Annotated in this window: 49 protein-coding genes (1 of these 49 running past the window's edge); 31 read left to right on the top strand and 18 right to left on the bottom strand. The window is 67.7% G+C overall.

The annotated features are described in order from the left end of the window. Positions 1 to 423 precede the first annotated feature (423 nt). Positions 424 to 888 (top strand): GNAT family N-acetyltransferase, encoded by a 465-nt coding sequence (locus J8I35_RS26295; RefSeq protein ID WP_069617696.1) that lies wholly within the window; start codon positions 424 to 426, stop codon positions 886 to 888. Positions 889 to 913: 25 nt separating this feature from the next. On the opposite strand, the gene J8I35_RS26300 is transcribed toward J8I35_RS26295, so the two are convergent. Further along, a complete protein-coding gene (locus tag J8I35_RS26300) occupies positions 914 to 1,795 on the bottom strand; it encodes a helix-turn-helix transcriptional regulator (RefSeq protein WP_050012934.1) in 882 nt (293 codons plus the stop codon). A 309-nt stretch (positions 1,796 to 2,104) separates the two neighbouring features. Between J8I35_RS26300 and J8I35_RS26305 the strand changes: the two genes are divergently transcribed. Then, on the top strand, positions 2,105 to 2,518 hold the full coding sequence (locus tag J8I35_RS26305; protein ID WP_050012933.1) for a gamma-glutamylcyclotransferase family protein: 414 nt from the start codon (positions 2,105 to 2,107) through the stop codon (positions 2,516 to 2,518). A 138-nt stretch (positions 2,519 to 2,656) separates the two neighbouring features. On the opposite strand, the gene aceB is transcribed toward J8I35_RS26305, so the two are convergent. Beyond that, on the bottom strand, positions 2,657 to 4,249 hold the full coding sequence (gene aceB, locus J8I35_RS26310) for a malate synthase A (protein ID WP_209927736.1): 1,593 nt from the start codon (positions 4,247 to 4,249) through the stop codon (positions 2,657 to 2,659). 68 nt (positions 4,250 to 4,317) lie between these two features. Next, positions 4,318 to 5,088 carry a haloacid dehalogenase type II gene (locus J8I35_RS26315; protein ID WP_209927738.1) on the bottom strand — a complete coding sequence of 257 codons (771 nt, stop codon included), beginning with the start codon at positions 5,086 to 5,088 and terminating at the stop codon, positions 4,318 to 4,320. A gap of 158 nt (positions 5,089 to 5,246) precedes the next feature. Here J8I35_RS26315 and J8I35_RS26320 point away from each other — a divergent pair, with 158 nt between their 5' ends. Further along, a complete protein-coding gene (locus J8I35_RS26320; RefSeq protein WP_050012930.1) occupies positions 5,247 to 6,152 on the top strand; it encodes a LysR family transcriptional regulator in 906 nt (301 codons plus the stop codon). Positions 6,153 to 6,311: 159 nt separating this feature from the next. Continuing rightward, the gene (locus J8I35_RS26325) at positions 6,312 to 6,746 is read left to right on the top strand and encodes a universal stress protein (protein WP_050012929.1); all 435 of its coding nucleotides are present in this window, start codon (positions 6,312 to 6,314) and stop codon (positions 6,744 to 6,746) included. A gap of 210 nt (positions 6,747 to 6,956) precedes the next feature. Here J8I35_RS26325 and aceA read toward each other — a convergent pair whose 3' ends face one another. The 3 genes from aceA to J8I35_RS26340 form a co-directional block, all read right to left on the bottom strand. Continuing rightward, positions 6,957 to 8,264 carry an isocitrate lyase gene (aceA, locus tag J8I35_RS26330; protein WP_050012928.1) on the bottom strand — a complete coding sequence of 436 codons (1,308 nt, stop codon included), beginning with the start codon at positions 8,262 to 8,264 and terminating at the stop codon, positions 6,957 to 6,959. A gap of 395 nt (positions 8,265 to 8,659) precedes the next feature. After that, on the bottom strand, positions 8,660 to 10,216 hold the full coding sequence (locus J8I35_RS26335; protein WP_050012927.1) for a DEAD/DEAH box helicase: 1,557 nt from the start codon (positions 10,214 to 10,216) through the stop codon (positions 8,660 to 8,662). A 356-nt stretch (positions 10,217 to 10,572) separates the two neighbouring features. Continuing rightward, positions 10,573 to 10,842, bottom strand: coding sequence for an acyl-CoA-binding protein (locus J8I35_RS26340; RefSeq protein WP_050012926.1), 270 nt, complete (start codon positions 10,840 to 10,842; stop codon positions 10,573 to 10,575). A gap of 147 nt (positions 10,843 to 10,989) precedes the next feature. On the opposite strand from J8I35_RS26340, the gene tsaB reads away from it, so the two are divergent. From tsaB to J8I35_RS26360, 4 genes are read left to right on the top strand one after another with little or no spacing between them, the layout of a single operon-like run. Continuing rightward, complete coding sequence (gene tsaB, locus J8I35_RS26345) at positions 10,990 to 11,757, top strand: tRNA (adenosine(37)-N6)-threonylcarbamoyltransferase complex dimerization subunit type 1 TsaB (protein ID WP_124554717.1); 768 nt, start codon at positions 10,990 to 10,992, stop codon at positions 11,755 to 11,757. Beyond that, positions 11,754 to 12,254: a ribosomal protein S18-alanine N-acetyltransferase gene (gene rimI / locus J8I35_RS26350; protein ID WP_209927740.1), complete on the top strand. Its 501-nt coding sequence runs from the start codon at positions 11,754 to 11,756 to the stop codon at positions 12,252 to 12,254. Before tsaB ends, rimI begins: the two co-directional genes overlap by 4 nt. Further along, on the top strand, positions 12,241 to 13,272 hold the full coding sequence (locus J8I35_RS26355; RefSeq protein ID WP_209927742.1) for a uracil-DNA glycosylase: 1,032 nt from the start codon (positions 12,241 to 12,243) through the stop codon (positions 13,270 to 13,272). Before rimI ends, J8I35_RS26355 begins: the two co-directional genes overlap by 14 nt. Continuing rightward, complete coding sequence (locus J8I35_RS26360) at positions 13,269 to 14,234, top strand: DUF1853 family protein (RefSeq protein WP_209927744.1); 966 nt, start codon at positions 13,269 to 13,271, stop codon at positions 14,232 to 14,234. Before J8I35_RS26355 ends, J8I35_RS26360 begins: the two co-directional genes overlap by 4 nt. An 18-nt stretch (positions 14,235 to 14,252) precedes the next feature. On the opposite strand, the gene thiD is transcribed toward J8I35_RS26360, so the two are convergent. After that, positions 14,253 to 15,062 (bottom strand): bifunctional hydroxymethylpyrimidine kinase/phosphomethylpyrimidine kinase, encoded by an 810-nt coding sequence (gene thiD, locus J8I35_RS26365; protein ID WP_089488574.1) that lies wholly within the window; start codon positions 15,060 to 15,062, stop codon positions 14,253 to 14,255. A gap of 58 nt (positions 15,063 to 15,120) precedes the next feature. Further along, complete coding sequence (gene lplT / locus J8I35_RS26370) at positions 15,121 to 16,428, bottom strand: lysophospholipid transporter LplT (protein ID WP_050012920.1); 1,308 nt, start codon at positions 16,426 to 16,428, stop codon at positions 15,121 to 15,123. Positions 16,429 to 16,646: 218 nt separating this feature from the next. Between lplT and alr the strand changes: the two genes are divergently transcribed. The 3 genes from alr (at position 16,647) to J8I35_RS26385 (ending at position 19,520) form a co-directional block, all read left to right on the top strand. After that, on the top strand, positions 16,647 to 17,717 hold the full coding sequence (gene alr, locus J8I35_RS26375; RefSeq protein WP_050012919.1) for an alanine racemase: 1,071 nt from the start codon (positions 16,647 to 16,649) through the stop codon (positions 17,715 to 17,717). 11 nt (positions 17,718 to 17,728) lie between these two features. Further along, on the top strand, positions 17,729 to 19,105 hold the full coding sequence (gene radA / locus J8I35_RS26380; RefSeq protein ID WP_050012918.1) for a DNA repair protein RadA: 1,377 nt from the start codon (positions 17,729 to 17,731) through the stop codon (positions 19,103 to 19,105). Between the two features lie 148 nt (positions 19,106 to 19,253). Beyond that, positions 19,254 to 19,520, top strand: a complete 267-nt coding sequence (locus tag J8I35_RS26385; protein ID WP_050012917.1) for a DUF2866 domain-containing protein — start codon at positions 19,254 to 19,256, stop codon at positions 19,518 to 19,520. A gap of 217 nt (positions 19,521 to 19,737) precedes the next feature. Here the strand turns inward: J8I35_RS26385 and J8I35_RS26390 are convergent, their stop codons facing one another. After that, the gene (locus J8I35_RS26390; protein WP_209927746.1) at positions 19,738 to 21,669 is read right to left on the bottom strand and encodes an ATP-binding cassette domain-containing protein; all 1,932 of its coding nucleotides are present in this window, start codon (positions 21,667 to 21,669) and stop codon (positions 19,738 to 19,740) included. A 136-nt stretch (positions 21,670 to 21,805) separates the two neighbouring features. Between J8I35_RS26390 and J8I35_RS26395 the strand changes: the two genes are divergently transcribed. Further along, a complete protein-coding gene (locus J8I35_RS26395) occupies positions 21,806 to 22,285 on the top strand; it encodes a glutathione peroxidase (protein ID WP_050012915.1) in 480 nt (159 codons plus the stop codon). 63 nt (positions 22,286 to 22,348) lie between these two features. Here the strand turns inward: J8I35_RS26395 and cls are convergent, their stop codons facing one another. The 6 genes from cls to dapC all read right to left on the bottom strand — a co-directional run bounded on the left by cls (position 22,349) and on the right by dapC (position 28,590). Beyond that, positions 22,349 to 23,788: a cardiolipin synthase gene (cls, locus tag J8I35_RS26400; protein ID WP_209927748.1), complete on the bottom strand. Its 1,440-nt coding sequence runs from the start codon at positions 23,786 to 23,788 to the stop codon at positions 22,349 to 22,351. Between the two features lie 130 nt (positions 23,789 to 23,918). Next, on the bottom strand, positions 23,919 to 24,827 hold the full coding sequence (gene prmB / locus J8I35_RS26405; protein ID WP_050012913.1) for a 50S ribosomal protein L3 N(5)-glutamine methyltransferase: 909 nt from the start codon (positions 24,825 to 24,827) through the stop codon (positions 23,919 to 23,921). An 11-nt stretch (positions 24,828 to 24,838) separates the two neighbouring features. Next, positions 24,839 to 25,978, bottom strand: coding sequence for a succinyl-diaminopimelate desuccinylase (dapE, locus tag J8I35_RS26410; RefSeq protein WP_124593996.1), 1,140 nt, complete (start codon positions 25,976 to 25,978; stop codon positions 24,839 to 24,841). Positions 25,979 to 26,101: 123 nt separating this feature from the next. Continuing rightward, on the bottom strand, positions 26,102 to 26,470 hold the full coding sequence (locus J8I35_RS26415) for an ArsC family reductase (RefSeq protein ID WP_050012911.1): 369 nt from the start codon (positions 26,468 to 26,470) through the stop codon (positions 26,102 to 26,104). Further along, on the bottom strand, positions 26,470 to 27,297 hold the full coding sequence (gene dapD / locus J8I35_RS26420; RefSeq protein ID WP_006478479.1) for a 2,3,4,5-tetrahydropyridine-2,6-dicarboxylate N-succinyltransferase: 828 nt from the start codon (positions 27,295 to 27,297) through the stop codon (positions 26,470 to 26,472). Before dapD ends, J8I35_RS26415 begins: the two co-directional genes overlap by 1 nt. A 45-nt stretch (positions 27,298 to 27,342) precedes the next feature. Beyond that, positions 27,343 to 28,590, bottom strand: a complete 1,248-nt coding sequence (gene dapC / locus J8I35_RS26425; protein ID WP_209927750.1) for a succinyldiaminopimelate transaminase — start codon at positions 28,588 to 28,590, stop codon at positions 27,343 to 27,345. 158 nt (positions 28,591 to 28,748) lie between these two features. On the opposite strand from dapC, the gene J8I35_RS26430 reads away from it, so the two are divergent. The 5 genes from J8I35_RS26430 (at position 28,749) to def (ending at position 37,486) form a co-directional block, all read left to right on the top strand. After that, positions 28,749 to 29,690, top strand: coding sequence for a DMT family transporter (locus J8I35_RS26430; protein ID WP_209927752.1), 942 nt, complete (start codon positions 28,749 to 28,751; stop codon positions 29,688 to 29,690). Between the two features lie 139 nt (positions 29,691 to 29,829). Then, complete coding sequence (smc, locus tag J8I35_RS26435) at positions 29,830 to 33,342, top strand: chromosome segregation protein SMC (protein WP_209927754.1); 3,513 nt, start codon at positions 29,830 to 29,832, stop codon at positions 33,340 to 33,342. Positions 33,343 to 33,427: 85 nt separating this feature from the next. Then, the gene (locus J8I35_RS26440) at positions 33,428 to 34,714 is read left to right on the top strand and encodes a cell division protein ZipA C-terminal FtsZ-binding domain-containing protein (RefSeq protein WP_050012906.1); all 1,287 of its coding nucleotides are present in this window, start codon (positions 33,428 to 33,430) and stop codon (positions 34,712 to 34,714) included. A gap of 166 nt (positions 34,715 to 34,880) precedes the next feature. Next, on the top strand, positions 34,881 to 36,956 hold the full coding sequence (gene ligA / locus J8I35_RS26445) for an NAD-dependent DNA ligase LigA (RefSeq protein ID WP_209927756.1): 2,076 nt from the start codon (positions 34,881 to 34,883) through the stop codon (positions 36,954 to 36,956). Continuing rightward, positions 36,953 to 37,486, top strand: a complete 534-nt coding sequence (gene def, locus J8I35_RS26450; RefSeq protein ID WP_050012904.1) for a peptide deformylase — start codon at positions 36,953 to 36,955, stop codon at positions 37,484 to 37,486. Before ligA ends, def begins: the two co-directional genes overlap by 4 nt. 80 nt (positions 37,487 to 37,566) lie before the next feature. On the opposite strand, the gene J8I35_RS26455 is transcribed toward def, so the two are convergent. Genes J8I35_RS26455 through map form a run of 3 tightly spaced genes read right to left on the bottom strand, consistent with a single transcriptional unit; the run spans position 37,567 to position 42,887 of the window. Continuing rightward, entirely contained in the window at positions 37,567 to 39,432 is a 1,866-nt protein-coding gene (locus J8I35_RS26455) for a pseudouridine synthase (protein ID WP_209927757.1), read from the bottom strand. 16 nt (positions 39,433 to 39,448) lie between these two features. Further along, positions 39,449 to 42,025 (bottom strand): [protein-PII] uridylyltransferase, encoded by a 2,577-nt coding sequence (locus J8I35_RS26460; protein ID WP_124554704.1) that lies wholly within the window; start codon positions 42,023 to 42,025, stop codon positions 39,449 to 39,451. Between the two features lie 46 nt (positions 42,026 to 42,071). Next, positions 42,072 to 42,887 carry a type I methionyl aminopeptidase gene (gene map / locus J8I35_RS26465; protein ID WP_050012902.1) on the bottom strand — a complete coding sequence of 272 codons (816 nt, stop codon included), beginning with the start codon at positions 42,885 to 42,887 and terminating at the stop codon, positions 42,072 to 42,074. A gap of 379 nt (positions 42,888 to 43,266) precedes the next feature. Between map and rpsB the strand changes: the two genes are divergently transcribed. The 14 genes from rpsB to lpxB form a co-directional block, all read left to right on the top strand. Then, a complete protein-coding gene (gene rpsB / locus J8I35_RS26470) occupies positions 43,267 to 44,007 on the top strand; it encodes a 30S ribosomal protein S2 (RefSeq protein WP_006758564.1) in 741 nt (246 codons plus the stop codon). Positions 44,008 to 44,169: 162 nt separating this feature from the next. Then, positions 44,170 to 45,051, top strand: a complete 882-nt coding sequence (gene tsf, locus J8I35_RS26475; RefSeq protein ID WP_050012901.1) for a translation elongation factor Ts — start codon at positions 44,170 to 44,172, stop codon at positions 45,049 to 45,051. A 155-nt stretch (positions 45,052 to 45,206) separates the two neighbouring features. Further along, positions 45,207 to 45,920, top strand: a complete 714-nt coding sequence (gene pyrH, locus J8I35_RS26480; RefSeq protein ID WP_006402648.1) for a UMP kinase — start codon at positions 45,207 to 45,209, stop codon at positions 45,918 to 45,920. 104 nt (positions 45,921 to 46,024) lie between these two features. Next, a complete protein-coding gene (gene frr, locus J8I35_RS26485) occupies positions 46,025 to 46,585 on the top strand; it encodes a ribosome recycling factor (RefSeq protein ID WP_006752152.1) in 561 nt (186 codons plus the stop codon). A 49-nt stretch (positions 46,586 to 46,634) separates the two neighbouring features. After that, on the top strand, positions 46,635 to 47,417 hold the full coding sequence (gene uppS, locus J8I35_RS26490) for a polyprenyl diphosphate synthase (RefSeq protein WP_034188847.1): 783 nt from the start codon (positions 46,635 to 46,637) through the stop codon (positions 47,415 to 47,417). Continuing rightward, positions 47,411 to 48,232 carry a phosphatidate cytidylyltransferase gene (locus tag J8I35_RS26495; protein WP_050012900.1) on the top strand — a complete coding sequence of 274 codons (822 nt, stop codon included), beginning with the start codon at positions 47,411 to 47,413 and terminating at the stop codon, positions 48,230 to 48,232. Before uppS ends, J8I35_RS26495 begins: the two co-directional genes overlap by 7 nt. A 15-nt stretch (positions 48,233 to 48,247) precedes the next feature. Next, the gene (locus tag J8I35_RS26500) at positions 48,248 to 49,444 is read left to right on the top strand and encodes a 1-deoxy-D-xylulose-5-phosphate reductoisomerase (RefSeq protein ID WP_050012899.1); all 1,197 of its coding nucleotides are present in this window, start codon (positions 48,248 to 48,250) and stop codon (positions 49,442 to 49,444) included. Positions 49,445 to 49,455: 11 nt separating this feature from the next. Then, positions 49,456 to 50,844: an RIP metalloprotease RseP gene (rseP, locus tag J8I35_RS26505; RefSeq protein WP_050012898.1), complete on the top strand. Its 1,389-nt coding sequence runs from the start codon at positions 49,456 to 49,458 to the stop codon at positions 50,842 to 50,844. Between the two features lie 61 nt (positions 50,845 to 50,905). After that, positions 50,906 to 53,215 carry an outer membrane protein assembly factor BamA gene (gene bamA, locus J8I35_RS26510; protein WP_050012897.1) on the top strand — a complete coding sequence of 770 codons (2,310 nt, stop codon included), beginning with the start codon at positions 50,906 to 50,908 and terminating at the stop codon, positions 53,213 to 53,215. Between the two features lie 64 nt (positions 53,216 to 53,279). Continuing rightward, positions 53,280 to 53,777 (top strand): OmpH family outer membrane protein, encoded by a 498-nt coding sequence (locus J8I35_RS26515; RefSeq protein ID WP_048248617.1) that lies wholly within the window; start codon positions 53,280 to 53,282, stop codon positions 53,775 to 53,777. Between the two features lie 16 nt (positions 53,778 to 53,793). Next, positions 53,794 to 54,873 (top strand): UDP-3-O-(3-hydroxymyristoyl)glucosamine N-acyltransferase, encoded by a 1,080-nt coding sequence (gene lpxD / locus J8I35_RS26520; RefSeq protein ID WP_124637760.1) that lies wholly within the window; start codon positions 53,794 to 53,796, stop codon positions 54,871 to 54,873. Positions 54,874 to 55,002: 129 nt separating this feature from the next. Continuing rightward, positions 55,003 to 55,470, top strand: coding sequence for a 3-hydroxyacyl-ACP dehydratase FabZ (gene fabZ, locus J8I35_RS26525; RefSeq protein ID WP_006495559.1), 468 nt, complete (start codon positions 55,003 to 55,005; stop codon positions 55,468 to 55,470). A gap of 67 nt (positions 55,471 to 55,537) precedes the next feature. Continuing rightward, positions 55,538 to 56,326, top strand: a complete 789-nt coding sequence (lpxA, locus tag J8I35_RS26530; protein WP_050012895.1) for an acyl-ACP--UDP-N-acetylglucosamine O-acyltransferase — start codon at positions 55,538 to 55,540, stop codon at positions 56,324 to 56,326. Positions 56,327 to 56,329: 3 nt separating this feature from the next. Next, positions 56,330 to 57,155, top strand: partial view of a lipid-A-disaccharide synthase gene (gene lpxB / locus J8I35_RS26535; protein WP_050012894.1) — the 5' portion only. It continues 344 nt past the right edge of the window; the window shows 826 of its 1,170 coding nt (coding positions 1-826); it begins with the start codon at positions 56,330 to 56,332; its stop codon lies off the right edge, out of view.

Here is a 57,155-nt window from a genome sequence, read left to right on the forward strand (position 1 = left end):
GCGGTAGTTCAGTCGGTTAGAATACCGGCCTGTCACGCCGGGGGTCGCGGGTTCGAGTCCCGTCCGCTCCGCCAAACGAACAACAATGCCCGCCTTGTGCGGGCATTGTTGTTTGTGCATTCGGGCGTTGTGCACGCTCGCGGGCGCGTGACTGCCGAGCGGAGGAAGCCGCCTGCGCGGCTTCCGACGGGACTCGAAGGGCTGCGCGTGCACGCGCAGCCGCGGCCTGCGGGATGTAGGCGAGTCCCGTCCGCTCCGCCAGAAAATGAAGAAGCCCGCCTCGCGCGGGCTTTTTCATTTGAATCGTCCATTGTGCCTTCCGCTGACACCCGACACCGCGCGCCGCGCGCCTACGAGAAATTCGCGATTGCATCCGCACGCGACTGCGCTATCGTGGCGGGATGCGTTTCCGACCCCTGCGCGATGCTCGATCCGACCGACCTGCGACTCCTGTATCAGCTCCGACCCGCGGAGCCCGGCGATTTTCCGTATGCCGAAGCGTTGACGCACGGCAACATGGGCGGCTACTACAAGCGTCATGGGCTCGTGTGGCGCAGCGACCTGTTCTATGCGAGCTGGCGCGAATCCGAAAACTTCATCCTCGAAGCCGACGGCGAGCGCATCGGTGTGCTGCGTGTGACCGAGGAGGGCGATTCGCTGCACATCCGCGACGTGCAGATCGCGGCCGGCCATCGCGGGCAGGGCGCCGGTACCTACATGCTCGAGATGTCGCATCGCTGGGCGCGTGCGCGCGGGCTGCACGAACTGCAGTTGCGCGTGTTCGTCGACAATCCTGCCGCGCATCTGTATCTACGCATGGGCTACCGCGTCACCGGGCCGCGGCTCGCGCAACTCGGCTCGATCCGCCACATGGTGCGGCCGGTCTGACGGTCCGGCGCGCGGGAACGAGCGATCAGCGGGCCGCGTCGATCGCGCCGTCGTCGTCCGGCGTTTCGTTTTCCGCGACGTCGCCTTCCGGGCCCCGATGCTCGTAGCCGCGCAGCATGAACGCGCGCGGGCTTTCGCCGAATGCGCGGCGGAACATCGCCGAGAACGCGCTCTGGCTCTGGTAGCCGAGTTCGCGCGCGATGTGCGACAGCGGTCGCCCCTGGTTCAGCAGCGGGATCGCCCGCGCGAGCAGCGCCTGCTGGCGCCACTGCGAAAAGCTCACGCCCAGTTCCTGCTTGAAGAGCCGGGAGATCGTGCGCGTGCTCGCGCCGACCTCGCTCGCCCAGTGTTCGAGCGACTCCGCATGCGCGGGCTGCGCGAGTACCGATTCGCACAGCAGGCGCAGCCGTTTTTCGTCCGGCATCGGCACCGCGAGCGGCAACGGTTCGGCATGACTCAGCTCGTCGAGCACGAGCCCGCACAGCAGGCGCTCGCGCGCGGCGCTCAGGTCGCGCGCGTCGAGTGCGACGATCAGCTCGCGCAGCAGCCCCGTCACCTCGACGACGCGGCATGCATCGAGCCCGCCCGGCACGATCGACTCGTCGATATATAGCGTGCGCAAATAGGCCTCTTCGACGATCACGACTTCGTGCGACACATGCGGCGGCACCCAGATCGCGCGGGACGGCGGCACCATCCAGGTCGTGCCGGTCGTCGCCACGCGCAGCACGCCGCGCGACGCATACGCGAGCTGCGCCCACGCATGCGTGTGCAGCGGAATGCGGCGGCCGGCATCGACCTGCCGCGCGCGCACGCGCATCGGATGGTCGGCGGTCGGCGCGAATTCCGGCGGGATGTCGATGACGTCGTACGGGTTCGATACGTCGGCTTGGGCGGGCGGATTCATGAAAGTTCGGGCGGCGCGGCGGCGATGCCGTTATTTTAGAAGGCGCCGCGCGTGCGCATGCGGCGGTTTTTCGGGCCATCATGCCGGCTTCAAATGAACTTTGTGTGGGCGTCGGCGAATCCGGGGTGGCTGCCCGCAGCCGGTCGCCCGCAGCCGGTCGCCCGCAGCCGGTCGCCCGCAGCCGGTCGCACCGACGGTTCGAACCATCGGGCCGGTATCGCGGTCTATCGATGCGTGCGCCACGTCGCGCCCATCGCGCACCGGTCGCACGCCAACACGGCAACACACGAATCGAAGAGGAGAACCACGATGCGCCACGTATTCGTCTATGGCACCTTGAGAGCCGGACAGGCCAACGACATCGGCCATGCGGCCGCCCGCCACGGCATCGCCGCGCCGACGCTGCTGGGCGCGGCCGCGCTGCCGGGCGAACTGGTCGATTTCGGCACGTATCCGGGCATGATCGCCGGTACGGCCGGCAAGTCGCTGGTGTGGGGCGACGTCTACGAGGTCGACGCGCAGCTCGTCCCGGTGCTCGACGAGATCGAGCGCGTCTATCCGGGCGTCGATTCGCTGTTCAAGCCGGACGAGGTAACGGTCGAGCTCGGCGGCCGGCAGTACGCGTGCCTGTATTATCCGGTCGCCGCGCACGCGGCGGCCGGGCGTCCGCGCATCGCGTCCGGCGATTGGGTTCAGCACCGGCGCGAGCAGGAAGCCGCCTGAGCGTGCCTGCGGGCGGTGGCAGGATTCGCTGCAAAAGAGGAAGCGCCCCGCGGGGCGCTTTTTTCCTGCCGGTGACCCGTCATCGCATGCGACCGCCGACACGGCGTGGCCGTCCGGCGATCGCAGCCGACAGCGTCGTCAAATTTCCTCGTACAGCGGCAGCGTCAGGAATTCGGTGAAGCCTTCCGACGTGGACATCTGCTCGAAGATCGCCGCGGCGCGTTCGTACGGCTGCGTATTGCCGCCGACCGAGCGCTTCACGTTGTCGAGCTCGAGCTTCGCGAATTCGCGCACGAGGTCGGCCGTGACCTTGCGGCCGTCGTCGAGCACGCCCTTCGGCGAGCGGATCCATTGCCACACCTGCGAGCGCGAGATCTCGGCCGTCGCCGCGTCTTCCATCAGGTTGTGGATCGGCACGCAGCCGTTGCCGTCGAGCCATGCGCCGAGGTAGTGGATCCCGACGTTGATATTGTTGCGCAGCCCGGCTTCGGTGATCGGCGCTTCCGGCTGGAAGTCGAGCAGGTTCCTGCCTTCGACCTGCACGTCGTCGCGCTGCTTTGCGATCTGGTTCGGCTGGTCGCCGAGCACCTTGACGAATTCTTCCATCGCGATCGGCACGAGGCCCGGGTGCGCGACCCAGCCGCCGTCGTAGCCGTCGGTCGCGTCGCGCTGCTTGTCCGAGCGCACCCCGCCCATCGCCTTGTCGTTCGCTTCCGGATCGTTCTTGATCGGGATCAGCGCGCTCATCCCGCCGATCGCCGGCGCGTTGCGCTTGTGGCAGGTCTTCAGCAGCAGCAACGCGTACGCGCGCATGAACGGCACTGTCATCGTGATCTTCGAACGCTCGGCCAGGCAGAAGTCGCGGTCGTTCTTGAACTTCTTGATCGCCGAGAAGATGTAGTCCCAGCGGCCGGCGTTCAGGCCCGAGCTGTGTTCGCGCAGTTCGTACAGGATCTCGTCCATCTCGAACGCGGCGAGGATCGTCTCGATCAGCACCGTCGCGCGGATCGTGCCGCGCGGCACGCCGATCGCTTCCTGGGCCGCGACGAAGATGTCGTTCCACAGACGCGCCTCGAGATGGCTTTCCATCTTCGGCAGGTAGAAGTACGGGCCCGAGCCGCGCGCGATCAGTTCCTTCGCGTTGTGGAACAGGAACAGCGCGAAATCGAAGATGCCGCCGGACACGCGCTGGCCGTCGACCGTCACGTGCTTCTCGTCGAGGTGCCAGCCGCGCGGACGCACGATCAGCGTCGCGACCTTGTCGTTCAGCCGGTACGACTTGCCGTTCTGCTCGAGCGAGATCGTGCGGCGCACCGCGTCCTTCAGGTTGATCTGGCCGTCGATCTGGTTCGTCCAGCTCGGCGCGTTCGAATCCTCGAAGTCCGTCATGTACGAATCGGCGCCCGAGTTCAGCGCGTTGATGATCATCTTGCGCTCGACCGGGCCCGTGATTTCGACGCGGCGGCATTGCAGGTCGGTCGGCAGCGGCGCGACCTTCCAGTCGCCTTCGCGGATCGCCTGCGTCTCGGCGAGGAAATCGGGGCGCTCGCCCGCGTCGAGGCGTTTCGTGCGCTCGACGCGCGCCTGCAGCAGCGTCTGGCGGCGCGATTCGAACGTGCGATGCAGCGACGCGACGAGTGCCAGCGCGTCGGGCGTCAGGATCGCTTCGTAACCCGGCTTGATTTCGCCGGTGATCGTCATGCCTTGCGGCAGCGTGATCGGGGTGCTCATGAGTTTCATCTCCTTGGTCGGTCAGTTGCGGTTTCGGTGAAAGGGGAAGGCGGCAGCGCTGCGAAACGTCATGCACCCGGGCCGGGGCGCGTGCGGTTTGCGGGTCTGCCGGACGGAGCCGGGGCGGGGGGGGGGGCGAGGAACGCGAGCAGGTCGGCCATGCCGGTGCCCGTGCCGTCGGGCGGCGCGCCGAGTTCCTCGGCGGGCGCGCCCGTGCGGTTGAGCCAGAACGTCGTGTAGCCGAACCAGGTGGCGCCCGCGACGTCCCACGCGTTCGACGACACGAACACGATGCCGCGCGGGTTCGCGCCGAACGCGGCGGTGCCGAGCGCATACGCGGCCGGGCTCGGCTTGTACGCGCGCACGGTGTCGGCCGACAGCACGCGATCGAACAGGCCGGTCATGCCCGCGCTCTTGATCGCGATGTCGAGCATCTGCGGGGTGCCGTTCGACAGGATCGCGAGCGGCGGGCGCGGGTCGAGCGCGCGCAGTTGGCGCAGCGCGGGCACCGTGTCGGGATAGGTGGACAGGCACGCGTATTCGTCCATCAGCCGTTTCTCGGCCGCACTGTTCAGCGCGAGCCCGAGCCGGCGCGCGGCGAACCGCAGCGCGTCGAGCGTGATGTCCCGAAACGGGCGATAGTGCGCGCCGGCCGGATCGGCGAGCGTGCGCAGCTGCGAGTATTCGATCTGCTTGCGCCGCCACAGCTGCGACAACCGTTCCCCGTGTCCGGGAAACATCTGCTCAGCCGCGGCCAGCACGGCACGCACGTCGAACAACGTGCCGAATGCGTCGAAGAGGATGGCGTCGGGGGAGGAGAGTGTCGTTGTGGCCGACATAGCCTTGCGCTCCAGTTTCAGAGGTCGGGTCGATTCTATTCGTGATATAAGCTGCTAAAAAAGACGCTAAACATCACTTGATCTTTTACTTTCATATACCTAATCTTGTGCGGCTCAAGCTATTTGAGGGACGGCGAGGCCGTCCTATCGACGGAGTCATGGACCGGTTCAAACAGATCGAAACGTTCGCCGCGGTCGCGGCCAAAGGCAGCCTGTCGGCGGCCGCGCACGCGGAAGGCGTCGCGCCGGCGATCATCGGCCGCCGCCTCGACGCACTCGAGGAGCGGCTCGGCGTGAAGCTGCTGGTGCGCACGACGCGCAAGCTCACGCTGACGTTCGAGGGGTCGGCGTTCCTCGAGGATTGCCAGCGCATCATCAACGAGATGCAGAACGCGGAAGCGAGCGTGTCCGCCGGCGGCGTCAAGGCGAGCGGCCATCTGCGGCTCTCCGCGCCGGCCGGCTTCGGCCGGCGGCACGTCGCGCCGCTCGTGCCCGAATTCAGCGGCGCGCATCCGGACGTGTCGGTCACGCTCGACCTGTCCGACCGGATGGTGGACCTCGTCAACGAGGGGTTCGATTGCGCGGTGCGGCTCGGCGAGCTGCCCGATTCGTCGCTCGTGTCGCTGAAGCTCGGCGAGAACCGCCGCGTGTGCGTCGCGTCGCCCGCGTATCTCGCACGGCGCGGCACGCCGGCCACGCTCGCGGAACTGGCGCGGCACAACTGCCTCGCGCTCGCGGCGAATGCGAACCAGCAGCGCGGCTGGGCGTTCCAGGAAGGCGACAAGGTCGTGTCGATCCGCGTGAACGGCACGATGGAATGCTCGGACGGCGCGGTGCTGCACGAATGGTGCCTCGCCGGCCACGGCCTCGCGTGGCGCTCGTGGTGGGAAGTCGGCGAGGACGTCGCGGCCGGCCGGCTCGTCAGCGTGCTCGATGCGTTCGCCGCGCCGCCGATCGGCATTCACGCGGTGTTTCCGCAGCGCCGACATCTGCCGCTGCGCGTGCGCCTGTTTCTCGATTACCTGAAGCACACGTACGAGCGGCCCGGCTATTGGGGCGAGTAGGCGCCGCGCACCCGCGTGTTTCCGATATGAGGGCGAACCCGCTGGCGGTGCGGCTTGCGCGGTTTCACCCACTACAATCGTAAGAGGCATGCACGCGGTGTCGCGGCCGGCTCGGCCGGAGCCGGGGCGCGCGGCGTGCGATTGACGAAGGAGGGCGCGATGTTCCGGCACATCCTCGTTCCAACCGACGGTTCCGAACTGTCGCAAAAGGCGATCGACGGCGCGATCGACTTGGCGCGCGCGGTCGGCGCGCAGGTTACGGCCTATGCGTGCCTGCCGCAATACCCGTACTCGCCGTTTTCCGAAGTGATCATCGAGCCGCCCGCCGATTTCCGCGCGCGCAGCGAGCGCGAGGCGCGCGCGCATCTCGACGAGGTGGAAGCGGCCGCGAAGGCGGCCGGGGTCGCGTGCGACACGTGGACGAGCGTGCATCCGTCGCCGTATCTCGGCATCATCGAGGCGGCCGAACGCGGCGGGTGTGACGTGATCTTCATGGCGTCCCACGGACGCCGCGGGCTCGGCAGCCTGCTGATCGGCAGCGAGACGCAGCGCGTGCTGACCCATACGAAAATTCCGGTGATCGTCTATCGGTAGGGCAGCGCCGGCCGTGGCGGGGCGGGCTGCGCATCGGAAAAAGGGCGCGCCGGACGAAGCCGGCGCGCAGCGTTGCTGGCGGCCCGCAGGCCGCGCGGCCGGTTGCGCGATGGGATTCGCGCGCCTGCCGTCTCCTCCCTGATTGTTGTTCCGGTGGCCGATGCCGCGGCGTCGCGAGACGCGGCGGGCATCGGCGTAACGCCTGGCGTGTTACGCGACCTTCTTGCCGTCGAAGAACTGTTCGTCCTCGGTCGAGCCGTGCAGCGCGGTCGTCGACGCTTCGCGTTCGACCGTCTGCGTCACCGCGTCGAAGTAGCCGGTGCCGACCTCGCGCTGGTGCTTGACGGCCGTGAAGCCCTTGTCGGCCGCCGCGAACTCGGCCTGCTGCAGTTCGACGAACGCGCTCATCTGCGTGCGGGCATAGCCGTGCGCGAGGTTGAACATCGAGTAGTTCAGCGCATGGAAGCCGGCCAGCGTGATGAACTGGAACTTGTAGCCCATCGCGCCGAGTTCCTTCTGGAACTTGGCGATCGTCGCGTCGTCGAGGTTCTTCTTCCAGTTGAACGACGGCGAGCAGTTGTACGACAGCAGCTTGCCCGGGAACTGCTTGTGGATCGCTTCCGCGAACTTCTTCGCGTACTCGAGATCCGGCTTGCCCGTTTCGCACCAGATCAGGTCCGCGTACGGTGCGTACGCGAGGCCGCGCGAGATCGCCTGCTCGAGGCCCGGCTTCGTGCGGAAGAAGCCTTCCACCGTGCGCTCGCCGGTCAGGAACGGCTTGTCGTTGTCGTCGACGTCGGACGTGATCAGGTCGGCCGCTTCCGCGTCGGTGCGGGCCACCAGCACGGTCGGCGTGCCCATCACGTCGGCCGCGAGACGCGCGGCCGACAGCTTCGCGACGGCTTCGCGCGTCGGCACCAGCACCTTGCCGCCCATGTGGCCACACTTCTTCACCGACGCGAGCTGGTCCTCGAAGTGGACGCCCGCCGCGCCGGCCTCGATCATCGCCTTCATCAGCTCGAACGCGTTGAGCACGCCGCCGAAGCCGGCTTCCGCATCGGCGACGATCGGCGCGAAGAAATCGACGTAGCCTTCGTCGCCCGGGTTCTTGCCTTCCGACCACTGGATCTGGTCGGCGCGCGTGAGCGTGTTGTTGATGCGCTTGACGACGAGCGGCACCGAGTTCGCCGGATACAGCGACTGGTCCGGGTACATTTCGCCCGCGACGTTCGCGTCGCCGGCCACTTGCCAGCCGGACAGGTAGATGGCCTTCAGGCCGGCCTTCACCTGCTGCATCGCCTGGTTGCCGGTCAGCGCGCCGAGGGCGTTGACGAACGGCTCGTTGTTGATGAGGCTCCACAGCTTTTCCGCGCCGCGCTTGGCCAGCGTGTGCTCGATCGGGATCGAGCCGCGCAGGCGGACCACGTCCTCGGCCAAGTAGCTGCGCTTGATGCCCTTCCAGCGCGGATCGGTTTCCCATTGCTGCTGCAGTTCCTGTGCCTGTTGCTGACGCGACATGATGAGCTCCTTGATGCGATGTATGCGTGACGGGCCGAATCTGGCGGTGACGATGCGGTTCGCGAGGCGGGGAAGCGATGCGTTCCCGTTCGCGAGGTCTTGTATAAGAGTCTAGGCAAATCGGCGGGAGCGAAACAGGGGCTGGCTCGGGAAGTGCGGAATTTTTTAATTGTTTTTAATCAACGGGTTGCATTCGTCATTTCGAGATAAGAAATGCGTTTTCCTATCCCGCAATCGCACGGGTTGTGCCGTGCAGCATGATTTTTTACGACGCAAAAAAATTTCCTGCATCGTGAAATTGGCGGTGGGGCGAAAAAAAACCGGCGCGGATGCGCCGGTTGGTTGAATGGGCGAGGTGCCCATCCGTGGGGGCGGCTGCAGGGCCGCCCAGATGCTTACGATGCCGAATTGCTACGGCGCGGGGCGCCGCTGCGCTGGCCGTCGCGACGCGGGCCGCCGTCACGGCTGCCGCCCGGCTTGCCGCTCCAGCCACCGCCATTGCCGCCGCCGTAGCTGCGACCGTTGCCGCTGCTATTGCCGTTGCCGCCATAACCGCCGCCCGGCTTGCCGCCGAAACGACGACCGCCGTTACCACCGCCCGGACGGCCGCGGCCGCCGGTGCCGCCGTTACGCGGGGGCGACTTGCGCGGCTCGAAACCTTCGACCACGTTGACCGGCAGCGGCGAGCGCACGAAGCGTTCGATGCGCTTGAGCGCGCCTTGCTCGGCGTGGTGCACGAGGCTGACCGCCGTGCCCGAACGGCCCGCGCGGCCGGTACGGCCGATACGGTGCACGTAGTCTTCCGCGAACTTCGGCAGGTCGTAGTTGAACACGTGCGTGATGCCCGGGATGTCGATGCCGCGTGCCGCGACGTCGGTCGCCACCAGCACGCGCACGCGGCGCTCGCGCAGCGCACGGATCGTGCGGTTGCGCGCGCCCTGCGGCAGGTCGCCGTGCAGCGCGGCCGATTCGAAGCCTGCGTCGGCGAGACGGCCGGCGAGCTGGTCGGCGTCGATCTTGGTCGCCGTGAAGATGATCGCCTGGTCGAGCGCGTCGTCGCGCAACAGGTGATCGAGCAGGCGATCCTTGTGATCGCGGTCGTCGACGTAGTGGACCGTCTGCGCGATGTTCGTGCGCGACTCGAGGCGCTGCTGGATCTCGATGCGCTCCGGGTCCTTCAGCAGGCGGCCCGTCAGCGAACCGATCTTGCCGTCGAGCGTGGCCGAGAACAGCATCGTCTGGCGCGATTCCGGCGTGGCGGCGACGATCGTTTCGATGTCTTCGATGAAGCCCATGTCGAGCATGCGGTCGGCTTCGTCGAGCACCAGCATCTTCAGTTCGGACAGGTCGATACGGCCGCGCTCGAGGTGATCGAGCAGGCGGCCCGGCGTCGCAACCAGGATTTCCGGGTTCTTCGCGAGCAGCATCAGCTGCTGGCCGTAGGCGACGCCGCCGAGGATGCTGACCGTGCGCAGGCGCTTCAGGTGCTTGCCGTACGTCGAGGCGGCCGTCGTGACCTGCATCGCGAGTTCGCGGGTCGGCGTCAGCACGAGCAGGCCCGGGCGCGCGACGGGTTGCGGGCGGCGCGCGCGGCGGTCGCCCTGGTTCGGGTCGCGCGGCGCGCGCGGCTGCTGCGCCTGCGTCTTCTGGAGCTGCGCGAAACGTTCGATCGCGGGCAGCATGAATGCGGCGGTCTTGCCCGAACCGGTCGGGCTCGACACCAGCAGGTCGCGGCCGGCGATGCCGGCCGGAATCGCGCGCTGCTGGACCGGCGTCGGCTTCACGTAGCCGGCGGCCTGCAGCGCGGAGACGATCTCCGGCGACAACCCGAGCGACGCGAAGCTCGGCTCGTCCGACGCCGGTTCGACCGCGGCCGGTGCGGCGGCGGCGTCGAGACCGAGCGCCTGGTCGGCGATCGCGTTGAGCGGGCTGGAGTTGATGCTCGAAGTCATAACAATCCTTGAAACACAGTGGGTGAAACGTCGGCGCCAATCGCGCATACCCAAGTCGTCGGATTCAGCGAGCAAATCGGGAAACGGGTGCAATCCGCCGAACCGTCGGCGGATGAGGCATTAGAAGCTGTTTTGGGTGCGGCGCGCTTCTGGAGCGGGGCCGCCAGCCTAGTTGACGACCGCAAGGGTCGAAGCAGGAGGGGACAGGTTCTAAACCGGATTGGAGCTTAACGCTACGAGGCGTCGGGCCGGAACGGCTTCGAGCCGAGCGCGGGAGGTGACGCAGGCCGCATTATAAAGAAATTTGCTGCGCTGCGCCACTGATTTGATTGCCTATTGCGGCGAGGGCGGTTTGGTCAGGAAGCCGTGCCGTTTTTCAGCGATTCGACGAGTTCGACGTACTGCTGCTTCGCCGCGTCCGGCGACGTGCCCTTCAGCGCTTCCCAGGCATCGTACTTGTACTTGCCGACGATATCGGTGAAGCCGGGCTTGTCGCCGTGCGCGTCGCCGTCGGTCGCCTGCTTGAAGAGCGCGTACAGGCGCAGCAGGGTCAGATTGCCCGGCCGTTCCGTCAGTTGCTTGACGTCGATCTGGGCCTGGTCGAATTGGGCGGTGAGTTCGCTCATCGGGTGTCTCCGTAAGGGTTTCAGATCGGCCGATCTTAACAAGCGGACCGTCGCGCCGGGTCGAGCGATCCTTCCAAACCGCCGCCGGCGCCGCACGTGCGCACAGATCGGGCCCGATCGCCCGTGGGAGCGGGGCGGCGCATTACAATGTCGGCCATGACGCAAACAGTGCTCCTCGCCATCGATACGTCGACCGAATACTGCTCGGTCGCGCTGCTGCGCTCGGCCCCGGCCGATGACGCCGTTTCCACTCCGCAAACCTGGGTCCGTCACGAACCGACGGGCGCCGTGTCGAGCACGCGCGTGCTGCCGGCGATCCAGGAACTCTTCGCCGAATCCGGGCTGACGCTCGCCGACTGCGACGCGATCGCGTTCGGCGCGGGCCCCGGCTCGTTCACGGGCCTGCGTACCGCGACGGGCATTACCCAGGGCCTCGCGTTCGGCGCCGGGCTGCCGGTCGTGCCGATCGGCACGCTGCTCGCATGCGCCGAGCACGCGCGGCTGCGCGCGCCCGGCACGACCCGCGTGCTCGCCGCGCTCGACGCGCGGATGGACGAAGCCTACTGGGCGGATTTCGAATGGGACGACGGCGCGGGCGACTGGCGCACGCTGCATCCGGCGTCGCTCGACGCACCGGGGACCGTCGGCGTGCCCGACGCGCCGTTTACGCTCGCCGGCAATGCGGCCGCGGCGTTCGGCGCGCAATTGCCGGCCGCCGCGCGGGCGGCCGTGATCGACGGCGATGCGCTGCCGCATGCGCTGGCGGTCGCGCATGCCGCGCTGCGCGCGTTCCGCGCCGGGCGAGCGGTGCCGGCCGACCAGGCCGCACCCGAATACGTGCGCGACAAGGTCGCGCAGACGACGGCCGAGCGCCTCGCTGTACGGGCCGCGCAGACGGGCGGAGCGAAGGGATGACGGGTGTCCTGCTGAGCGACCGCTATCTGGCGCCGATGACGGACGCCGATCTCGACGAGGTCGTCGCAATCGAGCACGTCGCGTACGAATTCCCGTGGAGCCGCGGCAACTTCGAGGATTCGCTGCGCAACGGCTATCTGGGCGTGTGCCTGAGGCACGTGACGGGCTCGCTCGTCGGCTATTGCGTGCTGATGCCCGTGGTCGACGAGATGCATCTGCTGAACCTGTGCGTCGCGCCGGTCGCGCAGCACGCGGGCGCGGGCCTCGCGCTGCTGCGCGAGGCGGTGCGCATTTCGCGTGCGGAAGGGCTCGACGGCATGCTGCTCGAAGTGCGGCCGTCGAATCCGCGCGCGATCCATCTGTACGAGCGCTTCGGCTTCATGACGATCGGCCGGCGCAAGAATTACTATCCGGCGAAGCATCGGAGCCGGGAGGACGCGATCGTGATGCGTCTGACGCTGAACAAGGACGAGGGGGACGCACATGGCGTGGGGTGAAGCGGCGCTCGAGGAACTGGGCCTCGCGCAGATCTGGGTGCGGCGCGGGCAGCGCGCGGACGAAGGCGCGGCAGCCGACGCGCCTGCCGTCGCGCAGACCGCGGCGACCGACGACGGTTCCGCCGTCGCGGCCGATCGGCCGGTGCGGGCAGCGCGTGCACCGGTGCAGGACGATGCGCCGACGGCCGTCGCGCGTGGCGCGGCCGGCGCCTCTGCGGCTCGCGAATCGCGGGTGTCGGCGCACGGTGTCGACGACGGCGGTCGCCCGCCTGCGCAAGCTGCATCGGCGGCATCGCCCGATACGATGGCGCCGAAGGATGATGCGCCGCCGGCAGCGGACGACGATTTCGCCTGGTTCGACGCGGCGCCGCCGGGCGAATCCACGCCCGCGCCGCTCGCCGAATCGCGTCCTGCCGGCACGCCGGTCGCCACGCTCGACTGGGATGCGCTGGCCGCGCGCGTGGCCGACTGCACGCTGTGCCGCTTGTGCGAGAAGCGGGCCAACACCGTGTTCGGCGTCGGCGACCGCGAAGCGGACTGGATGCTGATCGGCGAAGCGCCGGGCGAGAACGAGGACAAGCAGGGCGAGCCGTTCGTCGGCCAGGCCGGCAAGCTGCTCGACAACATGCTGCAGTCGCTGTCGCTCAAGCGCGGCGACAACGTGTACATCGCGAACGTGATCAAGTGCCGGCCGCCCGGCAACCGCAACCCGGAGCCGGACGAGGTCGCGAGTTGCGAGCCGTATCTGCAGCGCCAGGTCGCGCTCGTGAAGCCGAAGCTGATCGTCGCGCTCGGCCGTTTTGCCGCGCAGACGCTGCTGAAGACGGATGCGAGCATCGCATCGCTGCGCGGCCGCGTGCATGCGTACGAGGGCGTGCCGGTGATCGTCACCTACCACCCGGCGTACCTGTTGCGCAGCCTGCAGGACAAGTCGAAGGCGTGGGCCGACCTGTGCCTCGCACGCGATACATTCCAGCGTGCGCAAGGCGCCGACGCGAACGGCCCGGCCGGGTCATGACGACCGGCGCGGCGTGCGCGTTCGTCGATACGCTGCTCGACGCCGCGGTACGCGATCTGGCTTGGCTGCTGGCCAGCCCGAGCCTGCTCACCGCGGTGCCGGGCGCGCCGCTCGCGCGCCCCTGGCCGGATGCGGCGGGCCAAGCGGCCGTCGAAGCGTGGCTCGCCGCGCTCGATGCGCAGCCCGGGCCGCTGCATCGCGCGCTCGACGGGTTTCGGCCCACCCGGCTCGGCCGCTATGCCGAATGCCTGCTCGAATACTTCCTGACGCACGGGCCGTCGCTGCGGCTCGTCGCGGCTAATCTGCCGCTGCGCAGCAACGGCCGCACGCTCGGCGAAGTCGACTTTCTCGTCGATGCGCCGGACGGTCGACGCCTGCACTGGGAACTCGCGGTGAAGTGCTATCTGTGCGCGCCGGTCCGCGACGGCGCGTCGCTCGCCGACTTCGTCGGCCCCAATCTCGTCGACCGGTTCGACCGCAAGCGCAGCCGGCTGCTCGACCACCAGTTGCGGCTCGGCGAACACGACGGCTTCGCCCGGCTCGGCTACGGTGCACCGTCCGACGCGCAGATGTTCATCAAGGGCTGGCTGTTCCATCCGCACGGTGCGCCGGTGCCGCCGGTGTCCGCCGAAATCGCGCCGGATCACCCGCGCGGTTTCTGGCTGACGCATGCGCAGTGGCCGGCGTGGGCGGCCGCGCAGCGTGACGGCGCCGCATGGAGCGTATTGCCGCGGCTGGCGTGGCTGGCGCCGCGGCGTGCCGCCGCCGGCGCGGGGTTCGAGCCCGAGCCGCTGGCGAGCGCACCGGAACTGCCGCCCGTGCTGGCGACGCGCGAGGCGCCCGACCTGATCGGCATCCATGAAAAGGGGAGTGACGGCACGTGGCGCGAGACGGCGCGCGGGTTCGTCGTGCCCGACGACTGGCCGGCGCGCGCGCAGGCGTTCGCCGCGCAGGATCGCTGACGCCGCGTCAGCGGCCGCTCACCACCAGCGGTGAAAGTGATGGACCGGGCCGACGCCGTGGCCGACGTCGAGGTGGCCGCTCGCGGCGATCGCGCCGGTCAGGTAGGTCTTGGCTTCCCGCACCGCGCTTTCCAGGTCGGGCTGCTGCGGCAGCAGCGCGGCGATCGCCGACGCCAGCGTGCAGCCGGTGCCGTGCGTGTTGCTGACCGGCACGCGCGCGCCGTCGAGCCGCACCGTGCGGGTCGCTTCGACGAGCCAGTCGGGGCTCGCGGATGCGTCGGGCAGGTGGCCGCCCTTCATCAGCACGGCGCGCGCGCCCCTCTGCAGCAGCGCCTGACCTTGCCGGACCATGTCGTCTTCGGTGGTGGCGGGCGCAACGTTCAGCAGCGCGGCCGCTTCGGGGAGATTCGGCGTGACGACCGTCGCGAGCGGCAGCAGCGTGTCGCGCAGCGCGGCGACGGCATCGGGCGCGAGCAGCGCGTGCGAACTCTTCGAGATCATCACCGTGTCGAGCACGACGAAGCGCGGCGCGTAACGGCGCAGCGCGTCGGCCACCGCCTGCACGATCGCCGCGTTCGCGAGCATCCCGATCTTGACCGCATCGATGCGGATGTCGTCGAACACCGCGTCGAGCTGCGCGGTCACGAACGCGGCGTCCGGCGCATGCACGCCCGTCACGCCGCGCGTGTTCTGCGCGGTCAGCGCGGTGATCACGCTCGCGCCATACGCGCCGAGCGCGGAAAACGTCTTCAGGTCGGCCTGGATGCCTGCGCCGCCGCCCGAATCGGAGCCGGCGATCGTCAGGAGGTTGGGTATCGGGTGCGTCATGAGGGCAACGCGCCGGTTCGAGGACCGGCGCCGGCGGACGAAAACCGGAAGTGTAGCGTCAGTGCCGCGATTCGCCGATCAGCGCGACCGAGTCGAACTGACGCTGGTTCGCCTGATGGCGGCGCATCACGAGCCACATCGTCAGGCAGACGAACGTACCGAACAGCACGATCACGACGCCGACCGGCACGTCGAGCCACACGAGCACCGCATACAGGCACAGCATCACGAGCACCGACAGGTTCTCGTTGAAGTTCTGCACCGCGATCGAATGACCGGCCGACAGCAGCACGTGGCCGCGATGCTGCAGCAGCGCGTTCATCGGCACGACGAAGTAGCCGGACAGCGCGCCGACGCCGATCAGGAAGATGTACGCGACGATCAGGTAGAACGGCAGGCGCAGATGGCCGAAATGCACGGCCCAGTGCGACGGGAACAGGTCGCGCGTGTAGAACGCCATCAGCATCACCGCGATGCCCATGATGATGCCGACGGGCAGCACGGTCAGCGACTTCTTCAGCGGAATCCGCGCGGCGGCGGCAATCGCGCCGGCCGCGACGCCGACCGCGACGACGGCCTGCAGGATCGCGCCTTCGGACAGCGACATGTTGAGCGACACCTCGGCCCACTTCAGCACGATGAACTGCAGCGTCGCGCCCGCTCCCCAGAACAGCGTCGTGACCGCGAGCGAGATCTGGCCGAGCTTGTCGCGCCAGAGCACCATGAAGCAGTCGGCGAAATCGGTGAGCAGCTTGACCGGGCCGCGTTCCTGCTTCGGATAGCGGGCGCCCGTATCGGGAATGCGCAGGTTGAACAGCGCGGCGACCACGTAGATCGCCATGATGATCGCCATCGCGGCTTCGGCGGGCGTGCCGATCCAGGCCGGCGTGTGCGCGATCACGTGCGCCGCGATGTGCGGGCTGATCAGCGCGCCGCCGAGCACGGTGCCGAGAATGATCGAGCTGACGGTCGTGCCTTCGATCCAGCCGTTCGCGGCGACCAGCCGGTCGGCCGGCAGCAGCTCGGTGAGAATCCCGTATTTGGCGGGCGAGTAGGCCGCCGCGCCGAACCCGACGATCCCGTACGCGATCAGCGGGTGCGCGCCGAACAGCATGATCAGGCAGCCGACCACCTTGATCGAGTTGGTGATGAACATCACGCGGCCCTTCGGACGCGAATCCGCGAACGCACCGACATACGCCGCCAACACCACATACGACAACACGAAGAACAGCTTCAGCAGCGGTGTCATCCAGTTGGGGGCGTGGAGGTCTTTCAGCAGGGCGATGGCGGCGATGAGAAGCGCATTGTCGGCCAGCGACGAGAAAAACTGCGCGGCCATGATGGTGTAAAAACCTTTTTTCATCTGATGCGATGCTTTCGTCGCTGCGGCAGGGCCGCGTAGGCCGCCTGGTATGCGATCGGCTTATTCCGTTCGAAATGGGTTGTGCGCACGGCTTTATAACATGAAAATACGCGAATTCGGACTAGCAAGATTCCCCGATCGTTCCGCAAATTGTCGGCTTCGGTGCTCAAAAGGCGCGGTAAGCTGATGATTCGCAAGCGTCTTTACGTAAATTTCCCATGCCGCGCCCGATCTCCGCCACCATCCACACCGCCGCTCTCGCGAACAATCTCTCCGTCGTCCGCCGCTTTGCCGGCCCGTCCAAGGTCTGGGCGGTCGTCAAGGCCAACGCGTACGGCCACGGTCTCGCCCGTGCGTTTCCGGGCCTGCGCGGCACCGACGGCTTCGGCCTGCTCGACCTCGACGAGGCCGTGAAGCTGCGCGAGCTCGGCTGGGCCGGCCCGATCCTGCTGCTCGAAGGCTTCTTCCGCTCGACCGACATCGACGTGATCGACCGCTACAGCCTGACCACGACCGTCCACAACGACGAGCAGATGCGGATGCTGGAAACGGCGCGGCTGTCGAAGCCCGTCAACGTGCAGCTCAAGATGAACAGCGGGATGAACCGGCTCGGTTACACGCCGGAAAAATACCGTGCCGCGTGGGAGCGCGCCCGCGCGTGCCCCGGCATCGGCCAGATCACGTTGATGACCCATTTTTCGGACGCGGACAACGCGCGCGGCGTCGCCGAGCAGCTCGCGACGTTCGAGCGCGGCGCGGAAAACATCGCCGGCGCGCGCAGTCTCGCGAATTCGGCGGCCGTGCTGTGGCATCCGGACACGCACTTCGACTGGGTGCGGCCGGGGATCGTGCTGTATGGGGCGTCGCCGTCCGGGCTGTCGTCCGATATCGCCGACACGGGGTTGAAGCCCGCGATGACGCTCTCGTCCGAGCTGATCGCGGTGCAGACGATCGCGAAGGGCCAGGCGATCGGCTATGGCTCGACGTTCTCCGCGCAGGCGCAGATGCGGATCGGCGTCGTCGCGTGCGGCTACGCGGACGGCTATCCGCGCGTGGCGCCGGAAGGCACGCCGGTGATCGTCGACGGCATCCGCACGCGGATCGTCGGTCGCGTGTCGATGGACATGATCACCGTCGACCTGACGCCGTGCCCGCAGGCCGGCGTCGGCGCGCGCGTGGAGCTGTGGGGCAACGCGCTGCCGATCGACGACGTCGCGCGCCATTGCGGGACGATCGGCTACGAGCTGATGTGCGCGGTCGCGGCCCGCGTGCCGGTGCGAGCGGAATAAGGGCGTCGCGCGTGGCCAAACAGAAAACCGTATACGTCTGCAGCGAGTGCGGCGGACAGACCCCGAAGTGGCAGGGCCAGTGCCCGTCGTGCCAGGCGTGGAACACGCTCGTCGAATCGGTCGCCGAGTCGCCGGCCGCCCATCGGTTCCAGTCGCTCGCGAAGCGGGCGCCGGTCCAGCGTCTCGCCGACATCGAGGCTGCCGACGTCCCGCGCTTCTCGACCGGCATCGGCGAATTCGACCGCGTGCTGGGCGGCGGGCTGGTGCCCGGCGGCGTCGTGCTGATCGGTGGCGATCCGGGCATCGGCAAGTCGACGCTGCTGCTGCAGTCGCTCGCGGATATCGCGAACGAGCGGCGCGCGCTCTATATCAGTGGCGAGGAATCGGCCGCGCAGATCGCGTTGCGCGCGCAACGGCTCGCGCTGCTCGACGGCGGCGCGCCGGCGGCCGAACTGAAGCTGCTCGCCGAGATCCAGCTCGAGAAGATCCAGGCCGCGATCGACGCGGAGCGGCCGGACGTGGCCGTCATCGACTCGATCCAGACCGTCTATTCCGAGGCGCTGACGTCGGCGCCGGGCTCGGTCGCGCAGGTGCGCGAGTGCGCGGCGCAGCTCACGCGCATCGCGAAACAGTCGGGCACCGCGATCATCATGGTCGGGCACGTGACGAAGGAGGGCAACCTCGCCGGCCCGCGCGTGCTCGAGCACATCGTCGACACGGTGCTGTACTTCGAGGGCGACACGCATTCGTCGTTCCGGCTCGTGCGCGCGTTCAAGAACCGCTTCGGCGCGGTCAACGAACTCGGCGTGTTCGCGATGACCGAGCGCGGGCTGCGCGGCGTGGCCAACCCGTCCGCGCTGTTCCTGTCGCAGCACGAGCAGGTCGTGCCCGGTTCGTGCGTGCTCGTCACGCAGGAGGGCACGCGCCCGCTGCTCGTCGAAATCCAGGCGCTCGTCGATACGGCGCACGTGCCGAACCCGCGCCGGCTCGCGGTCGGCCTCGAGCAGAACCGGCTCGCGATGCTGCTTGCGGTGCTGCACCGCCACGCGGGCATCGCGGCCTTCGATCAGGACGTGTTCCTGAACGCGGTGGGCGGCGTGAAGATCACCGAGCCGGCCGCCGACCTCGCGGTGCTGCTCGCCATTCACTCGTCGATGCGCAACAAGGCGCTGCCGAAAGGGCTGATCGTGTTCGGCGAGGTGGGGCTGGCCGGCGAGATCCGGCCGTCCCCGCGCGGGCAGGAACGGCTGCGCGAGGCGGCGAAGCTCGGCTTCACGTCCGCGCTGATCCCGAAGGCGAATGCGCCGAAACAGCCGATCGAAGGGCTCAACGTGATGGCCGTCGAGCGGCTCGAGCAGGCGATCGACCGCGTGCGCGATCTTGAATGAGCGGCCCGGCGCGCGCACGGGCCGTGCGTCGCCGGGCGATCTGTCGCGTAATTCGCTGTAAAGAATATGTAGGCTGCTGTAACCCGCCGGACATCGCTTTTCCCTATCCTTTGCCGGATTGTCGAACCGCGCAATGCGAAGGGAACCTATGTTGAAATCCTATGGGGAAGCGCCTGGCGGACGCCTTTACAACCTGCGCGGCTGCCGCGTGTCGGAGCCGATTCGCCAGCCGTGGGGCGGCGGATGCCGGATCGTCGAGTGGATCGACGAAGAAGGGCGTCTGGCGCGCAAGGTCGTGTCCGAGGATGTGACGGAAGCGGAAGTCGCCGCGGCGATCCGCCGGCCAACCGAAGGGCGCCGGTACCTGATGGACGACGACGAGCAGATGCCGCGCGATACGCTGCCGCGCCGCTGAGCGGATGGTGCGGCGGGCATACGGGCGCCAGCCGACGCAACCGCGTCGAACGCAGCAATGACAACGAGGCCGGGCCAGGGCGCCCGGCCTTGTCGTTTCCGGGCCGGCCCGGGGCGCGGCCCGGCCCGGCGGATTCATGGGGTGTCGACGCCCCGGCGCCCCGCCGCGCTATGCCGCCGCCGACACGCTCGTCGCCTGCCGGCGCCGATGGCCGCGTTCAGCCGATCTGCTCGAGTTCTTCCTGCACGGCGAGCCAGTCGGCCTCGACCGTCTCGAGCCGGGTCGTGACTTCACCGAGCGTGCGGATCGCGTCGGTCAGTTCCGTCTTGCGCGCGGCTTCGTAGCTCGCCGGATCGGCGACGAACGCGTCGAGGCGCGCCTTCTCCGCGTGCAGTGCTTCCATTTCCTTTTCGAGCTTCGTGATGCGGTTCTGCAGCGGTTTCTTCAGCTGCGACAGCCGCTGGCGTTCCTCGGCCGCCTGGCGCTTCTGGTCCTTGCGGTTGACGCCCGGATCGGCGCCTGCGGCGGCCGCGCTGTCGGCCTTCGCGACCGCGCGTTGCTCGGCCGCATGCTGCAGCAGCCAGTCGCGGTAGTCGTCGAGGTCGCCGTCGAACGGCTGCAGCCGATGCTTCGCGACCAGCATGAACTGGTCGGTCGTCGCGCGCAGCAGGTGACGATCGTGCGACACGAGGATCAGCGTGCCTTCGAACTGCGCGAGCGCCATCGTCAGCGCGTGGCGCGTTTCGAGGTCGAGGTGGTTCGTCGGTTCGTCGAGCAGCAGCAGGTTCGGCTTCTGCCAGATGATCAGCGCCAGCGCGAGGCGCGCTTTTTCGCCGCCCGAGAACGGCCCGACCGGGCTGGTCGCCATGTCGCCCGAGAAATTGAAGCCGCCGAGGAAGTCGCGCAATTCCTGCTCGCGCGTGTCGGGCGCGAGCCGCGCCAGATGCGCGAGCGGCGAATCGTCTTCGCGCAGCGTTTCGAGCTGGTGCTGCGCGAAATAACCGATCGTCAGCCCCTTGCCGTCGCGGACCTGCCCGGACAGCGGCGCGAGCGTGCCGGCCAGCGTCTTGATCAGCGTCGACTTGCCCTGGCCGTTGGCGCCGAGCAGGCCGATGCGCTGGCCGTTCTGGATCGACAGCGCGACGCGCTCGACGATCGGGATATCCGTTCCGTCGTCGGCATGGTAGCCGCAGCGGACGTCTTCCATCACCATCATCGGGTTCGGCGCGGCATCGGGCGTGCGGAATTCGAACGTGAACGGCGACGCGATGTGCGCGGGCGCGATCAGCTCCATCTTCTCGAGCGCCTTCATCCGGCTTTGCGCCTGCTTGGCCTTGGTCGCCTTGGCCTTGAAGCGGTCGACGAAGCTCTGCAGGTGCTCGATCGTCTTCTGCTGCTTTTCGTACGCGCTTTGCTGCAGCGCCAGTTGCTGTGCGCGCAGCACTTCGAACTGCGAGTAGTTGCCGCCGTAGCGCTTCACCTGGCGGTTTTCCAGATGCAGCGTGACGTTGCAGATCGAATCGAGGAATTCGCGGTCGTGCGAAATCACGACGAGCGTGCCGGGGTAGCGGTGCAGCCAGTCTTCGAGCCACACGATCGCGTCGAGGTCGAGGTGGTTCGTCGGTTCGTCGAGCAGCAGCAGGTCGGAGCGGCACATCAGCGCCTGCGCGAGGTTCAGGCGCATGCGCCAGCCGCCGGAGAAGCTCGCGACGGATTCGCGCGTTTGCGCAAGCGTGAAGCCGAGGCCGAGCAGCAGCGCTTCGGCGCGGGCCGGCGCGGTGTAGCCGTCGGCGTCGGCGAACGCCGCGTGCGCGTCGCCTTCGGCGGCGCCGTCATGCGCGGCCGACGCGGCGGCGATGCGGGCCTCGATCTCGCGCAGCGCGGTATCGCCGTCGAGCGTGTAGTCGAGCGCGGAACGATCGACCGCGGGCGTTTCCTGCGACACGTGGGCGATCCGCCACGACGGCGGCATCGAGAAATCACCTCCGTCGGCATGCAGCTCGCCGCGCAGGACGGAAAACAGCGTCGACTTGCCGGCGCCGTTCGCGCCGATCAGGCCGGCTTTCTCGCCGGGATTGAGCACGAACGAGGTCGACTCGAACAGCGGCTTGGTGCCGCGCGCAAGGCTGAACTGATTGAAACGGATCACGGCGGAAATGACTGGCCAAAACCGCTATTCTAGACCGCGCGCCGGTCGCGCCGGGCATCGGCCGTTCGGCGGATGCCGCAACGGCGCGATTTCGCCTAGACTCCACGTCGATCCGGTTTCGTAAAAGGAGTGCCCGATGTCCACCCTGTATTCGTTCAACGCGGAGACGCTGGCCGGTGCGCCGGTGTCGCTCGACGCGTATCGCGGCAAGGTGCTGCTGATCGTCAATACCGCGAGCGAGTGCGGTTTCACGCCGCAATACGCGGGGCTGCAGAAGCTGTACGACCAGTACGCGGCGCGCGGCTTCTTCGTACTCGGCTTCCCGTGCAACCAGTTCGGCAAGCAGGAGCCGGGCGACGCCGAGCAGATCGGTGCGTTCTGCGAACGCAACTACGGCGTCACGTTCCCGATGTTCGCGAAGATCGACGTGAAGGGCGACCACGCGCATCCGCTGTATCGCTACCTGACCGACGAGGCGCCCGGCATTCTCGGCCTCAAGGCGATCAAGTGGAATTTCACGAAATTCCTGATCGACCGCGAAGGGCGCATCGTCAAGCGCTACGCGCCGTCCACCAAGCCCGACGAAATCGCCGCGGACATCGACAAGCTGCTGTGACGGCGCAGCGCCGCGTGCGCGGCGCCGGTGCGGATCGTGCGGGGGCGGCGGTCGTCGCGGCCGTTACAGGATCGGTGCGAACAGCCGCGCGACGTGCATCGCGATGCGCCGCCAGGCGGGCGACTGCCGGTATTCGTCCGCGTCCACCTCGTACGCCTGAGCGAAGTCGGCGTCGAGCATCGTTTCGACCTCGTCGGCGAAGGCCGGGTCGACGGTCAGCACCATGATCTCGAAATTGAGGCGGAACGAACGGTTGTCGAGATTCGCGCTGCCGATTGCTGCCGCGATGCGGTCGATCAGCACGACCTTCTGGTGCAGGAAACCGGGCCGGTAGCGGAACACTTTCACGCCCGCATCGACGAGGTCGCGCGCGTAAAGCTTCGACGCCTCGAACACGACGTAGTGATCGCGCCGGCTCGGGATCAGGATGCGCACGTCGACGCCGCGCATCACGGCGAGCTTCAGCGCGGACACCACGGCTTCATCGGGAACGAGGTACGGCGTGGTGATCCACACCCGCTCGCGGGCGGCATTGATCGATTCGGCGAAGAACAGCGAGCCGGTTTCCTGCTTGTCGGCGGGCCCCATCGGCACCGCGAGGCAATGCATGCCGTCGCCGGGCTGCGCGGGCGGCGGCAGCGCGATCGGCGGCAGCTTCTGCGTCGCCCAGTGCCAGTCTTCGGCGAACACGTACTGGATGCTCGCCACCACGGGGCCGCGTATCTCGATGTGGGTGTCGCGCCACGGCGACAGGCGCGGATTCGCGCCGAGATATTCGACGCCGACGTTGTGGCCGCCGACGAACGCGCAATTGCCGTCGACGACGACGATCTTGCGATGGTTGCGGAAGTTCAGCTGGAAGCGGTTGACGAATTTCCGGTTGGTCGCGAACGGATGGACCTCGACGCCGCCGCGGCGCAATGCGTCGACGTAGCTGTGCGGCAGGTCGAAGCAGCCGATGCTGTCGTACAGCACGCAGCAGCGTACGCCGGCGGCCACGCGCGCGAGCAGCGAGTCGCGCAGCATCCGGCCGAGCGCATCGTCGCGCACGATGAAGAACTGGACGAGCACGTAGTCGCGCGCGGCGTCGATCGCCGACAGGATGGCCGAGAACGTCGCGTCGCCGTTGACGAGCGTGCGCACCGAATTGCCGCCGAGGAACGGCATGCCGCCGAGCCGCGTGAGCGCGAGCACGGCAGCCTGCCCCAGCGCGTCGGCGGCCGGCCCGTCGGTTGCGTCGGTCGCGCGCCACGGCGAACGCGGTGTGTGCGTGCGCAACATTTCGAGTTCGTGGCGCCGGGCGTCGACGTAGCCGGAGAATTTGCTGCGGCCGAGGAACAGGTAGGGAACGAGCGTCAGGTACGGCATGGCCGTGAGCGAGACGGCCCACGCGATCGCGCCTTGCGACGTGCGCGTGTTCATGATTGCATGGCATGCCGCGACGATCCCGAGCACGTGGATGGTCAGGATCAGGGTGCCGAGATGTAGCCAGTCGAGGGTCATGGGCGCTTGAAGGACTCCCGCGGGACGCCCGAGGGGACTCCCGAAGTCGTGCGGCCGGGCGGCCGCCTACGCGCATCTTACCCAACCGTGCGGCGCAATGGTGCGCCGCACGGCGGGCCCGGCGGAACGCTCAGCCCTTGCGGGGCAGGTCCGACGCCTGGATCAGGAACACGGCGTCGTCGCCCGCGCTGGTGGGCAGCCACGTGAGCTCGAGGCCGCCGAACGCCGCTTCGACGTGCTCGCGCTCGTTGCCGATCTCGACGACGAGCACGCCGTCGTCATGCAGCCAGCGGTGCGCGTCGGCGACGATGCGTCGCACGATGTCCATCCCGTCGTCGCCGCCGGCGAGCGCCATCTCCGGCTCGTGCCGGTATTCGGGCGGCAGCGCGGCCATCGACGCGGCGTTCACGTACGGCGGGTTCGTCAGGATCACGTCGTAGCGCGAGTCGGGATCGGTGCGGAACGCGGGCAGCGGGGCGTAAAGGTCGCCGCGGTGCAGCCCGATGCGGTCTTCGAGGCCGTAGTCGCGCACGTTGATTTCCGCGACTTCGAGCGCCTTGTCCGACAGGTCGACCGCGTCGATCTCGGCGTTCGGGAACGCGCTCGCCGCGAGGATCGCGAGGCAGCCGGAGCCGGTGCACAGTTCGAGCACCGCGCCGACCTGCTCGGGATCGGCGACATACGGCTGCAGCCCGTCGTCGAGCAATTCGCCGATGAACGAGCGCGGCACGATCACGCGTTCGTCGACGTAGAAACGGTGGCCATGCATCCACGCTTCATGCGTGAGGTACGCGGCCGGCACGCGGTCGGCCGCACGTCGTTCGATCACCGCGAGCACGGCCGCGATTTCGTCGGGCAAGAGGCGCGCGTCGAGGAACGGCTCGAGCGTGTCGAGCGGCAGGTCGAGCGTATGCAACACGAGGTAGGCCGCTTCGTCGTACGCGTTGTCGGAACCGTGGCCGAACGCGAGCTTTGCTTTCGAGAAGCGCGTGACCGCGTAGCGCAGCAGGTCGCGAACTGTGGCAAAAGGTGTCGTCATGCGAGGCTCCGTCAGGCGATCAGTTGTTCGAGCACGCGTCGGTACACGTTCTTCAGCGGGTCGACGAAGCGCACTTCGATGTGCTCGTCGATCTTGTGGATGCTGCCGTTCGGCGGGCCGAATTCGATCACCTGCGGGCAGATGCGCGCGATGAAGCGGCCGTCCGACGTGCCGCCCGTCGTCGATAGCTCGGTCGTGATGCCGGTCTCGGTGCGAATTGCGTTTTCCAGCGCGCCCGACAGTTCGCCGCGCGGCGTGAGGAACGGCAGGCCGCTCACCGACCACTTCAGCGTGTATTCGAGGCCATGCTTGTCGAGGATCGCATGCACGCGGGCCTGCAGGCCTTCGACGGTGCTCGCGGTCGAGAAGCGGAAGTTGAACATCAGGTCGGCGTGGCCGGGGATCACGTTGGTCGCACCGGTGCCGGCGTGCAGGTTCGACACCTGCCAGGTGGTCGGCGGGAAGTATTCGTTGCCTTCGTCCCATTGCTCGGCGGCGAGTTCGGCGAGCGCCGGCGCGAGCAGGTGGATCGGGTTCTTCGCGAGGTGCGGATACGCGATGTGGCCCTGCACGCCCTTGACGACCAGTTCGCCGGACATCGACCCGCGGCGGCCGTTCTTGACGACGTCGCCGAGCTCGGCGCTCGACGTCGGCTCGCCGACGATGCAGTAGTCGAGCCGCTCGCCGCGTGCCTGCAGCAGTTCGACGACCTTCACGGTGCCGTCGGTGGCCGGGCCTTCCTCGTCGCTCGTGATCAGGAACGCGATCGCGCCGCGGTGGTCGGGATGGGCCGCGACGAATTCCTCGGACGCGACGACGAACGCCGCGAGCGACGTCTTCATGTCGGCCGCGCCGCGGCCGTACAGCTTGCCGTCGCGATGGGCGGGAATGAACGGCGGCGACGTCCACTGTTCGAGCGGGCCGGTCGGCACGACGTCGGTGTGGCCCGCGAACGCGAGCAGCTTGCCGTCGCGGCCGTCGGTGCCGCGCTTGACGGCCCACAGGTTGGTCACGCCGTGCGACGCGATGGTCTCGCATTCGAAGCCGAGCGCGGCGAGGCGCTCGGTCATGATCTGCTGGCAGTGCTGGTCGTCGGGCGTCACGGACGCGCGGGCGATCAGCTGTTCGGTAAGGGCTAGGGTGGCGGACATGGTTCGGACCACTTTCGATAAAAAATGCCGGCGCGGTGGCCGGCAGCGACAGGGCGTCGGGCCAGCGCAAGCCCGTTATTAGCGTGAACAGGCCCTACGCCCGCAGGCGCGGCGCGGGCGGCCCTATGCGGCAAACAGCGCCGCGTATTGATCGGCCACGAACCCGAGCGATTTCACGCGGCCGTTGACGACGAGCACGGGACGCTTGATGACCGATGGCTTGTGGATCATCAGCGCGACCGCGCCGGTCTTCGTTTCGGCGGCCGCCTTCATCCCGTCGTCCAGGCCGCGCCACGTGGTGCCGCGCTTGTTCACGAGCGCGTCGAGCGACACGTCCTTCAGCCAGTCTTCGATCAGCGGCGCGCTGACGCCGAGCTTCTTGAAATCGTGGAACTCGAACTCGACGCCGTGATCGTCGAGCCACACGCGGGCCTTCTTCACGGTGTCGCAGTTCGGAATGCCGTAGACGACCACGGTGTGCGGCTTCGCCATCAGTCGCCTCGCAGCAGCTCGTTCAGGCCGACCTTCGCACGCGTCTTCGCGTCGACCTTCTTGACGATCACCGCGCAGTACAGGCTGTGCGAGCCGTCCTTCGACGGCAGGTTGCCGGCGACGACGACCGAGCCGGCCGGGATGCGGCCGTAGCTGACTTCGCCCGTCTCGCGGTCGTAGATCTTGGTGCTCTGGCCGAGGTACACGCCCATCGAGATCACCGAGTTCTCCTCGACGATCACGCCTTCGACGACTTCCGAGCGCGCGCCAATGAAGCAGTTGTCTTCGATGATGACCGGGTTCGCCTGCAGCGGCTCGAGCACGCCGCCGATGCCGACGCCGCCCGACAGGTGCACGTTCTTGCCGATCTGCGCGCACGAACCGACCGTCGCCCACGTGTCGACCATCGTGCCTTCGTCGACGTACGCGCCGATGTTGGTGTACGACGGCATCAGCACGACGTTCTTCGCGATGAACGAGCCGCGGCGCGCGATGGCCGGCGGCACGACGCGGAAGCCGCCCGCGGCGAAGTCTTCGGCCGTGTAGTTCGCGAACTTCGACGGCACCTTGTCGTAGAACTGCGAGTAGCCGCCGGCCGGCATCGGCGCGTTGTCCTCCAGGCGGAACGACAGCAGCACGGCCTTCTTCAGCCACTGGTGGACCGTCCAGTTGCCGTCGATTTTCTCGGCGACGCGCAGCGCACCCTTGTCGAGTTGCTCGATCGCGTGAGCGACGGCCTCGCGGACGTCGGCGGGCGCGGCCTTCGGCGACAGCTCGGCGCGGTTTTCCCAGGCGGTGTCGATGATTTGCTGAAGTTGTTGCGACATGTTCGTTTTCGCAGGAGATGGATGGAATTGATCGGGATGGACGTCTTACCGCGCGAGAGCGCGGCAGAAATCGACGATGCGTTGCGCGCCCTCGACGCATTCGGGGGTGCCCGCGACGAGCGCGATCCGGATGAAATCGCGGCCCGGGTTCGTGCCGTGCGCATCGCGCGCCAGGTACGAGCCGGGCAGAACCGTCACATTATAGTCGGCGTACAGGCGACGGGCGAACTCGGTGTCCGACAGGCCGGTGCGCGCGACGTTGGCCCACAGGTAGAACGCGGCGTCGGGCAGCTTCACGTCGATGACCTCGGCGAGCATCGGCGTGACCGTATTGAACTTCTGCAGGTACAGCGCGCGGTTCTCGCGCACGTGCGCCTCGTCGTTCCACGCGGCGATGCTCGCGTGCTGCCAGACGGGCGACAGCGCGGCGCCGTGGTACGTGCGGTACAGCAGGAATTGCTTCAGCAGCGCGGCGTCGCCGGCGACGAAGCCCGAGCGCATGCCCGGCACGTTCGAGCGCTTCGACAGGCTCGACAGCATCACGAGTCGTTCGAAGCCGCGGCCGAGGCGGTGCGCGGCTTCAAGACCGCCGAGCGGCGGCGCCGCTTCGTCGAAATAGATTTCCGAATAGCACTCGTCGGACGCGATCACGAAACCGTGGCGGTCGGACAGCGCGAACAGCTCGCGCCAGTCGTCGAGCGTCAGCACGGCGCCGGTCGGGTTGCCCGGCGAGCACACGTACAGCAGCTGCGTGCGCGCCCACACTTCCTCGGGCACGGCCGCGTAGTCGCACGCGAAGTTGCGGGCCGGGTCGCTGTTCGCGAAATAGGGTTCGGCACCGGCCAGCAGCGACGCGCCTTCGTAAATTTGATAGAAGGGATTCGGACAGAGTACGATCGCCTTCTTGCCGTCCGCACGCGGCCGCGCGTCGATCACGGTCTGCGCGAGCGAGAACAGCGCCTCGCGCGAACCCGACACCGGCAGCACCTGCGTGGCCGCATCGATCGCCGGCAGTCCGTAGCGGCGTTCGAGCCAGCGCGCGATCGACGTGCGCAGCGCATCCGAGCCGGCGGTGGCCGGGTACGACGCGAGGCCGTCGAGCGCGGCCACCACGGCGTCGCGGATCAGCGCCGGCGTCGCGTGTTTGGGCTCGCCGATGCCGAAGCTGATCGGTTTCAGGTTGCCGGAAGGCGTACCGGCACCGGGCGTCACGTCCTTGAACAGGGCGCGCAGCTTTTCGAAGGGATAGGGCTGGAGCGAGTCGAGTCGAGGGTTCACGGGCGAAGCGGCCATCGCGGCCGGTTGGAGCGAAAGAAGCGGCGGGCGCGCCGCGCGGCTGCGAACGGGCGCCGGGGCGCGCGGTTCGCAACGGACGATTATAGCGTGACGGAATGCGGTCACGGCCTGCCGGAACGGCGGCCGGGGCGGTCGAATAAAGGGTATCGAACCAAATGAACAACGCGGTACGCGGCAGCCTGCCGACGCTGGCCATCCTGATTGGCGCGTCGGTATGGGGCCTGATCTGGTATCCGCTGCGGATCCTCGCGTCGCTCGGCGTGACGGGCACGCTGGCCAGTGCGCTGACGAGCCTCGTCGCGTTCCTGTTTGTGATCGTCGTGCGGCACCGCACGATCGCGACGCTGCGCTGGCACTGGGTGCTGCCGGGCATCGCGGTCACGGCCGGCGTGACGAACCTCGGGTTCGTCTGGGGCACGATCCACGGCGAGGTGCTGCGCGTGATGCTGCTGTTCTACCTGACGCCGGCCTGGACCGCGATCTACGCGCATTTCCTGCTGCGCGAACGGCTGACCTGGGCCGGCGCCGGGCTCGCGGCGCTGTCGATCGGCGGCGCGATGCTGATGCTGTGGTCGCCGGCGCTCGGCTTGCCGCTGCCGGCCAACCCGGCCGAATGGGCCGGCCTCGCGGCCGGGCTCAGCTTCGCGATGAGCAACGTGCTGGTGATCAAGGCGAGCCGCGAGCTGCCCGACATGCGCGCGGAGATGCGCACCGCGACGCTGTTCGGCGGCGCGGCCGTGTTCGGCGCGATCGCGTCGCTGTTCGAAGGGCTGCCGGCCGCGCCGGCGAGCGGCCAGCTGGGCGTGGCCGCGCTGATCATCGCGGCGATCGGCGTGACGATGGCGTCGAACAACCTGCTGGTCCAGTACGGCCTCGCGCGCGTGCCGGCGAACCGCGCGTCGATCATCATGCTGTTCGAGATCGTGATCACCGCGCTGTCCGCGTGGGTGTTCGCGAACGAGCTGCCGAGCGCGCGCGAGTGGGCGGGCGGCGCGTGCATCGTGCTGGCGACGCTGCTGTCGAGCCGGGTCCATCGTGCCGCGCCGGCACCGGACAAACCCGGCGACGGGCGGGACGGCTCACGCGCGATGGTATGATGGAAGCCGTTTGCGGGGCCCAACGCTGGATGCGCGCGGCCCCGTTTTTGAATTCCGGGGCGTGTGGCGCGCAGGGGCTCTCCGGCCCCGCGCCGTGCGGCCCCGTCCGTTTCACACCTTCTTCACATCCGATACCGCCGTGCGTCTGAGCTCGATCAAACTCGCTGGCTTCAAATCCTTCGTCGATCCCACGCATTTCCAGGTTCCGGGCCAGCTTGTCGGCGTGGTCGGCCCGAACGGATGCGGCAAGTCCAACATCATCGATGCCGTGCGCTGGGTGCTCGGCGAGTCGCGCGCGTCCGAGCTGCGCGGCGAATCGATGCAGGACGTGATCTTCAACGGTTCGACCGCCCGCAAGCCCGGCAGCCGGGCCAGCGTCGAACTGATCTTCGACAACTCCGACGGCCGCGCGGCCGGGCAGTGGGGCCAGTACGGCGAAATCGCCGTGAAGCGCGTGCTGACGCGCGACGGCACGTCGAGCTACTACATCAACAACCTGCCGGCGCGCCGCCGCGACATCCAGGACATCTTCCTCGGCACCGGCCTCGGGCCGCGTGCGTACGCGATCATCGGGCAGGGCATGATCGCGCGGATCATCGAGGCGAAGCCGGAAGAGCTGCGCGTGTTCCTCGAGGAAGCCGCCGGCGTGTCGAAGTACAAGGAACGCCGTCGCGAAACCGAGAACCGCCTGCACGACACGCGCGAGAATCTGACGCGCGTCGAGGACATCGTCCGCGAACTCGGCGCGAACCTCGAAAAGCTCGAGGCGCAGGCGGTGGTCGCGACCAAGTACAAGGAACTCGTCGCCGACGGCGAGGAGAAGCAGCGCCTGCTGTGGCTGCTGCGCAAGAACGAGGCCGCGGGCGAGCAGCAGAAGCAGCAGCGCGCGATCGAACAGGCGCAGATCGACCTCGAGGCGCAGACGGCGAAGCTGCGCGAAGTCGAGGCGCAGCTCGAGACGCTGCGCGTCGCGCACTACTCGGCGAGCGATGCGATGCAGGGCGCGCAGGGCGCGCTCTACGAGGCGAACGCCGAGGTGAGCCGCCTCGAAGCCGAGATCAAGTTCATCGTCGAATCGCGCAATCGCGTGCAGGCGCAGATCGCCGCGCTGAACGCGCAGCGCGAGCAGTGGCGCGCGCAGGCCGAGAAGTCGCAGGACGAGCTCGAGGAAGCCGAAGAGGCGCGCGCGATGGCCGACGAGAAGGCCGCGTTCGCCGAAGACAACGCGGCCGCGAAGCACGATGCGCTGCCGGCGCTCGAAGCGAAGTGGCGCGACGCGCAGGCGCAGCTCAACGATGAGCGCGCGCGGATCGCGCAGACCGAGCAGTCGCTGAAGCTCGAAGCCGCGCACCAGCGCAACGCCGACCAGCAGCTCCAGCAGCTTCAGCAGCGCCACGAGCGCCTGAAGAGCGAAGCGGGCGGGCTCGACGCGCCGGACGAGACGCAGCTCGAAGAACTGCGCATGCAGTTGGCCGAGCAGGAAGAGATTCTCGCGGAAGCGCAGGCGCGTCTTGCCGACGCGCAGGAAACGGTGCCGCGTCTCGACGGCGAACGCCGCGCCGCGCAGGAGCGCGTGCAGGCCGAAGCCGCGCAGATCCACCAGCTCGAAGCGCGCCTCGCCGCGCTGAAACAGCTGCAGGACAACGTGCAGACCGAAGGCAAGATCCAGCCGTGGCTCGACAAGCACGAGCTCGGCGCGTTGCCGCGTCTGTGGAAGAAGCTGCACGTCGAGGCCGGCTGGGAAGCGGCGCTCGAGGCCGTGCTGCGTGAGCGCCTTGCCGCGCTCGAAGTGTCGAATCTCGACTGGGTGAAGGCATTCGCGACCGATGCGCCGCCCGCGAAGCTCGCGTTCTACGCGCCGCCCGCGGCCGGCGAACCGCCCGCTGCCGTGGCCGGGCTGAGTCCGGTGCTGTCGCTGGTGCGCATCGACGACGCGGGCATCCGCGCGGTGCTGAACGACTGGCTCGGCAACGTGTACGTCGCCGACGACGTCGCGCAGGCGCTCGCGACGCGCGCGCAACTGCCGGCGGGTGGCGCGTTCGTCGTCAAGGCCGGCCATATCGTCACGCGGGTCGGCGTGCAGCTGTACGCGGCCGATTCGGAGCAGGCCGGGATGCTGGCCCGTCAGCAGGAAATCGAAAACCTGACGCGTCAGGTGCGCGCGCAGGCGCTGCTCGCCGACGAGGCGCGCACGGCCGCCGTGCGGGCGGAAGCCGCGCACACGCAGGCCACGCAGGCGCTCGGCGACGTGCGCGCGCAGGCCGAACGCGCGACGCAGCGCGTGCATGCGCTGCAGATGGATGTGCTGAAGCTCGCGCAGGCGCACGAACGCTATACGCAGCGCAGCACGCAGATCCGCGAGGAACTCGAGGAAATCGGCGCGCAGATCGAGGAGCAGCGTGCCTTGCGCGCGGAGTCGGAAGCGAATTTCGAGCGCTTCGACGGCGAGCTCGCGGAACTGCAGGCGCGCTTCGAGGACAACCAGCTCGCGTTCGAGTCGCTCGACGAATCGCTGACGCAGGCGCGTCAGGAAGCGCGCGACCTGGAGCGCGGCGCGAACGATGCGCGCTTCGCCGCACGCAACGCGGTGACGCGGATCGACGAGCTCAAGCGCACGATCCAGGTCGCGCACGAGCAGAGCGAGCGCGTCGCCGCGTCGCTCGAAGACGCGCGCGCCGAACTCGAGACGATCAACGAGCAGACCGCGCACACGGGCCTGCAGGACGCGCTCGAGATTCGCGCGGTGAAGGAAGAAGCGCTGCAGGCCGCGCGGATCGAGCTCGACGATCTCACCGCAAAGCTGCGTGCGTCGGACGAGCAGCGGCTCGTTGCCGAACGTTCGCTGCAGCCGCTGCGCGACCGCATCACCGAGCTGCAGCTGAAGGAGCAGGCCGCGCGCCTGTCCGTCGAGCAGTTCGCCGAGCAGCTCGCGACCGCCGAGGTCGACGAGGTCGCGCTGGCCGCGAAGCTGACGCCGGATCTCAAGCCGTCGTACCTGCAGGGCGAAGTCACGCGCCTGAACAACGCAATCAACGCGCTCGGCCCGGTGAACATGGCCGCGCTCGACGAGCTGAAGGCCGCGAGCGAGCGCAAGGTGTTCCTCGACGCGCAATCGGCCGACCTGATCGACGCGATCACGACGCTCGAGGACGCGATCCACAAGATCGACCAGGAAACCCGCACGCTGCTGCAGGGCACCTTCGACGAGGTCAATCGTCATTTCAGCGATCTGTTCCCGCGCCTGTTCGGCGGCGGCCAGGCGAAGCTGATCATGACGGGCGACGAGATTCTCGACGCCGGCGTGCAGGTGATGGCGCAGCCGCCCGGCAAGAAGAACGCGACGATTCACCTGCTGTCGGGCGGCGAGAAGGCGCTGACCGCGACCGCGCTGGTGTTCGCGATGTTCCAGCTGAACCCGGCGCCGTTCTGTCTGCTCGACGAGGTCGACGCGCCGCTGGACGACGCGAACACCGAGCGTTTCGCGAATCTGGTCCGCGCGATGTCCGACAAGACGCAGTTCCTGTTCATCTCGCACAACAAGATCGCGATGGAAATGGCGCAGCAACTGATCGGCGTGACGATGCAGGAGCAGGGCGTGTCGCGGATCGTCGCGGTGGACATGGAAACCGCCGCGGGTTTTGCCCAGAATTGACGTTTGACGAAACCGGACCGCGTTCGCGCGGCGCATGGGCGCCCGTTCGCGGTCCCGACGAAAAAGAATTGCTGATGGAGCGTGCATGGACGAGTTGACACTCGGTTTGATCGGCGCGGGCGCCGTCGTGGTAGGCGGCGTCGTGGTCTACAACGCATGGCAGGGCGCGAAAGTGCGGCGCAGGATGCCGCGCCCGATGCCGGAGGAAGCGGCCGAGGCGATGAACCGCCCCGAGCGTGACGAAGAGTTGCCGTTCATCGAGCCGGTGCGTCAGCCGGTGCGCCGCGAGCCTGCGGCACCTGTCGCGGCCGCTGCTGCTGCGACCGAAGCGGCGCGTGTCGAGCCGACGTTCGGCGGGGCCGCCGGCGGCGCGGCGCCGGCCGATACGCCGGCCGACCTGCAGGCCGAGGCGACGGGGGCCGATACGTCGTCCGAATCGAGCGAACCGGCTGTCGGCGAAGCAGCCGTGCCCGCCGCCGCGCACGAAGCGGCAGCCGAACCGGCCGGCCCAACCGAACCGGTGATGCCGGCCGCGACGACGGTCTCGTCGGCGCCGCCGGCGATCGTCGATCGCCGGATCGACTGCATCGTGCCGATCCGCCTCACCGGGCCGCTGCCGGGCGACAAGATCCTGCCGGTCGCGCAGCGGCTGCGCCGCGCGGGCAGCAAGCCCGTGCACATCGAAGGCAAGCCGGAAGGCGGCCAGTGGGAGCTGTTGCAGAACGGCGTGCGCTACGATGAGCTGCGCGCGGCCGCGCAGCTCGCGAACCGCAGCGGCGCGCTGAACGAGCTCGAATTCTCCGAGTTCGTGACGGGCGTCCAGCAGTTCGCCGATGCGATCGACGGCGCGCCGGAATTCCCCGACATGATGGAAACGGTCGCGATGGCGCGCGAGCTCGACGCGTTTGCCGCGCAGTGCGACGCGCAACTGTCGATCAACGTGATGTCGGACGGCGCGCCGTGGTCCGCGAACTACGTGCAGGCGGTCGCGTCGCAGGACGGGCTGCTGCTGTCGCGCGACGGCACGCGCTTCGTGAAGCTCGACGCGAAGCAGAATCCGGTGTTCATGCTGCAGTTCGGCGATACGAACTTCCTGCGCGACGACCTGACGTACAAGGGCGGCAACATGATCACGCTGGTGCTCGACGTGCCGGTGGCCGAAGAGGACATCCTGCCGTTCCGGCTGATGTGCGATTACGCGAAGTCGCTGTCCGAGCGGATCGGCGCACGCGTCGTCGACGATTCGCGCCGGCCGCTGCCGGAGTCGACGCTGCTCGCGATCGAGCAGCAGCTGATGAAGCTGTACGCGAAGCTCGAGGAAGCCGGCATCCCGGCCGGTTCGCCAGTCACGCGCCGCCTGTTCAGCCAGTAACGCGATCGCGCGGACGGCGCGCGTGGGTGCCGTCGTCCGTCGCCGCGGCGCACACCGCCCGGTGTGCGCTGCAGCACGTCATCGGGCCCGCATTGCGTGCCCCGCCGCGGCGTCAAACTGAGATAATCGGGCATCCGATTTTTTTCAGAACGACTCTGCCGCCAGCATGGCCCGAACCCAAGCCGAACCGCCAGCCAGCCAGCCCGACGCGCGCGCCGCATGGCTGCGCGACCAACTCGAGCGGGCGAACCACGCCTATTACGTGCTCGACCAGCCGGATCTGCCCGACGCCGAATACGACCGGCTGTTCCGTGAGCTGCAGCAGCTCGAAACCGACCATCCCGAACTCGTGACGCCCGATTCGCCGACGCAGCGCGTCGGCGGCGAAGCGGCCGGCGGCTTCACGCCCGTCGTCCACGATGCGCCGATGCTGTCGCTGAACAACGGCTTCGCCGACGAGGACATCGTCGCGTTCGACAAGCGCGTCGCCGACGCGCTCGCGAAGACGACCGATCTCGCCGGCTCGGTGACGGACCCCGTCGAATACGCGTGCGAACTGAAGTTCGACGGCCTCGCGATTTCGCTGCGCTACGAGCAAGGCGTGTTCGTGCAGGCCGCGACGCGCGGCGACGGGACGACGGGCGAGGACGTGACCGAGAACGTGCGCACGATCCGCTCGATTCCGCTGAAGCTGAAGGGCAAGCACGTGCCGGCCGTGCTCGACGTGCGCGGCGAGGTGCTGATGTTCAAGCGCGATTTCGCACGCCTGAACGAACGCCAGCGCGCGGCCGAGCAGCGCGAATTCGCGAACCCGCGCAACGCGGCGGCCGGCAGCCTGCGCCAGCTCGACTCGAAGATCACCGCGCAGCGGCCGCTGTCGTTCTTCGCGTACGGGATCGGCGTGCTCGACGGGATGCCGATGCCCGACACGCACAGCGCGCTGCTCGACTGGTACGAGGCGTTCGGCCTGCCGGTGAACCGCGAGCGTGCGGTCGTACACGGCGCCGAAGGCTTGCTCGACTTCTTCCGCAAGGTCGGCGAGAAGCGCGAGTCGCTGCCGTACGACATCGATGGCGTCGTCTACAAGGTCAACCGGCACGACGAGCAGGAGCGGCTCGGCTTCGTGTCGCGTGCGCCGCGCTTCGCGCTCGCGCACAAGTTCCCCGCGCAGGAAGCGCTGACGAAGCTCGTCGCGATCGACGTGCAGGTCGGCCGCACCGGCGCGATCACGCCGGTCGCGCGTCTCGAGCCGGTGTTCGTCGGCGGCGCGACCGTGACCAATGCGACGCTGCACAACGAGGACGAAGTGCGCCGCAAGGACATCCGGATCGGCGACACCGTGATCGTGCGCCGCGCGGGCGACGTGATTCCGGAAGTCGTCGGCGCGCTGCTCGACCGGCGCCCGGCGGACGCGGCCGAATTCGTGATGCCGACCGAATGCCCGGTGTGCGGCTCGAAGATCGAGCGCCTGCCGGACGAGGCGATCGCGCGCTGCACGGGCGGGCTGTTCTGCCCGGCGCAGCGCAAGCAGGCGCTGTGGCATTTCGCGCAGCGCCGCGCGCTCGACATCGACGGCCTCGGCGAGAAGATCATCGACCAGCTCGTCGAGCTGAATCTCGTGCGTACGCCGGCCGACCTGTTCAATCTCGGTTTCGCGACGCTGGCCGAGCTCGACCGGTTCGCGGAGAAGTCCGCGCAGAATCTGCTCGATTCGCTCGAGAAGGCGAAGCATACGACGCTCGCGCGCTTCATCTACGGGCTCGGCATCCGTCATGTCGGCGAATCGACCGCGAAGGATCTCGCGAAGCATTTCGGCTCGCTGACGCCGATCATGGACGCGTCGATCGAGGAACTGCTCGAAGTGAACGACGTCGGGCCGATCGTCGCCGAGTCGATTCACCAGTTCTTCGCGGAAGAGCACAATCGCACGGTGATCGAGCAGTTGCGCGCGCCCGGCAAGGTCACGTGGCCGGAAGGGCCGCCCGCGCCGAAGGCGCCGCAGGGCGTGCTGGCCGGCAAGACGGTCGTGCTGACGGGCACGCTGCCGAATCTCACGCGCGATGCGGCGAAGGAGATGCTCGAAGCGGCGGGCGCCAAGGTGGCCGGTTCGGTATCGAAGAAGACGGATTACGTGGTCGCGGGCGCCGAAGCCGGCAGCAAGCTCGCGAAGGCCGAGGAACTCGGCATCCCCGTGCTGGACGAAGATGGTCTGCACCAACTCCTGGAGGGCAATACGCCATGATTCGCGAGATCCTGAAGATGGGCGATCCGCGCCTGCTCGAAATCGCCCAGCCGGTCGAGCGGTTCGATACACCCGAGCTGCACGAGATCGTCGCGGACATGTTCGAGACGATGCATCACGCGAACGGCGCGGGGCTCGCCGCGCCGCAGATCGGCATCGGGCTGCAGATCATCATCTTCGGCTTCGGCAACAACAACCGCTACCCGGATGCGCCGCCGGTGCCGGAGACCGTGCTGATCAACCCGAAGGTCGAGTACCTGCCGCCGGACATGGAAGAGGGCTGGGAAGGCTGCCTGTCGGTGCCGGGCATGCGCGGCGTCGTCAGCCGCTACGCGAAGGTGCGCTACAGCGGCTTCGACCAGTTCGGCCAGAAGATCGATCGTATCGCCGAAGGGTTCCATGCGCGCGTGGTCCAGCATGAGTACGATCACCTGATCGGCAAGCTGTATCCGATGCGGATCACCGACTTCACGCGCTTCGGTTTCACCGAGGTGCTGTTCCCGGGGCTCGACCCGGCCGACGACGATTGATCGGTCGCGCTCGCACAGAAAAGAAAAAGCCCGCTTGAAGCGGGCTTTTCCATTGCATCGCGCACTGGATGCGCTTGCGGTCAGAACGTCTCGTCGGCGGACAGGTAGCGCCATTGGCCCTGCGGCAGCGCGCCGAGCATCACGCGGCCCATCCGCACGCGCTTCAGGCCGATCACGTCGAGGCCGACCAGTTCGCACATGCGGCGGATCTGCCGCTTCTTGCCTTCGCGCAGCACGAAGCGCAACTGTTCGCCGTTCTGCCAGCTCACCAGCGCGGGCTTGAGCGGCACGCCGTCGAGTTCGAGGCCGTGGCGCAGCTTCGCGAGCGATTCCGCCGGGAAGTGCTGGTCGATGTCGATCAGTCGTTCGCCGAAGCGCACGCGCACCAGGTATTCCTTGTCGATGTCCGATTGTTCGCCGATCAGCTGCTTCGCGATCACGCCGTTCTGCGTGAGCACAAGCAGGCCGGTGGAGTCGATGTCGAGACGGCCGGCCGGTGCGAGCGCATGCAGGTGCTGCGGCGAAAAGCGCACCGGCGAATGATCGCCGCTCCAGCGGTTCGCGCGCGTGATCAGCACGGCCGCCGGCTCGTAGCCGTCTTCCGCCTGGCCCGACACGTAGCCGACCGGCTTGTGCAGCAGGATCGTCACTTGCGCGGCCTGCGCGGCGCTCGCGCGCTCGTCGATCTCGATCTTCTGGTCGGCGCGCACCTTGGTGCCGAGCGTGTCGATGCGTTCGCCGTCGACGAGCACCCAGCCCTTTTCGATCCATTCGTCGGCTTCGCGGCGCGAGCACATGCCGAGTTCGGACATCCGCTTCGACAGGCGCATCAGGCCCGTTTCGTCGCCGTAGTCGACGTCGGCTGCCGCGCGCTTGACCGGTTGCGCGGTCTTCACCGCGCCGAACGAACGGCGCTCGCCATCGCGCGCGGGGCGGGCCGGGCGGTCGCCGAAGCTGCGCTTCGCGCCTTCGCCGGCGGGCTTGTCGCGGTAGGACGGGCGTTTGCCTTCGTCGCCACCTGCCGCGCGACGCGGACGTGCATCGTCGTCGTTGCGGCGGGCAGGACGATCGGACGACGTACGGCGGTCGCCGAAGCTGCGTTTTGCGCCTTCGCCGGATGCGTTGTCGCGATAGGACGGACGCTTGTCGTCGGCGCCTGTGCGGCGCGGACGTGCATCGTCATCGCTACGGCGCGGCGGCCGATCGGATGACGTGCGGCGGTCGCTGAAGCTGCGTTTTGCGCCTTCGCCGGATGCGTTGTCACGATAGGGCGGGCGCTTGTCGTCGGTGCCTGCGCGGCGCGGACGTGCATCGTCATCACGGCGCGGCGGACGATCGGACGACGGACGGCGGTCGCCGAAGCTGCGTTTTGCGCCTTCGCCGGATGCGTTGTCACGATAGGGCGGGCGCTTGTCGTCGGTGCCTGCGCGGCGCGGACGTGCATCGTCATCACGGCGCGGCGGACGATCGGACGACGGACGGCGGTCGCCGAAGCTGCGTTTTGCGCCTTCGCCGGATGCGTTGTCGCGATAGGACGGACGCTTGTCGTCGGCACCTGCGCGACGCGGCCGCGCATCGTCATCGCTACGGCGCGGCGGCCGATCCGACGACGGACGGCGGTCGCCGAAACTGCGTTTCGCACCTTCGCCGGCTGCATTGTCGCGATACGGCGCGCGCGTGCCGCGTTCGGCGCCGCCGTCACGCGGCGCACGCTTGGCCGGCGCGCGATCCGCGCCCGCGCGTTCTGCGCCGGCGGCGCCGCGCGGCTTGAACGAGCGCTCGCCGCTAGCGGCGGCCGCAGGCGCCTTTTTCGGGCGGGCCGGTTTATCCCCCGCGGGCGGCGCGGCGGGGCGCACCGCCTTGCGGGCGACGAGGCTGCCGGAGCGGACAGGGGCGCGGGTCGGCGACGCCGGCTTCGGATTCTTGACGGTTAATTTGGTGCGCATAAACGCTGGGATTCATTCAGACTGCGATCGCACGCAGCAATTCGGTTTCGAGCTGGATCTGCAGGCGGTTGTCGGACAGGCCGGCACCCGCGAGCAGGAAGATGTCTTCGACGCGCTCGCCGAGCGTATTGATCCGCGCCGCGTGGACGCCGATCCGATGTTCGGCGAGTACGCGCGCGATCGAATAGAGAAGGCCCGGCCGGTCGTTGGCCGACACGGACAGGATGTAGTACTGACCGCGCTCGTCGGCCCGCAGGTCGACGCGCGGCGTGATCGGAAACGTCCGGGACAGCCTCGACAGGCGGCCCTTCGACGGCTCCGGCAGCGTGGCGGTTTCGGCGAGCCGCGTCGCGAGCTGCTGCTCGACGAGATTCGCGATGTCGCGGTAGCGCACGTCGCGTTCGGTCTGCGTGACGATGAAGTTGTCGAGCGCATAGCCGTGCCGCGTCGTGCTGACGCGCGCATCGAGCACCGACAGCCCGTTGCGGTCGAAATACGCGCAGATGCCCGCGAACAGGTCGGGGCGGTCCTTCACGTACACGAGCACCTGCAGCGCGTCGCCGATCGGCGACGGCCGCGCGCGGACGATCGCGGTTTCGGCGTTCACGTGCCGGTACAGCACGCGCGTCTGCCACGCGATGTCGGCCGCGTCGTGACGCAGGAAGAAGCCGACGTCGAGCTGATCCCACAACGCGCGGTGCGCATCGTCGGGCACGGTTTCGAGGCGCAGCAGCGCGAGCGCCTGCTCCTGCCGCGATTTCAGTTCCGAATGCGCGTCGGGGTTCGCGCCGCCGAGCACCGCGAGCGTGATGCGGTACAGATCCTCGAGCAGCTTGCCCTTCCACGTGTTCCACACCTTCGGGCTCGTGCCGCGGATATCGGCGACGGTCAGCAGGTAGAGCGCGGTCAGATACCGTTCGTTGCCGACGACTTCGGCGAAGCGCTTGATGACTTCGGGGTCGCTCGTGTCCTGCTTCTGCGCGACCTGGCTCATCGTCAGGTGATGCTGGACGAGCCACACGATCAGCGCGGCGTCTTCGGCGTCGATCCCGTGCTCGCGGCAGAAGCGCCGCGCGTCGGCCATCCCGAGCGTCGAGTGATCGCCGCCGCGGCCCTTCGCGATGTCGTGGAACAACGCCGCGACATACAGCACCCACGGGCGCTCGAAGTTGCCGATCAGCTGGCTGCAGAACGGATACTCGTGCGCATGCTCGGCCACCGCGAAGCGGCGGAGGTTGCGCAGCACCATCAGGATGTGCTGGTCGACCGTGTACACGTGGTACAGGTCGTGCTGCATCTGGCCGACGATGCGACGGAAGTTCAGCAGGTAGCGGCCGAGCACGCTCGTCTGGTTCATCAGCCGGAACGCGTGCGTGATGCCTTCGGGCTGCTGCAGGATCCGCATGAACGTGGCGCGGTTCTGCGGATCGCGGCGCCACGCGTTGTTCATGATTTCGCGCGAGTTGTACAGCGCACGCAGCGTGCGGGCGGACAGGCCCTTCACGCCGCGCGTCGTTTCGTACAGCAGGAACGCTTCGAGGATCGCGTCGGGATGGCGTTCGAACACGCCGTCGTCGACGATCTCGAGCATCCCCTGTTTCTCGACGAAGCGATCGGCCGACAGCACGCGCGTGATGCCGCTCGTCGCGGGGAACAACTGCGCCTCGATGTTCTGGATCAGGATCGTGGCGAGCTGCGTGACGGCTTTCGCGGCCCAGTAGTAGCGGCGCATCAGTTGCTCGCTCGCGCGCTTGGCCTGCGTCGGCTGGTAGCCGAAGCTCTCGGCGGCCTGCGTCTGCAGGTCGAACACGAGCATGTCCTGGCGGCGCCCGGCGATCACGTGCAGCCGCGCGCGCAGCGTCTTCAGGAAGCCTTCGTTGCGGCGCAGCTCGCGCGCTTCGCGGTCGGTGATGAGGCCGCGCGTGTCGAGTTCGCGCCAGCTGCTGCCGAAGCCGGCCGCGCGCGCGATCCACAGGATCGTCTGCAGGTCGCGCAGCCCGCCCGGGCTTTCCTTCACGTTCGGTTCGAGGCTGTACGGCGTATCCTGGCACTTCGCGTGGCGCTGGCGCATCTCGAGCACCTTCGCGGTGAAGAATGCGCGGGCGTCGAGCGCTTCGTGATAGCGCACGGTGAAGCGCTCGAACAGCGCGGTGCTGCCGACGATGCGGCGCGCTTCCAGCAGCGAGGTCTGCACCGTCACGTCCTGCGACGCCTCCTCGATGCACTGCGCGACCGTGCGCACGCTGCTGCCGATCTCGAGGCCGAGATCCCAGGCCATGCCGATGAAGCGCTCGATGCGCGCATCGAGCGCCGCGTCGTGCGCATCGGGCAGCAACACGAGGATGTCGACGTCGGAATAGGGCGCGAGCTCGCCGCGCCCGTAGCCGCCGACGGCGACGAGCGCGAGCGTCGCGGGCAGCCCGCAATCGTCCCACACGCGCTTCAACGCGTCGTCGGTGAGTTTCGACAGCGCGTGCATCAGCGACGCGACGTTCGCCGCGCGGCGAAAGCGCTCGAGCATCGCCGTCTTGGCGGCCTTGAATTCGGCGCGCCGCGACAGCGCTTCGGGCGAGGGGGCAGCGTGAGCGCTCATGGGCGACCGATCAGGTGCGGGGTGGGGCGGGCTGGCGCGACGGCGCTCAGACGGCGGCGGCCGGTTGCGCGAACACCGGGCGCGCGGGCGTGCCGGCCGACACGGTCAGCACTTCGTAGCCGGTTTCGGTGACGAGCACCGTGTGCTCCCACTGCGCGGACAGGCTGCGGTCGCGCGTCTTGACCGTCCACTGGTCGGGCATCGTGCGGATGTCGCGCTTGCCGGCGTTGATCATCGGCTCGATCGTGAAGATCATCCCGGCCTTCAGCTCGATGCCGGTGCCCGGGCGGCCGTAGTGGACGACCTGCGGATCCTCGTGGAACACCGTGCCGATGCCGTGGCCGCAGTATTCGCGCACGACGCTGTAGCCCTGCGCTTCCGCGTGCTTCTGGATCGCGTAGCCGATGTCGCCGAGGTGCGCGCCGGGCTTGACCTGGTCGATGCCGAGCCACATGCATTCGTAGGTGGTCTGCACGAGGCGCTTCGCGAGGATCGAGCCCTCGCCGACGATGAACATTCGGCTGGTGTCGCCGAAATAGCCGTTCTTGATCACGGTGATGTCGATGTTCAGCGCGTCGCCGTTCTTGATCACCTTCTCGCCGGGAATGCCGTGACAGATCACGTCGTTGACCGAAATGCAGGTGGCCTTCGGGTACGGCGGATAGCCGGGCGGCTGATAGTTCAGCGGGGCGGGGATCGTGCCTTGCTCGTTGAGCATGAACTCGTGGCAGAGGCGGTCGAGTTCGGCGGTCGTGACGCCCGCGACGACGTGCGGCGTGATGAAGTCGAGCACTTCGCTGGCGAGACGGCAGGCGACGCGCATCTGAGCGATATCGTGTTCGTTTTTGAGCGTAATAGCCATCGAGGTATGCCTGGAATGCGGTGAATTAACGGATTATCGCACCTTATGGCGGGCCTCGCAGCCCCTGCGGGCCGCGCGGATGCGGGTTTTCGAGGATTGTCCGGCCCGCTGCCGCGCGGCAAGCGAAAGTGCCGCGCGACTTGAGAGCCGACAAATCCGCGTGCTATACTCTTTGGCTAAGTCGACATCCAAATTTGCCGTCGTGCCCCGTTTTGGGGTGGCATCGCGGAGAAAGGCTTACGGCACGGGCGTTTTGCACGTGCCGAATCGCAAGCCGGCGCAACCAGGGTGCCGTCCGTGCGGAATCCCCGCCCTTCAAGGCGGGTTCGCGCGGCGGTACGGCAGCCGGCTTAAGACCCAACCCTCGTGGAGAATTTACATGGCAGTTACGATGCGCCAAATGCTGGAAGCGGGTGTCCACTTCGGTCACCAGACGCGCTTCTGGAACCCGAAGATGGCTCCGTTCATTTTCGGTCACCGCAACAAGATTCACATCATCAACCTCGAAAAGACGCTGCCGATGTTCACGGACGCACAGAAGTACGTGCGCCAGCTGGCAGCGAACCGCGGCACGATCCTGTTCGTCGGCACGAAGCGCCAGTCGCGTGACACGATCGCCCAGGAAGCGCAACGTGCGGGCATGCCGTACGTCAACGCGCGCTGGCTCGGCGGCATGATGACCAACTTCAAGACGCTGAAGGTATCGATCAAGCGCCTGAAGGACATGGAAGCGGCCGTCGAATCGGGCGAAACCGAGAAGATGAGCAAGAAGGAAGCGCTGCTGTTCGAACGCGAAATCGCCAAGCTGCAGAAGTCGATCGGCGGCGTGAAGGACATGGGCGGCATTCCGGACGCGATCTTCGTCATCGACGTCGGCTACCACAAGATTGCCGTCACGGAAGCGAACAAGCTGGGCGTGCCGGTCATCGCCGTGGTCGATACGAACCACTCGCCGGAAGGTGTGGATTACGTGATCCCGGGTAACGACGACTCGAGCAAGGCAGTCGCGCTGTACGCCGAAGGCGTGGCCGACGCGATCCTCGAAGGCCGTGCGAACGCGGTCAACGAAGTGGTCCAGGCCGCACGCGGCGACGACGAATACGTCGAGGAAAACGCGTAACTGGCCCCGAGCCGGCGCAAAAAGGGGGCTCTCAACAGGCCCCCTTTTTTTAAGCTTGTGCGCCGGACCTGATCGCGCCGAATCGGCGCGGGTCCGGAAACGAATCTCGGCCGTTCGCGTCCAAGCGGGCGGCGTTGTGAATACAGACTCAAGGAGCGAATGATGGCGGCAATTACCGCAAGCATGGTGGCAGAACTGCGCGCGAAGACCGACGCACCGATGATGGAATGCAAGAAGGCGCTGACGGAAGCCGACGGCGATCTGGCCAAGGCTGAAGAACTGCTGCGCGTCAAACTCGGCAACAAGGCGAGCAAGGCCGCATCGCGCGTGACGGCGGAAGGCGTCGTCGCATCGTTCGTCGGCGGCAACGCAGGCGCGCTGGTCGAACTGAACTGCGAAACCGACTTCGTCGCGAAGAACGACGACTTCCTCGCGTTCTCGAAGACGGTCGCGGAACTCGTCGCGACGCAGAACCCGGCCGACGTGGCCGCGCTGTCGGCGCTGCCGCTCGAAGGCTCGACGGTCGACGCAGTGCGTCTCGCGCTGATCGGCAAGATCGGCGAGAACGTGTCGATCCGCCGTTTCGTCCGTTTCGAAACCGCGAACAAGATCGCGACGTACCTGCACGGCGCGCGTATCGGCGTGATCGTCGAGTACACGGGCGCGGAAGAGCAGGTCGGCAAGGACGTCGCGATGCACATCGCCGCGATGAAGCCGGTCGCGCTGTCGTCGGCCGACGTGCCGGCGGAACTGATCGACACGGAACGCCGCGTCGCCGAGCAGAAGGCTGCCGAGTCGGGCAAGCCGGCTGAAATCGTCGCGAAGATGGTCGACGGCAGCGTCCAGAAGTACCTGAAGGAAGTGTCGCTGCTGAACCAGACGTTCGTGAAGAACGACAAGCAGACGATCGAGCAGATGCTGAAGGCGGCGAATGCGGCAGTGCAGAAGTTCGCGCTGTTCGTCGTCGGCGAAGGCATCGAGAAGCGCCAGGACGACTTCGCCGCCGAAGTGGCCGCGCAAGTCGCAGCAGCCAAGCAGCAGTAAGCAGTCAGCAGTACCCGCGGCGGGCGTCCGCTCCGCCGCGGCCGGCGGCGCCGCCGGCCGGCCGGGAACCCCGGTCCGGTCGTCGGCGCTTGCCCGAATCAGTATTTCGCCCCTACAGTTCGTGGTTGTCATCCTCTCGTCGCTCGGAAGCCCCTATGTCCAATGCCTATAAACGCGTCCTCCTCAAACTCTCCGGCGAAGCGCTGATGGGCGACGATGCCTTCGGCATCAATCGCGCGACGATCGAACGGATGGTGGCCGATATCGCCGAAGTCGTGCGTCTCGGGACGCAGCTCGCGGTCGTGATCGGTGGCGGTAACATTTTCCGCGGCGTCGCGGGCGGCGCGGCCGGCATGGACCGCGCGACGGCCGACTACATGGGGATGCTGGCGACGATGATGAACGCGCTGGCGCTGCAGGACGCGATGCGCCACGCCGGCATCGAGGCGCGCGTGCAGTCCGCGCTGCGCATGGACCAGGTCGTCGAGCCGTACATCCGGCCCCGCGCGATCCGCCAGCTCGAGGAAGGCCGCGTCGTGATCTTCGCGGCCGGCACCGGCAACCCGTTCTTCACGACGGATACGGCCGCCGCGCTGCGCGGCTCGGAAGTGGGCGCGGAAGTCGTGCTGAAGGCGACCAAGGTCGATGGCGTATATTCTGCCGATCCGAAGAAGGATCCGTCGGCCACGCGCTACACGACGATCAGCTTCGACGAGGCGATCAGCCGCAACCTGCAGGTGATGGACGCGACGGCGTTTGCGCTGTGCCGCGACCAGAAGCTGCCGATTCGCGTGTTTTCGATCAACAAGCCGGGCGCGCTCAAGCGCATCGTGCTGGGCGAGGACGAAGGTACGCTCGTCCACGTGTAAACTCCCGCGGATGCGGGCGAACGGCGCGGGTTGCCGGCCGCGGCGCGCGACATGCGCCGGGTGGGGCTCGCGTTCTTTGAAGGTTTGAAGGTTCGGAGGTTGAAATGAGTGTCGCTGATGTGAAGAAGGGCGTCGAGCAAAAGATGCAGCGCTCGATCGAAGCGTTCAAGAACGATCTGGCCAAGATCCGTACGGGCCGTGCACACACCGGTCTGCTCGATCACGTGCAGGTCGACTACTACGGCTCGATGGTGCCGATCTCGCAGGTCGCGAACCTGACGCTCGTCGACGCGCGCACGATCGGCGTGCAGCCGTGGGAAAAGAACATGGTCGCGAAGGTCGAGAAGGCCATCCGCGAAGCCGATCTGGGCCTGAACCCGGCGACGGCCGGCGACCTGATCCGCGTGCCGATGCCCGCGCTGACGGAAGAGCGCCGCCGCGAGCTGACCAAGGTCGTGAAGAGCGAAGGCGAAACGGCCAAGGTCGCGATCCGCAACCTGCGCCGCGACGCGAACGAAGCGCTGAAGAAGCTCGTGAAGGACAAGGAAATCTCGGAAGACGACGAGCGCCGTGCGAGCGACGACGTGCAGAAGCTGACCGACAAGCACGTCGCCGAAGTCGACAAGCTCGTGCAGAGCAAGGAAGCCGAGATCATGACGGTCTGACGACCGTCCTCGCGCGCCGCCTTCTTCCCGCATTACTGTCTCAACGGCCATGACCTATACCAGCTCTACCGTTCGCGTGCCTGACGTCGGCGTCGTGCCGCGTCACATCGCGATCATCATGGACGGCAACGGCCGTTGGGCGACCGAACGCCGCTTGCCGCGCGTCGCGGGGCATACCCGCGGCGTCGATGCCGTGCGGGCGGTGGTCGAAGGCTGCGCGCGCGCCGGCGTCGAATACCTGACGCTGTTTGCGTTCAGTTCGGAAAACTGGCGCCGGCCGAACGACGAAGTGTCGTTCCTGATGCGGCTGTTCATCACCGCGCTCGAGCGCGAAGTGGGCAAGCTGCATGCGAACGGGATCCGCCTGCGCGTCGTCGGCGATCTCGACCGTTTCGAGCCGCGCATCCGCGAGCTGATTCGCCGCGCCGAAACCAAGACTGCGCGCAATACCCGTCTGACGCTCACCATCGCGGCCAACTACGGCGGCCGGTGGGACATCCTGCAGGCGACGAAGAAACTCGTCGAGCAGGCCGTGCGCGAAGGTCGCGAGGTCGAAGTGACCGAGGACGCATTCGCGCCGCACCTGGCAATGGCGTACGCGCCGGAGCCCGATCTCTTCATCCGCACCGGCGGCGAGCAGCGCGTCAGCAACTTCCTGCTGTGGCAGCTCGCGTACGCCGAATTCTATTTCACCGACAAGTACTGGCCGGATTTCGACGGCGCGGCACTGGCCGACGCGCTGGCGTCGTATACCGAGCGCGAGCGCCGTTTCGGGCGCACGAGTGCGCAGCTCGAACCGCAATCGCAGAACGCCGACTCCCTTTCATGCTGAAAACCCGGGTGATCACGGCGATCGTGATGCTGGCGGTGCTGCTGCCGGTGACGCTGTTCGCGCCGCTCGCCGGGTTCGGTGCGCTGATCGGCGTCGTGCTCGTGTTCGCCGCGTGGGAGTGGGCGCGCCTGCTGAAGCTCGGGGGCGCCGCGCCGATCGTCTATGCGGGCGTCGCGGCGCTCGCGCTCGCGGCCACCGCGCCGCTCGGCGTCGATGCGGCTTCGTCCCGTCCCCTTTTCATGGCAGCTGGCGTGTTCTGGCTGCTGGTCGGCCCGTTCGCGCTGCGGCGCAAGCCCACGCTCGCGGGCGGCATCTGGCGGCCGTTCCTGCTGGCCGCCGGCCTCGTCGTGTTCGCCGCCTGCTGGCACGCGCTCGTCGCCGCCCGCGCGCAGGGTGTGCCGTTCGTGCTGTCGCTGCTTCTGGTCGTCTGGCTGGCCGATATCGGCGCATACTTCGCGGGCAAGGCCTTCGGAAAGCGTAAACTGGCCATCACGATCAGCCCCGGCAAGAGCTGGGAAGGCGCGATCGGCGGCTGGTTCGCGGTGATGGTCGTCGGCGGCGTCGCGATGGCCGTGCACGCATTCGAACCGACCCTGTTTTCTGCATTCGCCGCGCGCTACGGGATGCCCGGCGCGTGGGCCGCGCTGACGCTGCTCGTCGCGTACAGCGTGATCGGCGACCTGTTCGAGTCGCTGCTGAAGCGGCAGGCGGGCGTGAAGGATTCGAGCGGACTGCTGCCGGGCCACGGCGGCGTGCTCGATCGTGTCGACGCGCTGCTGCCGGTGCTGCCGCTCGCGATGCTGCTGCTTGGTTAAACCATTAATTCTGTTATGCAAAAACGTCTGACATTGCTCGGTTCCACGGGCTCGATCGGAGACAGCACGCTCGACGTGGTCGCGCGCCATCCCGAGCGCTTCTCGGTCTACGCGCTGACCGCGCACCGCAACGGCGACAAGCTCGTCGAGCAGTGTCTGCGCTTCGCGCCCGAAGTGGCGGTGGTCGGCGATGCCGCGACGGCCGCGCACGTCGACGCGAAACTGCGCGCGGCGGGCAGCAAGACGGTCGTGCTGCACGGGCCGCAGGCGCTCGTCGACGTGTCGAAGAGCGACGGCTGCGACACGGTGGTCGCGGCGATCGTCGGCGCGGCCGGCCTTGCGCCGAGCCTGGCGGCTGCACGCGCCGGCAAGCGGATCCTGCTCGCGAACAAGGAAGCGCTCGTGATGTCGGGCGCGATCTTCATGGACGCCGTGCGCGACCATGGCGCGATCCTGCTGCCGGTCGACAGCGAACACAACGCGATCTTCCAGTGCATGCCGCGCGACGCGGCCGAGCACGGCGGGATCTCGAAGATCATCCTGACCGCATCAGGCGGCCCGTTCCGCACGCGCGAGCCGGCGACGCTCGTCGACGTGACGCCGGACGAGGCGTGCAAGCACCCGAACTGGGTGATGGGCCGCAAGATTTCGGTCGATTCCGCGACGATGATGAACAAGGGCCTCGAGGTGATCGAGGCGCACTGGATCTTCGGGCTGCCGGGCGACCGGATCGACGTGCTGATCCATCCGCAGAGCGTGATCCATTCGCTCGTGTCGTACCGTGACGGCTCGGTGCTCGCGCAGCTCGGCAACCCCGACATGCGCACGCCGATCGCCCACGCGCTCGCGTTCCCCGAGCGCGTCGACGCGGGTGTCGACCAGCTCGACCTCGCGCAGATCGCCCAGCTGTCGTTCGAGAAGCCCGATTACGCGCGCTTCCCGTGCCTCGCGCTCGCGCTGAAGGCGCTCGAGGAAGGCGGTATCGCGAGCGCCGCATTGAACGCGGCGAACGAAGTGGCGGTCGAAGCCTTTCTCGAGCGCCGGATCGGCTTCATGGCGATCGCGGCGACGGTCGACGCGGTGCTCAACGCGCTGCCGAACCGCGCGCCCGACGGGCTCGACGACGTCCTCGCGGCGGATGCCGAGGCGCGCCGCCTCGCCGCCGCGATCATTGCAAAAGCGCCTGCGCCACGCGTGGAGCGTACGGTCTGAATGAGGTGCTCATGAACGTGCTGGTCGAACTGGTCGCGTTTGCGGTGGCGATCGGCGTACTGGTCGTCGTGCATGAGTACGGACACTATCGCGTCGCGCGCTGGTGCGGCGTGAAGGTGCTGCGTTTCTCGATCGGCTTCGGCCAGCCCGTCGCGCGCTGGGTCAGCCGCAGGACGGGCACCGAGTGGACGCTGTCCGCGCTGCCGCTCGGCGGCTACGTGAAGATGCTCGACGAGCGCGATCCGGGCCCGGGCGGCATTCCGACCGACGAGCTCGGCCAGGCATTCAACCGCCAGTCGGTCTACAAGCGCATCGCGATCGTCGCGGCCGGGCCGATTGCGAACTTCCTGCTGGCAATCGCACTGTTTTCCGTCGTATTCGCGACCGGCGTGACCGAGCCGGCCGCGATCGTCGCGTCGCCGGCCGCCGGCACGGCGGCCGCCCGTGCAGGCTTCGACGGCAGCGAGACGGTCGTGTCGATCCGCAACGTGCGCGTAGGCGATGCGCAGGGCGGCGAGTCCGAGCCGGTGCGATCGTGGTCGGACCTGCGCTGGAAGCTGCTGTCGGCCGCGTTCGACCATCGCGAGGTCGTGCTCGGCGCGCGCGACGGCAATGCGACGTTCGATTTCCGCGTCGATCTCCGCAACGTCCCCGACAGCCAGCTCGACGATGACTTCATGGCCCATCTGGGCTTCGAGGCCGGCGGCGGCACGTTGTCGGTCGCGTCGGTGCAGCCGGGCAGCGCGGCGGAGCAGGCCGGCCTGAAGGTCGGCGACAAGCTGGTCGCGCTCGACGGCAAGCCGATCGGCGGCGCGTCGCGCTTCATCGACGCGGTGAAGCACCATGCGGGCCAGCCGCTCGCGCTGCGGATCGAGCGCAGCGGCGCCGCGCAGACGGTGTCGATCGTGCCGCAGATGCAGCGCGACGACGAATCGGGGCAGCAGGTCGGCCGGATCGGCGCGGCGCTGTCGATGCACGCGCCGTCGGTGGACGTGCGTTACGGGCCGATCGAGAGCCTGCGGCTCGGCGCGCACCGTACGTGGGATATTTCCGTGTATTCGCTGAAGATGTTCGGGCGGATGATCACGGGCAACGCGTCGCTGAAGAACCTGTCCGGCCCGGTGACGATCGCCGACTACGCAGGCAAGAGCGCGCGGCTCGGTCCGTCGGCGTTCCTGTCGTTCCTCGCCCTTGTCAGCATTAGCCTTGGCGTCCTGAACTTGTTGCCGATTCCCGTTTTGGACGGGGGGCATCTGTTATATTATGCGGTTGAAGCCGCGACCGGGAAAGCCGTCTCGGAGCGCTGGCAGCTGATTCTGCAAAGAGCCGGGTTGATCTGCATCGTCGCGTTGTCGGCGATCGCGCTGTTCAACGATCTGGCTCGGTTAATCCATTTCTGAAGCGTCAGGCGGCGGCCGCGGGTCAGCCGCCTGATTTGATGCAGCTAAATATTGGGGATGCATGTTGTTCAAACCTCATCGCTTTGTACCTAAGACAGTTGCAGCGGCCGCGCTCGCCGCGCACGGCCTCGCGGCGCATGCAGCGGCACCGTTCGTGGTGCAAGACATCAAGATCGAGGGGCTGCAGCGCGTCGAAGCGGGTTCGGTGTTCGCCTATCTGCCGATCAAGCAGGGCGATACCTTCACGGACGACAAGGCATCCGAAGCAATCCGCGCGTTGTACGCGACGGGCTTTTTCAACGACGTGCGCATCGCCACGCAGGGCAACGTCGTGATCGTGCAGGTGCAGGAGCGTCCGGCCATCGCGTCGATCGACTTCACCGGCACGAAGGAATTCGACAAGGACAACCTGACGAAGGCGCTGCGCGCGGTCGGCCTGGCCGACGGCCGCTACTACGACAAGGCGCTCGTCGACAAGGCGGAGCAGGAGCTCAAGCGCCAGTACCTGACGCGCGGCTTCTATGCGGCCGAGGTCAAGACGACGGTCACGCCGGTCGACGCGAACCGCGTGTCGATCCTGTTCGCGGTGGCCGAAGGCCCGAGCGCGAAGATCCGCCAGATCAACTTCATCGGCAACAAGGCGTTCAGCACCAGCACGCTGCGCGACGAGATGCAGCTGTCGACGCCGAACTGGTTCTCCTGGTACACGAAGAACGACCTGTACTCGAAGGAAAAGCTCACCGGCGACCTCGAGGCCGTGCGCTCGTACTACCTGAACCGCGGCTACCTCGAGTTCAACATCGAGTCGACCCAGGTGTCGATCTCGCCGGACAAGAAGGACATGTACCTGACGGTCACGCTGCACGAAGGCGAGCCGTACACGGTGTCGGGCATCAAGCTGTCGGGCAACCTGCTCGATCGCGAGGCCGAACTCAACAAGCTGATCAAGATCAAGCCGGGCGACCGCTTCTCGGCCGAAAAGCTGCAGCAGACCACCAAGTCGATCGTCGACAAGCTCGGCGAATACGGCTACGCATTCGCGACCGTCAACGCGCAGCCGGACATCGACCAGGCGAACCACAAGGTGAACCTGAACCTCGTCGTCGATCCGAGCCGCCGCGTGTACGTGCGCCGCATCAACGTGGTCGGCAACACGCGCACGCGCGACGAAGTGGTGCGCCGCGAAATGCGCCAGCTCGAAAGCTCGTGGTTCGACTCGAACCGCCTCGCGCTGTCGAAGGACCGCGTGAACCGCCTCGGCTACTTCACCAACGTCGACGTGACGACGGTGCCGGTCGAAGGCACGAACGACCAGGTCGACGTGAACGTGAAGGTCGACGAAAAGCCGACCGGCGCGATCACGCTGGGTGCCGGCTTCTCGTCGACGGACAAGGTCGTGCTGTCGGCCGGCGTGTCGCAGGACAACGTGTTCGGCTCCGGCACGAGCCTGTCGGTGAACGTCAACACCGCGAAGAGCTACCGCACGCTGACCGTCACGCAGGTCGACCCGTACTTCACGGTCGACGGCATCAAGCGGATCACGGACGTCTTCTACCGCACGTACCAGCCGCTCTACTATTCGACGAGTTCGAGCTTCCGGATCATCAGCGCGGGCGGCAACCTGAAGTTCGGCATTCCGTTCTCGGAAGTCGACACCGTTTACTTCGGCGCGGGCTTCGAGCAGAACCGCCTCGACGTCGATTCGAACACGCCGCAGAGCTACCAGGATTACGTGAACGAGTTCGGACGCGTATCGAACACGGTGCCGCTGACGGTCGCATGGTCGCGCGACGCGCGTGACAGCGCGCTGATTCCGAGCCGCGGCTACTTCACGCAGGCGAACATGGAGTACGGCGTGCCGGTAGGCAAGATCCAGTACTACAAGGCCGACCTGCAGGCGCAGTACTACTATTCGTTCTCGCGCGGCTTCATCCTGGGCCTGAACCTGCAAGGCGGCTACGGTAACGGTATCGGCAACCCGTACCCGATCTTCAAGAACTACTACGCGGGCGGTATCGGCTCCGTGCGGGGCTACGAGCCGAGCTCGCTGGGCCCGCGTGACACGAAGACGAACGACCCGATCGGCGGCTCGAAGATGCTGGTCGGCAACATCGAGCTGACGTTCCCGCTGCCGGGCACCGGCTACGACCGCACGCTGCGCGTGTTCACGTTCCTCGACGGCGGTAACGTATGGGGCAACGCGCCGGGCGGCACGAGTACGGGCGCCAACGGCCTGCGCTACGGCTACGGTGTGGGTCTCGCGTGGATCTCGCCGATCGGCCCGCTGAAGCTGAGCCTCGGCTTCCCGCTGCAGAAGCATGAAGGCGACCAGTACCAGAAATTCCAGTTCCAGATCGGGACGGCGTTCTGACCGAACGCATGACAACAGCAACGAGAGGGTAATTTTGCTAACCGGTAAGTTTTCGAAACGAGTGATGTGCGCGCTGACCGTTGCGCTGGCCTTGGGCGCGGCAACGGTGCACGCACAGGACGTCGCCCGCATCGCGGCGGTCAATTCGGATCGGATCCTGCGCGAGTCGGCGCCCGCGAAGGCGGCGCAGACGAAGCTCGAAGCCGAGTTCGCGAAGCGTGACAAGGATCTGCAGGACCTCGCGGCGCGCCTGAAGTCGATGTCCGATTCGCTCGACAAGAACGGCACGTCGCTGTCGGCGGCCGATCGTGCGCAGAAGCAGCGCGATCTCGCGCAGCTCGACACCGACTTCCAGCGCAAGCAGCGCGAGTTCCGCGAAGACCTGAACCAGCGTCGCAACGAAGAGCTGGCGGCTGTGCTGGAACGGGCGAACAAGGTCATCAAGCAGATCGCCGAGCAGCAGAATTACGACCTGATCGTGCAGGAAGCCGTGTACGTCAGCCCGCGCATCGACATCACCGACAAGGTGCTCAAGGCGCTCGCGTCCGGCTCGACGAACTGAACGGAGCAGACGACGAATGGCATTGACGCTTGAGGCACTCGTAAAGCGGTTCGGCGGCGAGATCGCCGGCGACGCCCAGTGCACGGTCAGCGGCCTCGCGCCGCTCGACCAGGCCGGCCCTCAGCAGCTCGCGTTCCTCGCGAACCCGAAGTACCTGTCGCAGGTCGAGACGACCCGCGCCGGCGCGGTGCTGATCGCGCCGAAGGATCTGGAAAAGCTGGGCGCGGCCGCCGGTGGTCGCAACTTCATCGTGACGCCGAATCCGTACGCGTACTTCGCGCGCGTTGCGCAGATGTTCATCGATCTCGCCACGCCGCCGCGCGCGGCCGGCGTGCATCCGAGCGCGACGATCGATCCGGCCGCGCAGGTCGCCGCGACCGCGGTGATCGGCCCGCACGTGACGGTCGAGGCCGGCGCGGTGATCGAGGACGGCGTGCAGCTCGACGCGAACGTCTTCGTCGGCCGCGGCACGACGATCGGCGCCGGCTCGCATTTCTATCCGAACGCATCGGTGTACCACGGCTGCAAGATCGGCCCGCGCGCGATCGTCCATGCGGGCGCCGTGATCGGCTCCGACGGCTTCGGCTTCGCACCGGATTTCGTCGGCGACGGCGACGCACGCACCGGCAGCTGGGTCAAGATCCCGCAGGTCGGCGGCGTGACGATCGGCCCGGACGTCGAAATCGGCGCGAACACGACGATCGATCGCGGCGCGATGGCGGATACCGTCATCGAGGAATGCGTGAAGATCGACAACCAGGTGCAGATCGGCCACAACTGCCGGATCGGCGCGTACACGGTGATCGCCGGCAGCGCCGGCATCGCCGGCAGCACGACGATCGGCCGCCACTGCATGATCGGCGGCGCGGCCGGGATCGCCGGCCACGTGACGCTCGGCGACTATGTGATCATCACCGCGAAGTCGGGCGTATCGAAGTCGCTGCCGAAGGCCGGCATCTATACCAGCGCGTTCCCGGCCGTCGACCACGGCGAATGGAACAAGAGCGCCGCGCTCGTGCGCAACCTCGACAAGCTGCGCGAGCGCATCAAGGCGCTCGAAGCCGCGCTCGCCGCCCAGGGCGGCGCGGGCGCCTGAGCGCGTCATGCGAGACCACGAACCGGGCACGGCCAGCGCAACCGGCCCGGTTTGCCAGACTGGGCCGCGCGGCGGCCCGCTTCAGCCTTTGCATCACCACCGCGCAGCCTCTGCGTGAGACGAACCATCATGAGCACTGAAAAAATCAATCTCGACATCCACAAGATCCTCACGCTGCTGCCGCATCGCTACCCGATTCTGCTCGTCGACCGCGTGCTCGAACTCGAGCCGCACAAAGGGATCAAAGCGCTGAAGAACGTGTCGATCAACGAGCCGTTCTTCCAGGGGCATTTCCCGAAGCGGCCGGTGATGCCGGGCGTGCTGATTCTCGAGGCGCTCGCCCAGGCCGCGGCGCTGCTGACGTTCGCGGAAGAGCAGCCGAAGGATCCGGAGAACACGCTGTATTACTTCGTCGGGATCGACGGCGCGCGCTTCAAGCGGGTGGTCGAGCCGGGCGACCAGCTGATCCTGAACGTGACGTTCGAGCGCTACATCCGCGGCATCTGGAAGTTCAAGGCGGTGGCGGAAGTGGACGGCAAGGTGGCGGCGGAAGCCGAACTGATGTGCACGGTCAAGACGGCCGACGCGGCGCCCTGAGCGACGCGGCACGCATGGATAACATAACGCGAGCAACGCGACACATCATATCGAGAGGCAACGGCGCATGACCAGGATTCATCCTACCGCGATCGTCGAGCCGGGCGCGCAGATCGACGAATCGGTCGAGATCGGCCCGTACGCGATCGTCGGCCCGCACGTCACGATTGGCGCGCGCACGACGATCGGCTCGCACAGCGTGATCGAGGGCCATACGACGCTCGGCGAGGACAACCGCATCGGCCATTACGCGTCGGTCGGCGGCCGTCCGCAGGACATGAAGTACAAGGACGAGCCGACGAAGCTCGTGATCGGTAACCGCAACACGATCCGCGAATTCACGACGATCCACACGGGCACCGTGCAGGACGTCGGCGTGACGACGCTCGGCGACGACAACTGGATCATGGCCTACGTGCACATCGGTCATGACTGCCGCGTCGGCAACAACGTGATCCTGTCGAGCAACGCGCAGATGGCCGGCCACGTCGAGATCGGCGATTTCGCGATCGTCGGCGGCATGTCGGGCGTGCACCAGTTCGTGCGCATCGGCGCGCATTCGATGCTGGGCGGCGCGTCGGCGCTCGTGCAGGACATCCCGCCGTTCGTGATCGCGGCGGGCAACAAGGCCGAGCCGCACGGGATCAACGTCGAAGGGCTGCGCCGGCGCGGCTTCTCGGCCGACGCGATCTCGGCGCTGCGCAGCGCGTACCGCTTGCTGTACAAGAACGGCCTGTCGCTCGAGGAAGCGAAGGTGCAACTGCGCGAGCTCGCGGAAGCGGGCGGTGACGGCGATGCACCGGTGAAGGCGCTCGTCGAGTTCATCGACGCGTCGCAACGCGGCATCATCCGCTAAGCGATGCCGCTCACCACCCATCAGCTCCGGCTCGCGATGGTGGCCGGCGAGCCGTCGGGCGACCTGCTCGCGGCGTCGCTGCTCGGCGGGCTGCGCGAGCGGCTGCCCGACGCGGCCCAGTATTACGGGATCGGCGGCCCGCGCATGATCGCGCAGGGCTTCGACTCGCACTGGCAGATGGACAAGCTGACCGTGCGCGGCTATGTCGAGGCGCTGGGCCAGATTCCCGAGATCCTGCGGATTCGCGGCGAACTGAAGCGCCAGCTGCTCGTCGAGCGGCCGGACGCGTTCATCGGCGTCGATGCACCCGATTTCAACTTCAGCGTCGAACAGGCGGCGCGCGACGCGGGCATTCCGTCGATCCACTTCGTATGCCCGTCGATCTGGGCGTGGCGCGGCGGCCGGATCAAGAAGATCGCGAAGTCCGTCGATCACATGCTGTGCCTGTTCCCGTTCGAACCGGCGATCCTCGACAAGGCCGGCGTCGCATCGACCTACGTCGGTCATCCGCTGGCCGACGACATTCCGCTCGAACCCGACACGCACGGCGCGCGCATCGCGCTGGGTCTGCCGGCCGACGGCCCCGTGATCGCGGTGCTGCCGGGCAGCCGGCGCTCGGAGATCGCGCTGATCGGCCCGACGTTCTTCGCGGCGATGGCGCTGATGCAGCAGCGCGAGCCCGGCGTGCGATTCGTGATGCCGGCCGCGACGCCCGCGCTGCGCGAACTGCTGCAGCCGCTCGTCGACGCCCATCCGCAGCTCGCGCTGACGATCACCGACGGCCGTTCGCAGGTCGCGATGACGGCCGCCGACGCGATCCTCGTGAAGA

Source organism: Burkholderia sp. CpTa8-5, from assembly GCF_017815045.1.
GTDB lineage: Bacteria > Pseudomonadota > Gammaproteobacteria > Burkholderiales > Burkholderiaceae > Burkholderia > Burkholderia sola.

Coding starts and splice junctions, on each gene's coding strand:
- thiD (WP_089488574.1), bottom strand. CDS start 15,062: ATGACGCACCCGATACCCAACCTCCTGACGATCGCCGGCTCCGATTCG.
- dapC (WP_209927750.1), bottom strand. CDS start 28,590: ATGGCCGCTTCGCCCGTGAACCCTCGACTCGACTCGCTCCAGCCCTAT.
- ligA (WP_209927756.1), top strand. CDS start 34,881: ATGGCCCGAACCCAAGCCGAACCGCCAGCCAGCCAGCCCGACGCGCGC.
- tsf (WP_050012901.1), top strand. CDS start 44,170: ATGGCGGCAATTACCGCAAGCATGGTGGCAGAACTGCGCGCGAAGACC.
- prmB (WP_050012913.1), bottom strand. CDS start 24,827: ATGACGACACCTTTTGCCACAGTTCGCGACCTGCTGCGCTACGCGGTC.
- J8I35_RS26415 (WP_050012911.1), bottom strand. CDS start 26,470: ATGGCGAAGCCGCACACCGTGGTCGTCTACGGCATTCCGAACTGCGAC.
- pyrH (WP_006402648.1), top strand. CDS start 45,207: ATGTCCAATGCCTATAAACGCGTCCTCCTCAAACTCTCCGGCGAAGCG.
- J8I35_RS26355 (WP_209927742.1), top strand. CDS start 12,241: ATGGCGTGGGGTGAAGCGGCGCTCGAGGAACTGGGCCTCGCGCAGATC.
- J8I35_RS26315 (WP_209927738.1), bottom strand. CDS start 5,088: ATGTCGGCCACAACGACACTCTCCTCCCCCGACGCCATCCTCTTCGAC.
- J8I35_RS26500 (WP_050012899.1), top strand. CDS start 48,248: ATGCAAAAACGTCTGACATTGCTCGGTTCCACGGGCTCGATCGGAGAC.
- J8I35_RS26515 (WP_048248617.1), top strand. CDS start 53,280: ATGTGCGCGCTGACCGTTGCGCTGGCCTTGGGCGCGGCAACGGTGCAC.
- J8I35_RS26340 (WP_050012926.1), bottom strand. CDS start 10,842: ATGAGCGAACTCACCGCCCAATTCGACCAGGCCCAGATCGACGTCAAG.
- uppS (WP_034188847.1), top strand. CDS start 46,635: ATGACCTATACCAGCTCTACCGTTCGCGTGCCTGACGTCGGCGTCGTG.
- bamA (WP_050012897.1), top strand. CDS start 50,906: ATGTTGTTCAAACCTCATCGCTTTGTACCTAAGACAGTTGCAGCGGCC.
- J8I35_RS26320 (WP_050012930.1), top strand. CDS start 5,247: ATGGACCGGTTCAAACAGATCGAAACGTTCGCCGCGGTCGCGGCCAAA.
- aceB (WP_209927736.1), bottom strand. CDS start 4,249: ATGAGCACCCCGATCACGCTGCCGCAAGGCATGACGATCACCGGCGAA.
- rseP (WP_050012898.1), top strand. CDS start 49,456: ATGAACGTGCTGGTCGAACTGGTCGCGTTTGCGGTGGCGATCGGCGTA.
- rimI (WP_209927740.1), top strand. CDS start 11,754: ATGACGGGTGTCCTGCTGAGCGACCGCTATCTGGCGCCGATGACGGAC.
- J8I35_RS26360 (WP_209927744.1), top strand. CDS start 13,269: ATGACGACCGGCGCGGCGTGCGCGTTCGTCGATACGCTGCTCGACGCC.
- frr (WP_006752152.1), top strand. CDS start 46,025: ATGAGTGTCGCTGATGTGAAGAAGGGCGTCGAGCAAAAGATGCAGCGC.
- J8I35_RS26495 (WP_050012900.1), top strand. CDS start 47,411: ATGCTGAAAACCCGGGTGATCACGGCGATCGTGATGCTGGCGGTGCTG.
- J8I35_RS26305 (WP_050012933.1), top strand. CDS start 2,105: ATGCGCCACGTATTCGTCTATGGCACCTTGAGAGCCGGACAGGCCAAC.
- J8I35_RS26335 (WP_050012927.1), bottom strand. CDS start 10,216: ATGACTTCGAGCATCAACTCCAGCCCGCTCAACGCGATCGCCGACCAG.
- J8I35_RS26385 (WP_050012917.1), top strand. CDS start 19,254: ATGTTGAAATCCTATGGGGAAGCGCCTGGCGGACGCCTTTACAACCTG.
- alr (WP_050012919.1), top strand. CDS start 16,647: ATGCCGCGCCCGATCTCCGCCACCATCCACACCGCCGCTCTCGCGAAC.
- tsaB (WP_124554717.1), top strand. CDS start 10,990: ATGTCGGCCATGACGCAAACAGTGCTCCTCGCCATCGATACGTCGACC.
- lpxA (WP_050012895.1), top strand. CDS start 55,538: ATGACCAGGATTCATCCTACCGCGATCGTCGAGCCGGGCGCGCAGATC.
- J8I35_RS26460 (WP_124554704.1), bottom strand. CDS start 42,025: ATGAGCGCTCACGCTGCCCCCTCGCCCGAAGCGCTGTCGCGGCGCGCC.
- J8I35_RS26440 (WP_050012906.1), top strand. CDS start 33,428: ATGGACGAGTTGACACTCGGTTTGATCGGCGCGGGCGCCGTCGTGGTA.
- J8I35_RS26300 (WP_050012934.1), bottom strand. CDS start 1,795: ATGAATCCGCCCGCCCAAGCCGACGTATCGAACCCGTACGACGTCATC.
- J8I35_RS26395 (WP_050012915.1), top strand. CDS start 21,806: ATGTCCACCCTGTATTCGTTCAACGCGGAGACGCTGGCCGGTGCGCCG.
- lplT (WP_050012920.1), bottom strand. CDS start 16,428: ATGAAAAAAGGTTTTTACACCATCATGGCCGCGCAGTTTTTCTCGTCG.
- lpxD (WP_124637760.1), top strand. CDS start 53,794: ATGGCATTGACGCTTGAGGCACTCGTAAAGCGGTTCGGCGGCGAGATC.
- aceA (WP_050012928.1), bottom strand. CDS start 8,264: ATGTCGCGTCAGCAACAGGCACAGGAACTGCAGCAGCAATGGGAAACC.
- J8I35_RS26430 (WP_209927752.1), top strand. CDS start 28,749: ATGAACAACGCGGTACGCGGCAGCCTGCCGACGCTGGCCATCCTGATT.
- dapD (WP_006478479.1), bottom strand. CDS start 27,297: ATGTCGCAACAACTTCAGCAAATCATCGACACCGCCTGGGAAAACCGC.
- map (WP_050012902.1), bottom strand. CDS start 42,887: ATGGCTATTACGCTCAAAAACGAACACGATATCGCTCAGATGCGCGTC.
- J8I35_RS26455 (WP_209927757.1), bottom strand. CDS start 39,432: ATGCGCACCAAATTAACCGTCAAGAATCCGAAGCCGGCGTCGCCGACC.
- dapE (WP_124593996.1), bottom strand. CDS start 25,978: ATGTCCGCCACCCTAGCCCTTACCGAACAGCTGATCGCCCGCGCGTCC.
- fabZ (WP_006495559.1), top strand. CDS start 55,003: ATGAGCACTGAAAAAATCAATCTCGACATCCACAAGATCCTCACGCTG.
- rpsB (WP_006758564.1), top strand. CDS start 43,267: ATGGCAGTTACGATGCGCCAAATGCTGGAAGCGGGTGTCCACTTCGGT.
- J8I35_RS26295 (WP_069617696.1), top strand. CDS start 424: ATGCTCGATCCGACCGACCTGCGACTCCTGTATCAGCTCCGACCCGCG.
- def (WP_050012904.1), top strand. CDS start 36,953: ATGATTCGCGAGATCCTGAAGATGGGCGATCCGCGCCTGCTCGAAATC.
- cls (WP_209927748.1), bottom strand. CDS start 23,788: ATGACCCTCGACTGGCTACATCTCGGCACCCTGATCCTGACCATCCAC.
- J8I35_RS26325 (WP_050012929.1), top strand. CDS start 6,312: ATGTTCCGGCACATCCTCGTTCCAACCGACGGTTCCGAACTGTCGCAA.